This is a genomic window from Arthrobacter sp. ISL-72 (genome assembly GCF_018613755.1).
GTDB lineage: Bacteria > Actinomycetota > Actinomycetes > Actinomycetales > Micrococcaceae > Arthrobacter.
In genome coordinates, this window is sequence record NZ_JAGGPP010000027.1 from 1 (window position 1) to 57671 (window position 57671).

54 protein-coding genes, 3 tRNA genes, 2 pseudogenes and 1 riboswitch (1 of these 60 running past the window's edge) are annotated in these 57671 nt (G+C 64.8%); of the genes and pseudogenes, 33 read left to right on the forward strand and 26 right to left on the reverse strand.

Annotation, left to right across the window (positions count from 1 at the left end):
• Nucleotides 1-1419 (reverse strand): annotated as a pseudogene (locus J7I92_RS18800) (glycine dehydrogenase); the annotation flags it as partial.
• Nucleotides 1420-1575: 156 nt separating this feature from the next.
• Nucleotides 1576-1673: riboswitch (glycine riboswitch) on the reverse strand.
• Nucleotides 1674-1962: 289 nt separating this feature from the next.
• Here J7I92_RS18800 and J7I92_RS18805 point away from each other — a divergent pair.
• Both J7I92_RS18805 and J7I92_RS18810 read left to right on the forward strand, forming a co-directional pair.
• On the forward strand, nt 1963-2595 hold the full coding sequence (locus tag J7I92_RS18805) for an ABC transporter permease (RefSeq protein ID WP_214843017.1): 633 nt from the start codon (nt 1963-1965) through the stop codon (nt 2593-2595).
• 101 nt (nt 2596-2696) lie between these two features.
• Nucleotides 2697-3032, forward strand: a complete 336-nt coding sequence (locus J7I92_RS18810; protein ID WP_214843019.1) for a hypothetical protein — start codon at nt 2697-2699, stop codon at nt 3030-3032.
• 4 nt (nt 3033-3036) lie between these two features.
• Here the strand turns inward: J7I92_RS18810 and J7I92_RS18815 are convergent, their stop codons facing one another.
• Nucleotides 3037-3774, reverse strand: a complete 738-nt coding sequence (locus J7I92_RS18815; RefSeq protein WP_214843022.1) for a substrate-binding domain-containing protein — start codon at nt 3772-3774, stop codon at nt 3037-3039.
• Nucleotides 3775-3830: 56 nt separating this feature from the next.
• Here J7I92_RS18815 and J7I92_RS18820 point away from each other — a divergent pair, with 56 nt between their 5' ends.
• Nucleotides 3831-4235, forward strand: coding sequence for a DUF5997 family protein (locus J7I92_RS18820; RefSeq protein WP_214843024.1), 405 nt, complete (start codon nt 3831-3833; stop codon nt 4233-4235).
• A 51-nt stretch (nt 4236-4286) separates the two neighbouring features.
• On the opposite strand, the gene J7I92_RS24045 is transcribed toward J7I92_RS18820, so the two are convergent.
• Nucleotides 4287-4763, reverse strand: coding sequence for a hypothetical protein (locus J7I92_RS24045; RefSeq protein ID WP_251040167.1), 477 nt, complete (start codon nt 4761-4763; stop codon nt 4287-4289).
• Nucleotides 4764-4984: 221 nt separating this feature from the next.
• Between J7I92_RS24045 and J7I92_RS18830 the strand changes: the two genes are divergently transcribed.
• A complete protein-coding gene (locus tag J7I92_RS18830; protein WP_214843309.1) occupies nt 4985-5590 on the forward strand; it encodes a thymidylate kinase in 606 nt (201 codons plus the stop codon).
• Here J7I92_RS18830 and J7I92_RS18835 read toward each other — a convergent pair.
• Nucleotides 5574-6407, reverse strand: a complete 834-nt coding sequence (locus J7I92_RS18835; RefSeq protein WP_214843027.1) for a hypothetical protein — start codon at nt 6405-6407, stop codon at nt 5574-5576. The two genes, J7I92_RS18830 and J7I92_RS18835, sit on opposite strands and share 17 nt — an antisense overlap.
• A gap of 225 nt (nt 6408-6632) precedes the next feature.
• Between J7I92_RS18835 and J7I92_RS18840 the strand changes: the two genes are divergently transcribed.
• Nucleotides 6633-6722: a DUF2961 domain-containing protein gene (locus tag J7I92_RS18840; protein WP_214843029.1), complete on the forward strand. Its 90-nt coding sequence runs from the start codon at nt 6633-6635 to the stop codon at nt 6720-6722.
• A gap of 43 nt (nt 6723-6765) precedes the next feature.
• On the forward strand, nt 6766-7809 hold the full coding sequence (locus tag J7I92_RS18845) for a LacI family DNA-binding transcriptional regulator (RefSeq protein WP_214843031.1): 1044 nt from the start codon (nt 6766-6768) through the stop codon (nt 7807-7809).
• Nucleotides 7810-7831: 22 nt separating this feature from the next.
• On the opposite strand, the gene J7I92_RS18850 is transcribed toward J7I92_RS18845, so the two are convergent.
• Both J7I92_RS18850 and J7I92_RS18855 read right to left on the reverse strand, forming a co-directional pair.
• On the reverse strand, nt 7832-8011 hold the full coding sequence (locus J7I92_RS18850; protein ID WP_214843032.1) for a PspC domain-containing protein: 180 nt from the start codon (nt 8009-8011) through the stop codon (nt 7832-7834).
• Between the two features lie 50 nt (nt 8012-8061).
• Nucleotides 8062-8451, reverse strand: coding sequence for a VOC family protein (locus tag J7I92_RS18855; RefSeq protein ID WP_214843033.1), 390 nt, complete (start codon nt 8449-8451; stop codon nt 8062-8064).
• A 147-nt stretch (nt 8452-8598) separates the two neighbouring features.
• Between J7I92_RS18855 and J7I92_RS18860 the strand changes: the two genes are divergently transcribed.
• The 3 genes from J7I92_RS18860 to J7I92_RS18870 all read left to right on the forward strand — a co-directional run bounded on the left by J7I92_RS18860 (nt 8599) and on the right by J7I92_RS18870 (nt 10346).
• On the forward strand, nt 8599-9183 hold the full coding sequence (locus tag J7I92_RS18860; RefSeq protein ID WP_214843034.1) for a hypothetical protein: 585 nt from the start codon (nt 8599-8601) through the stop codon (nt 9181-9183).
• Between the two features lie 78 nt (nt 9184-9261).
• Nucleotides 9262-9867, forward strand: a complete 606-nt coding sequence (locus J7I92_RS18865) for a DUF6919 domain-containing protein (protein WP_214843035.1) — start codon at nt 9262-9264, stop codon at nt 9865-9867.
• Between the two features lie 68 nt (nt 9868-9935).
• On the forward strand, nt 9936-10346 hold the full coding sequence (locus J7I92_RS18870; protein WP_214843036.1) for a four-helix bundle copper-binding protein: 411 nt from the start codon (nt 9936-9938) through the stop codon (nt 10344-10346).
• A 61-nt stretch (nt 10347-10407) separates the two neighbouring features.
• On the opposite strand, the gene J7I92_RS18875 is transcribed toward J7I92_RS18870, so the two are convergent.
• On the reverse strand, nt 10408-10890 hold the full coding sequence (locus J7I92_RS18875; protein ID WP_214843037.1) for a pyridoxamine 5'-phosphate oxidase family protein: 483 nt from the start codon (nt 10888-10890) through the stop codon (nt 10408-10410).
• A 148-nt stretch (nt 10891-11038) separates the two neighbouring features.
• The gene (locus J7I92_RS18880) at nt 11039-12424 is read right to left on the reverse strand and encodes an NAD(P)/FAD-dependent oxidoreductase (RefSeq protein WP_214843039.1); all 1386 of its coding nucleotides are present in this window, start codon (nt 12422-12424) and stop codon (nt 11039-11041) included.
• Between the two features lie 141 nt (nt 12425-12565).
• Here J7I92_RS18880 and J7I92_RS18885 point away from each other — a divergent pair, with 141 nt between their 5' ends.
• The gene (locus J7I92_RS18885; protein ID WP_251040168.1) at nt 12566-13255 is read left to right on the forward strand and encodes a TetR/AcrR family transcriptional regulator; all 690 of its coding nucleotides are present in this window, start codon (nt 12566-12568) and stop codon (nt 13253-13255) included.
• 6 nt (nt 13256-13261) lie between these two features.
• Here J7I92_RS18885 and J7I92_RS18890 read toward each other — a convergent pair whose 3' ends face one another.
• Entirely contained in the window at nt 13262-14143 is an 882-nt protein-coding gene (locus J7I92_RS18890) for a LysR family transcriptional regulator (protein ID WP_214843040.1), read from the reverse strand.
• 148 nt (nt 14144-14291) lie between these two features.
• On the opposite strand from J7I92_RS18890, the gene J7I92_RS18895 reads away from it, so the two are divergent.
• From J7I92_RS18895 to J7I92_RS18950, 12 genes are all read left to right on the forward strand, one after another.
• The gene (locus J7I92_RS18895) at nt 14292-15308 is read left to right on the forward strand and encodes a tripartite tricarboxylate transporter substrate binding protein (protein WP_214843041.1); all 1017 of its coding nucleotides are present in this window, start codon (nt 14292-14294) and stop codon (nt 15306-15308) included.
• Nucleotides 15305-15895: a tripartite tricarboxylate transporter TctB family protein gene (locus J7I92_RS18900; protein ID WP_311380432.1), complete on the forward strand. Its 591-nt coding sequence runs from the start codon at nt 15305-15307 to the stop codon at nt 15893-15895. Before J7I92_RS18895 ends, J7I92_RS18900 begins: the two co-directional genes overlap by 4 nt.
• A gap of 8 nt (nt 15896-15903) precedes the next feature.
• Nucleotides 15904-17436, forward strand: a complete 1533-nt coding sequence (locus J7I92_RS18905) for a tripartite tricarboxylate transporter permease (protein ID WP_214843042.1) — start codon at nt 15904-15906, stop codon at nt 17434-17436.
• Nucleotides 17433-17834: a universal stress protein gene (locus tag J7I92_RS18910; RefSeq protein WP_214843043.1), complete on the forward strand. Its 402-nt coding sequence runs from the start codon at nt 17433-17435 to the stop codon at nt 17832-17834. The genes J7I92_RS18905 and J7I92_RS18910 overlap by 4 nt, the downstream gene beginning before the upstream one ends.
• Nucleotides 17835-17853: 19 nt before the next feature.
• Nucleotides 17854-19143 carry a glucarate dehydratase family protein gene (locus J7I92_RS18915; protein ID WP_311380434.1) on the forward strand — a complete coding sequence of 430 codons (1290 nt, stop codon included), beginning with the start codon at nt 17854-17856 and terminating at the stop codon, nt 19141-19143.
• Nucleotides 19144-19291: 148 nt separating this feature from the next.
• Nucleotides 19292-20206, forward strand: a complete 915-nt coding sequence (gene kdgD, locus J7I92_RS18920) for a 5-dehydro-4-deoxyglucarate dehydratase (protein WP_214843044.1) — start codon at nt 19292-19294, stop codon at nt 20204-20206.
• Between the two features lie 28 nt (nt 20207-20234).
• Nucleotides 20235-21860: an aldehyde dehydrogenase (NADP(+)) gene (locus tag J7I92_RS18925; protein ID WP_214843045.1), complete on the forward strand. Its 1626-nt coding sequence runs from the start codon at nt 20235-20237 to the stop codon at nt 21858-21860.
• The gene (locus tag J7I92_RS18930) at nt 21857-23185 is read left to right on the forward strand and encodes an enolase C-terminal domain-like protein (RefSeq protein ID WP_214843047.1); all 1329 of its coding nucleotides are present in this window, start codon (nt 21857-21859) and stop codon (nt 23183-23185) included. Before J7I92_RS18925 ends, J7I92_RS18930 begins: the two co-directional genes overlap by 4 nt.
• A gap of 101 nt (nt 23186-23286) precedes the next feature.
• Nucleotides 23287-24207: an AEC family transporter gene (locus tag J7I92_RS18935; protein WP_214843048.1), complete on the forward strand. Its 921-nt coding sequence runs from the start codon at nt 23287-23289 to the stop codon at nt 24205-24207.
• Between the two features lie 293 nt (nt 24208-24500).
• Nucleotides 24501-25628, forward strand: coding sequence for an L-talarate/galactarate dehydratase (locus J7I92_RS18940; RefSeq protein WP_214843049.1), 1128 nt, complete (start codon nt 24501-24503; stop codon nt 25626-25628).
• 10 nt (nt 25629-25638) lie between these two features.
• Nucleotides 25639-26334, forward strand: a complete 696-nt coding sequence (locus tag J7I92_RS18945; RefSeq protein WP_214843050.1) for a FadR/GntR family transcriptional regulator — start codon at nt 25639-25641, stop codon at nt 26332-26334.
• Nucleotides 26335-26373: 39 nt separating this feature from the next.
• The gene (locus tag J7I92_RS18950; protein ID WP_251040169.1) at nt 26374-27654 is read left to right on the forward strand and encodes an MFS transporter; all 1281 of its coding nucleotides are present in this window, start codon (nt 26374-26376) and stop codon (nt 27652-27654) included.
• A gap of 258 nt (nt 27655-27912) precedes the next feature.
• On the opposite strand, the gene J7I92_RS18955 is transcribed toward J7I92_RS18950, so the two are convergent.
• A tRNA-Leu gene (locus J7I92_RS18955) sits at nt 27913-27995 on the reverse strand.
• A 354-nt stretch (nt 27996-28349) separates the two neighbouring features.
• Between J7I92_RS18955 and J7I92_RS18960 the strand changes: the two genes are divergently transcribed.
• Genes J7I92_RS18960 through pknB form a run of 7 tightly spaced genes read left to right on the forward strand, consistent with a single transcriptional unit; the run spans nt 28350 to nt 38034 of the window.
• Nucleotides 28350-29096, forward strand: coding sequence for a DUF3662 and FHA domain-containing protein (locus J7I92_RS18960; protein ID WP_214843051.1), 747 nt, complete (start codon nt 28350-28352; stop codon nt 29094-29096).
• Complete coding sequence (locus J7I92_RS18965; RefSeq protein WP_214843052.1) at nt 29093-29575, forward strand: FHA domain-containing protein; 483 nt, start codon at nt 29093-29095, stop codon at nt 29573-29575. The genes J7I92_RS18960 and J7I92_RS18965 overlap by 4 nt, the downstream gene beginning before the upstream one ends.
• A 2-nt stretch (nt 29576-29577) precedes the next feature.
• On the forward strand, nt 29578-31329 hold the full coding sequence (locus tag J7I92_RS18970; RefSeq protein ID WP_396020421.1) for a PP2C family protein-serine/threonine phosphatase: 1752 nt from the start codon (nt 29578-29580) through the stop codon (nt 31327-31329).
• On the forward strand, nt 31326-32786 hold the full coding sequence (locus tag J7I92_RS18975) for an FtsW/RodA/SpoVE family cell cycle protein (protein ID WP_214843053.1): 1461 nt from the start codon (nt 31326-31328) through the stop codon (nt 32784-32786). The genes J7I92_RS18970 and J7I92_RS18975 overlap by 4 nt, the downstream gene beginning before the upstream one ends.
• Nucleotides 32783-34243, forward strand: a complete 1461-nt coding sequence (locus tag J7I92_RS18980; protein WP_214843055.1) for a penicillin-binding protein 2 — start codon at nt 32783-32785, stop codon at nt 34241-34243. The genes J7I92_RS18975 and J7I92_RS18980 overlap by 4 nt, the downstream gene beginning before the upstream one ends.
• The gene (locus tag J7I92_RS18985; RefSeq protein ID WP_214843057.1) at nt 34240-36072 is read left to right on the forward strand and encodes a protein kinase domain-containing protein; all 1833 of its coding nucleotides are present in this window, start codon (nt 34240-34242) and stop codon (nt 36070-36072) included. The genes J7I92_RS18980 and J7I92_RS18985 overlap by 4 nt, the downstream gene beginning before the upstream one ends.
• 57 nt (nt 36073-36129) lie before the next feature.
• Nucleotides 36130-38034 (forward strand): Stk1 family PASTA domain-containing Ser/Thr kinase, encoded by a 1905-nt coding sequence (gene pknB / locus J7I92_RS18990; RefSeq protein ID WP_311380436.1) that lies wholly within the window; start codon nt 36130-36132, stop codon nt 38032-38034.
• 66 nt (nt 38035-38100) lie between these two features.
• Here pknB and J7I92_RS18995 read toward each other — a convergent pair whose 3' ends face one another.
• Nucleotides 38101-38742 carry an aminodeoxychorismate/anthranilate synthase component II gene (locus tag J7I92_RS18995; protein ID WP_214843060.1) on the reverse strand — a complete coding sequence of 214 codons (642 nt, stop codon included), beginning with the start codon at nt 38740-38742 and terminating at the stop codon, nt 38101-38103.
• Nucleotides 38743-38913: 171 nt separating this feature from the next.
• Nucleotides 38914-39708: a class E sortase gene (locus J7I92_RS19000; protein ID WP_214843061.1), complete on the reverse strand. Its 795-nt coding sequence runs from the start codon at nt 39706-39708 to the stop codon at nt 38914-38916.
• A gap of 176 nt (nt 39709-39884) precedes the next feature.
• Between J7I92_RS19000 and J7I92_RS19005 the strand changes: the two genes are divergently transcribed.
• Nucleotides 39885-40139 carry a cell division protein CrgA gene (locus J7I92_RS19005; protein WP_214843062.1) on the forward strand — a complete coding sequence of 85 codons (255 nt, stop codon included), beginning with the start codon at nt 39885-39887 and terminating at the stop codon, nt 40137-40139.
• A 107-nt stretch (nt 40140-40246) separates the two neighbouring features.
• On the opposite strand, the gene J7I92_RS19010 is transcribed toward J7I92_RS19005, so the two are convergent.
• A complete protein-coding gene (locus J7I92_RS19010) occupies nt 40247-42526 on the reverse strand; it encodes an immune inhibitor A domain-containing protein (protein ID WP_214843063.1) in 2280 nt (759 codons plus the stop codon).
• A 151-nt stretch (nt 42527-42677) separates the two neighbouring features.
• Between J7I92_RS19010 and J7I92_RS19015 the strand changes: the two genes are divergently transcribed.
• Nucleotides 42678-43289: a DNA-3-methyladenine glycosylase I gene (locus tag J7I92_RS19015; RefSeq protein ID WP_214843064.1), complete on the forward strand. Its 612-nt coding sequence runs from the start codon at nt 42678-42680 to the stop codon at nt 43287-43289.
• A 690-nt stretch (nt 43290-43979) separates the two neighbouring features.
• Here the strand turns inward: J7I92_RS19015 and J7I92_RS19020 are convergent.
• Complete coding sequence (locus tag J7I92_RS19020; protein ID WP_214843065.1) at nt 43980-44849, reverse strand: rhomboid family intramembrane serine protease; 870 nt, start codon at nt 44847-44849, stop codon at nt 43980-43982.
• Between the two features lie 6 nt (nt 44850-44855).
• Complete coding sequence (locus J7I92_RS19025; RefSeq protein ID WP_214843067.1) at nt 44856-45401, reverse strand: peptidylprolyl isomerase; 546 nt, start codon at nt 45399-45401, stop codon at nt 44856-44858.
• A gap of 154 nt (nt 45402-45555) precedes the next feature.
• On the opposite strand from J7I92_RS19025, the gene J7I92_RS19030 reads away from it, so the two are divergent.
• The gene (locus tag J7I92_RS19030) at nt 45556-46461 is read left to right on the forward strand and encodes a hypothetical protein (protein ID WP_214843069.1); all 906 of its coding nucleotides are present in this window, start codon (nt 45556-45558) and stop codon (nt 46459-46461) included.
• A gap of 133 nt (nt 46462-46594) precedes the next feature.
• On the forward strand, nt 46595-47470 hold the full coding sequence (locus tag J7I92_RS19035; protein ID WP_214843070.1) for a glycosyltransferase family 2 protein: 876 nt from the start codon (nt 46595-46597) through the stop codon (nt 47468-47470).
• 43 nt (nt 47471-47513) lie between these two features.
• On the opposite strand, the pseudogene J7I92_RS19040 reads toward J7I92_RS19035, so the two are convergent.
• The 11 genes and pseudogenes from J7I92_RS19040 to dnaN all read right to left on the reverse strand — a co-directional run.
• A pseudogene (locus J7I92_RS19040) lies at nt 47514-48431 on the reverse strand (DMT family transporter).
• Between the two features lie 69 nt (nt 48432-48500).
• Nucleotides 48501-48576, reverse strand: a tRNA-Ala gene (locus J7I92_RS19045).
• A 72-nt stretch (nt 48577-48648) separates the two neighbouring features.
• Nucleotides 48649-48765 carry a DLW-39 family protein gene (locus tag J7I92_RS19050; RefSeq protein ID WP_214843072.1) on the reverse strand — a complete coding sequence of 39 codons (117 nt, stop codon included), beginning with the start codon at nt 48763-48765 and terminating at the stop codon, nt 48649-48651.
• 58 nt (nt 48766-48823) lie between these two features.
• Nucleotides 48824-48897 (reverse strand) — tRNA-Ile (locus J7I92_RS19055).
• A 97-nt stretch (nt 48898-48994) separates the two neighbouring features.
• Complete coding sequence (locus J7I92_RS19060) at nt 48995-49642, reverse strand: DUF3566 domain-containing protein (RefSeq protein ID WP_214843074.1); 648 nt, start codon at nt 49640-49642, stop codon at nt 48995-48997.
• Entirely contained in the window at nt 49639-52338 is a 2700-nt protein-coding gene (gyrA, locus tag J7I92_RS19065; RefSeq protein ID WP_214843076.1) for a DNA gyrase subunit A, read from the reverse strand. Before gyrA ends, J7I92_RS19060 begins: the two co-directional genes overlap by 4 nt.
• A gap of 62 nt (nt 52339-52400) precedes the next feature.
• Nucleotides 52401-54488, reverse strand: a complete 2088-nt coding sequence (gene gyrB, locus J7I92_RS19070; protein WP_214843078.1) for a DNA topoisomerase (ATP-hydrolyzing) subunit B — start codon at nt 54486-54488, stop codon at nt 52401-52403.
• A gap of 411 nt (nt 54489-54899) precedes the next feature.
• Nucleotides 54900-55457 (reverse strand): DUF721 domain-containing protein, encoded by a 558-nt coding sequence (locus J7I92_RS19075; protein WP_214843080.1) that lies wholly within the window; start codon nt 55455-55457, stop codon nt 54900-54902.
• Nucleotides 55454-56659 carry a DNA replication/repair protein RecF gene (gene recF / locus J7I92_RS19080; protein ID WP_214843082.1) on the reverse strand — a complete coding sequence of 402 codons (1206 nt, stop codon included), beginning with the start codon at nt 56657-56659 and terminating at the stop codon, nt 55454-55456. Before recF ends, J7I92_RS19075 begins: the two co-directional genes overlap by 4 nt.
• A 36-nt stretch (nt 56660-56695) precedes the next feature.
• Entirely contained in the window at nt 56696-57580 is an 885-nt protein-coding gene (gene gnd, locus J7I92_RS19085; RefSeq protein WP_214843084.1) for a phosphogluconate dehydrogenase (NAD(+)-dependent, decarboxylating), read from the reverse strand.
• 38 nt (nt 57581-57618) lie between these two features.
• Nucleotides 57619-57671, reverse strand: partial view of a DNA polymerase III subunit beta gene (gene dnaN, locus J7I92_RS19090; protein ID WP_214843085.1) — the final stretch only. 1072 nt of this gene lie beyond the right edge of the window; 53 of the gene's 1125 nt are visible here — the last part of the coding sequence; its start codon lies off the right edge, out of view; its stop codon occupies nt 57619-57621.

The window sequence follows — 57671 nt, forward strand, 5'->3', positions numbered from 1 at the left end:
GAACACCGGATGCTGCAGGTAGTCCGAGGTGCGCAGCACCGATCCGGGCAATTCAAAGCCGCTCGCGTCCCCCACGGGGCCGGCGCCAAAGGCGACGGCCACCGAGGACAGGGCCTTCGCCGTCGTGGTTTCATCGATGGACACGCCCACCGTGTCCGCGTCGATGAAGCGCAGGTTGATGCCGCTGGCCTCGGCTGCGGTGATGACCTTCCTGGCCTTGCCCGGAACGCGGACGGTGAGGGTGTCGAAGAAGGACTCGCTGACCAGTTCCCGGCCTGCGGTCTTTAGTGCCGTGGCCAGGACGCGGGCGTTGTTGTGGACGTTCTCGGCGATCGCCTTCAGGCCGTCCGGGCCGTGGTAGACGGCGTAGAAGGAGGACACGATGGCCAGCAGGGCCTGGGCGGTGCAGATGTTGGAGGTGGCCTTCTCGCGGCGGATGTGCTGCTCGCGGGTCTGCAGGGCCAGACGGTAGGCGGGGGCGCCTGCGTTGTCCTTGGACACGCCGACGATGCGGCCGGGAAGCGTGCGTTCCATGCCGGTGCGAACTGCCATGTAGGCGGCATGCGGGCCGCCGAAGAACAGCGGGACGCCGAAGCGCTGGGTGGAGCCGACGGCGATATCGGCACCTTGCTCGCCGGGCGGAGTGATCAGGGTCAGCGCCAAAAGGTCGGCCGCAACCGTGACCAGGGCGCCGCGTTCCTTGGCGGCCGCGATCACGCCTGACTGGTCCCAGACTCGGCCTGAAACACCGGGCTGCTGGAGCACGACGCCGTTGATGTCGCCGTCGGGAAGTCCCTGGGACAGGTCCGCCACCTCAACCTCGAAGCCGAGCGCCTCCGCCCGGCCCTGGACGATGGCGATGGTCTGCGGGAGGCAGTCGGCGTCCAGGATGGTCTTGCCGTCCCTGGCACCTGCGGCTTTGTTGGCCCGGCGCATCAGCAGGACGGCTTCAGCTACGGCCGTGGCTTCGTCCAGCAGGGAGGCGTTGGCCACCGGCAGCCCGGTCAGGTCCTGGACCATGGTCTGGAAGTTCAGCAGCGCTTCAAGGCGGCCCTGCGAAATCTCCGGCTGGTATGGGGTGTAGGCCGTGTACCAGGCCGGGGCTTCCAGGATGTTGCGGCGGATCACGGCCGGCGTCACGGTGTCGTAGTAGCCCTGGCCGATCATCTGGACCGCGGTCTTGTTCTTGCCTGCGAGCCGGCGCAGTTCGGCCAGCACCTCGACCTCGCTGAGGGCGGCTGTGCCGTGCCCCGACAGAGTCAGGGCGCCCTCCTGACGGATGGAATCGGGAACCGCGACGTCAACCAGGTTATCGACGCTGTCGTAGCCGACGGCCTTGAGCATGGTGTCGATGTCGGCCTGGCGGCGGGCACCGATGTGGCGGTCTGCAAACGTGGAAAGGGACGACGTTATCGTCATGAGGAACTCCATAATTCAGGTGGTGTAAAGCACCACGTTGATTCGGGTTCCTCCCCGCTCTGTATTTGACCTGAGAGTTTCCGCCGGCTCCTCCTGTTACAGGGGCCCGCTTGCACCGTCGGTGAGTCCGGTAACCGGACTACTTTCCAGAGTTGCCTCGCCGCGGCGGTACGTGGGCCTGAGAGATTCCTGGGGAGGATTTGCTCCTACGGCGCCTGCTGAACGTACCGGCAGGACTCTCCCGCCGCAGATCAAAAGCATGTGTCGCTTGTCGGTGACACGGCTCACACTTTATCCGGTCCCCGGGCAACATGCAAACCGGGCCGCTTCCAGTTGAGTCCCTCCCCTATTCCCCGGCCGTCGAGTTTTTGTCCACATATCGCGAGTTTTAAGGCGTTTAAGTCCCTTGATCTGGACAAAAACTCCCGGCGCAACCGGGGGTGTATCAACCAAGCGGGGGACGTACGACGCCGGCCGGTCACCTTTTGCGGTGACCGGCCGGCGTCGTGATTTATCGCTACTGAACGAAGCGGGTGCTACGCCGTGAGGTGCAGCGACGCAGTCAGTGCCGCGTCCGCGTCCCGCAGGACCTTGGCCGCCACCTGGAGGCCTTCGATCATCCTGGATGAACCCACGGCGGCCCTGAACCCGGACGAAGTGGACGAACTGCTCGACGTGATCCGCAAGCTCAAGGCCCAGGGCATCCCGGTGCTCTATGTCAGCCACCGGCTCGATGAGATCCCGCGGATCTGCGACCGGGTGGTGGTGCTGCGCGACGGCGCCTACGCCGGCGAGCTGGACAAGGGACATCGGTGCCGGGCGAGATCATCCGGCGGTTCCGTCAGCAACCTTCCCGGCTGGCTCACCGCCCTGACGTCGGCGAAGATCCTCGGCGTCTCCAGCATCGTGTTCTGGTTCATCGGCGTCGCGATTGCCGCCCATATCCTCCTGGCGCACACGCGGTTCGGCCGTCACATCTACGCCATCGGCGGCAACTTTGAAGCCAGCCGCCTTGCCGGCATCAAGGTGGACCGCGTCCTGACCATCGCCTACATCGTCTGTGCCCTTTGCGCCGGAATCGCCGGCATCCTGCTGACCGCTGGCAGGGCACGGTCAAGGGTGCAGTCATCATCCTCGCCCTGGCCGTGGATGTCATCTTCAATAAGCGCAAACTGAACACGAGCTCAGCGGTCCACTCGCAGGGTGCCGGCGTCCATCCAGGACGGCGGCACCCGGACCACGTCAGCCCGACGAAGCGGCCTTGCTACGCTGGAAACATGAAATCCCGCCTCGCCGTCCTGCCCGCTGCCACCCTCATGATCCTGCTTACCGGATGCGGCCAGGTCCAGGAAGCAGCCGAAAAGGCAGTAAACGACGGCGCCTCCCAGGTTGCCACCGCTGCTGCAGACCAGGTCAAGGGCCAGGTCTGCGCCCTCGTGGAGGACGGAATTGTCAGCGTCAAGGACAAGGAACTGCTGGGAGGCCTGGTGGCGGGCGCTGAAACCGCGGGCGTGCCCGCCGAGATCACCACTCCGCTGCAGCAGATCGCCGAAGCCGGCGACCAGGTTCCCGCTGAGTCCGTCACCGCTTTGAAGGACGCCTGCGCGGCCTGAGGTCCTAGCGCTTCCCCTTCTTGCGTGATCCCTTGCCGCGGCCTTTGTCCGGGTTCGGGGCATAGCGCTGGGCAACCTTGGGCTTCTTGACGCCCGTCCCGCGGCGATCGGGCTTCGGCTCTTTCTTCGGCTTCTCCACCTTCGCCGACGGCTGCCGCGAACTCTGGGCGGTCCGGCCGCGGACAATCCCGATGAACTCCTCGATCACCTCGTCGGTGGTCTCACTGGGCCAGGCCAGGGCGATCTGCGTGGTGGGCGCGCCCGTGAGTTTCCGCGCCACGGTGTCCTTCACGTTGAAATGGCGGGCCACGGACATCGGCAGGATGACCAGCCCCGCGCCGGACGCCACCACCTGCAGCGCTGTTTCGGCCCCGCCCAGTTCCGCCACGTTGAGGAACGTCTCGGTAACGAGGTCCGCCAGAGCCACCTCTTCGAACACGGAAATTTCGTGCCCCTTGGGGGCGACCACCACGGGCTGCTCCTCGTACAGCGGAATCACGTTCAGGCCCTCGCGATCCACCGGGAGCCGGACGAAGCTGAGATCCGCCGAACCGTCGCCCAGGACCGAGAGTTGCGCGCCGTCGTCGGACATAAAGGACTGCAGCGGAACGTTCGGCATCCGTTCTTCCCAGCGCCGGATCCATTTCCCCGGCGTCACGCCCGCAACGTAGGCGAAGCGCAGCTCCCGCCCTTCCGGTTCGGAAGGTGCGGGTGCTTGCGGGAATTCTTCTTCAGCGGACACACGTTCACAGTACCGCCAGTGCGTGGGGATGGTCCCCCGCCGGATACCCTTGAACCATGACCTCTGCAAACTCCCAGTCCATGAAGCCGGCCACCGTTGCCAAGAAGCTTGGCATCTACCTGCCCGCAACACCCCAGGAGTTCCAGGATTCGGTTATCACCCGCGCCGATTTCGCCGAGCTCCAGGCCAACCCGCCGGAGTGGCTGGCTGAACTCCGCCGCAACGGCCCGCACCCCCGCCCCGTGGTGGCGCAGAAGCTGAACGTTTCCATCAGCGGCCTGGCCCGCGGCGGCGTAGAAGATGCGCTTACGACGGCGGAAATCACCGCGCTGCTGCAGGCTCCGCCGGCATGGCTGGTCGCCGAGCGCTCCACGCACGCCGCAGTGCGCGCCGACGCGCAGCGCGTCAAGGACGAAGCTGCGAAGAAGGCCGCCAAGAAAGCCCGCGCCAAGGCCGAGTGACCCTGCTCCAGGGGAGATGGCGCGGCTGCGGGGCCGAAGCCGCCGCAGGAGCTAGCGCACGGGCCGCAGGTCGTCCGGGTCGCCTCGGTGGAACATCCGCCTGGGCGCAACGCCTTCGAACAGGACCCATACCGTGGAGGCGTCCTCGGTCATGGCGTCCACAATGCCTGATGCCGTGACCCGCTTGCCGCGCACGATTGCCACTCTGTCGCCGGGGCGCAGCTCCGACCAGTCAGTTCCCGTTTGAACCGCCTCGGCAGTCTCAGCGGATTGGTTGCCGTGCGGAATCCGCGGAGTTGTCCCGAACAGCCAGGCAGTGACGTCGCTGCGCAGCACAAGGTGGGGCCCGCCCGTTGCACCCACGCTACCGGTGGGCACGTAATAGCCGCGGCCCGCACCCGACCCGCCGGCAGCCCTGTCCAGGGCATCAATAAGGTGCCTGGTCAGGTGCCCCTGGGGACCAATGTCCCGCAGCTCGTCGAGCTCTTCCGGCGTGAGCCGTCCCAGCACAGCAGCGATGTCGGCCATGATGGATCCCTTCTAGCGGATGATGCCTGAAGAACCACGCTAAATCGCCCCAATTAACGGCATATGAAATCCGGACGTCGAACAGCGAACAAGTTTCTCCGGGGACAATCACGGCCGGCCTTTCGTTGAACCAGTAACACCACAATCCGTACTCCAACAGCCTGACGGACCTCAACCTGCCCCCGATGCATAAACTGCCGCCACGACGAAATGAGCTACCCCTGCTGATAGTCCTCACCGGAATTGATGGTGCCGGAAAGACCACCGCGGCACGCGCAGCCGTGGAAGCCGCCCGCCTGGCCGGGCGCAACGCCCTCCTGCTGCGCAACCATGCCGGGCGCCGCAACATGACCCAGTGGTCGGCGCGCTCCGGGATTCCGCTCCACCCGCGCCTGGCGGACGCCTTGGAGACCGTGATCCGGACGGTCAATGTTCTGGTGTCGCATGCACGCGCCCACAGATTCCGCGGCCTGGTGGTCATGGACCGCCACCTCCACTGCCAGCTCGGGCTGCGCAGCGTCAGGGGCCTGCCGCGGGGCCGGTTCCTGCCCTGGCTGCTGCGGCGCCTTCCCTCGCCGGATCTGGTGATCCACTTCGACATCGCCCCGGGACAGGCTCTGGAGCGCATTCTTTTGCGGGGGACGGACACTGAAACCCTTGAAGAACTGACGGCGCTCAGTCACGGGTACCGCGCCCTCCCGGAGTACCCCGGATTCCTGCGTATTGATGCCGGCGGCACCCAGGACGCGGTTCTGGCCGCACTCATCGACGCAATAGACGGCAGCCGCTCCAATGCCGGCCTGCAACCGGTCAACGCGAAACAATAGAGATCACAGTACTGATAAAGAGTGGCAGCGCCGCGATGGCTGCCACACCCAGAAGGCCGGGTCCTGCCCAGGTAACTGCCGTTCGCCGCCTGGCCGCGGCCGGGAGCTCCATGCCACTGGCGCCCGAAGTGGCAACGGAAGATCCGCCGGCGCTTCGCTGCATGCCCCAGGCGGCCGGAACAAGCCTGCTCCACACCATGGCCGCCAGCGCGCCGACACCGAGCACGACGCCCGCAGGCACGAACAGGATGGCCGCCAGGAGCGGGAGGTAGTACTTCCAATTCTTCCCGAAGGGAAGCGGGAGGTGCCGGCTGAAAGCACCGGCCACCGCCGCCACCACAGCACCATGCAAGACGGCAAGCACGGAGAACAGCACCACGGACAGCCAGCCCGGCCCCACGATCGCAAAGTCGATATTATCCGCCCGGAGCGGCTCCACGGAGGCACCGAAGAGCAGGAGGAGGAACACTCCGAGCAGCGGTCCTGCCCATCGGCCAGCGGGAAGCCAGCGGTGGATCAACAGATAAATAAAGGCAGCGGCAAAACCGGCCGGAAGCCCCCCGAAAATGAACAGGGCAATGCTGCCCCCCAAGGTGGGGAACCCGACGTTGGCCAAGGCTTCGGTGAGGCGCCCCTGGGCCGAGACCGGCGAGGTGACCGCCAACACCCGCATTACGAGCCTGCCGCCGGCCCCTGCAACCAGGACTCCGGAGGCCAGGGCGGCCACAGTTGCCACGTTGGCCCACCAGAGGTAGCGCCGCAGCGCGGAAACCTGAGCGTTTACGATTGCATCCTGCGGGGAGACTGACGACGCCACCGGAGGACCCGCCCTCGAAACGGGCCCCGGAGGACGCTTTACCGCTTGCCCGCCCCACGCCACGGCCATGGCCACGCCAACAAGCAGCAACAGCGTGCAAACAAGCACGATCGCAAGCGCCACAGTTCGTCACCACCAAGGTCAGGGTGGAACAATTCTGCCCCGGCTCCCCACCGTTGACCAGACCACTCCAGCAGCGTCCAGGAACACTTCGGCCTGTGGAGCATGTACCGTTTCCACATCGAGGACCCGGTCCGCTGCACCACCTCGCTCAAGGTCTCGCGCTGGCCCGAACACGGGCTCTGGGACGAATAAGCCGCACGTAGAATCACAACAGGACCATAAGGACGTGGGGGATATGAGCAAGACAGTCGGAATCAAAGACGTAGCTGCCGCGGCAGGCGTCTCCGTCACCACGGTCTCCCACGTCCTCAACGACGTCGCCTACGCGCGGGTGGGCGCCGAAACCAGGGAACGGGTCCAGGAGGCCGCGCACCGGCTCGGGTACGGCCCGAACCGGCTGGCCCAGGCCCTCCGTACCCAGCGTTCCGGCATGATCGGGTTCATCAGCGAGGAAATCGCCACCACTCCGCACGCCGGCCGGATCATCCTGGGCTCCGAGGAAACCGCTAAACGCCGTGGCTACAACATCATGATCATCAACTCCACCAGCACCGGGTCAGCGGAGTCACGCGAGAGCGATGTTGCCGCACTCATGGACCGGCAGGTGGACGGCATCCTGTACGCCACGATGTACCACCGCCGTTTCACGGTGCCGGCGAACCTGGCCGGACTCCCTGCCGTGCTGGTGGACTCCGAGGACGTCGGCCAGTCCATCTCGTCGGTGATCCCGGACGAGGAGGGCGGTGCACGGGCCGCCGTCCAGACCCTGATCGACGCAGGCCATACCAGGATCGGCATGATCAACAACACCGACGACGTCCCCGCGACCCACTCCCGGCTGCGCGCCTTCAAAGAGACCCTGGAAGAAACCGGCCTGGAATTCCATGCCGACCTGGTCCAGGCGGAACACTCCGAAGTGCCCGGCGGCTACCAGGCAGCCCTGCGCCTGCTCCGGTCGGAAAGCCGGCCAACAGCCGTCTTTTGCTACAACGACCGCATGGCCATGGGCTTGTACCGGGCGGCCGGCGAGCTCGGCCTCAGCATTCCGGCGGAACTTTCGGTGGTCGGCTTCGACAACCAGGAACTCATCGCCGAAAACCTGTACCCGGCCCTGACCACGGTGGCGCTTCCGCACTACGAGATGGGCGCCTGGGCCACGGAAAACCTGATCGATGCCATTGAAGGCAAAGCGGACCTGGGGCTGTTCGCCGCCCACCCGACCGTCCTGGACTGCCCGCTGGTTGTGCGGGATTCCGTTGCACCGCCCGCGGCGCAGTAAGCACTTTCCCGCCGTCGCCGGGCTACTCCTTGGGCATCACGAACCATAACGCCATGTAGACCAACTCACCCACACCGAACAGGCCGAACAGCACAAAGCCGATCCGGACGAGTGCTGTTGAAACACCGAACCTGGCTGCGAGCCCGGCACAGACGCCGGCGATCATTTTGCCATTCCTGGGCCGTACCAATGCTGCGCTCATGCGGCCACAGTACCAGCCGGTGCGGGGGGTGAGTCCAGAGCCTGGAGAGGTCAGTCCTGGTGCAGCTGGACGTAGTTTCCGCAGCCGTCGTCCAGCACGGCCGAGGTACCCGTGGGCCCCTCGGCGGGTTCCCCCTGGAATATCACTCCGAGGGCAGTGAGCCGCTTGTACTCGGCCCGGACGTCGGGGACGCCGAACACGATCGCCGGCATCCCGGCGTCGTGCAGGCCGTTCATGTAGTTGGCTCCGATCGGATTGTCGCTTGGCTCCAGGAGCAGCCCCACTGATCCCGAATTGCCCCCGGCCGAGCCGGGATCCTTCACGATGTACAGGTTGTATTCGGGCATGGCCATGAGGGTCTCAAAGCCCAGCGTCCCGGTGTAGAACTGATGGGCCGCGGCCGGGTCCTTGACGTGGATGCTGCACATTTTTAGTCGCATGGTGCCTAGGCTACCTGTGCGCCGCCCCGCCCGGAACGGGGTGGCCGCGGCAGTCACGCAGTCCCCATTGACGGCCGGCCGTGCCGGGACTCCAATGGAATTAGCGGGACCATGGCACCCCGGCCAGGTTCCGTCGGAGGTGGAGCGGTGTCTGTCATCACGGAATCGGTGCCCATGGGGCCCCTGCAGCTGGCAGTCTGCGCCGTCGTCGTGGTGTGCGGCGTGGCTGGTGCTGTCTTCTCGGCGCGGTATCACGCCAGGCGCGACGGCGGGGAAGTCACCGATGCCGTCTTCTGGGACGGCTTCGCCGGGCTCGTGATCGTGTTCCCGGCCGTCCTTATACCTTCCCTTGCGTCGCCCTGGCTGGGCCTCGCGGCGGGTTTCCTCGCCGCCGCTACGGCAATGGCCGCCTTCGCGTGGAGTCCCCGCGTGATGGTTTGGCAGGAAGACCGGCTTCGCCGCACCTACGCACGCGCGGATTTGGACGCGGCGGCTGCACGTCACCGGACAGTGCTGACCCGCTGGCAGCGCTATGAACTCGACCCCGCCTATTGCATCGACTTCCCCGATATGACAGACGTGCGCCGGCCCGAAACGGCTGCATTGATCAAGGCAATGAAGGAGGCCGAACGGCTCCGCGCGGTCCAGGCGCCCGGCTACCTTCCCGCCGTCGCTCGTCTGGAACATGCCCTGGGGCGGGCGGAAGCCGCCGCGGGGGTGCGTTCCCGGTAGCTGGCCCGGGAGGTTGGAGGTTAACTGATGTGTCGGTCGCATTGGAGCGGCCGGAAGCGGCGGCGGTAGCATCCCATGATGGAGCCTTTAGTCACGGACACACGAGACCAGCACGGCAGGTTGCGATCGGACCGGGGAGTCTGGCGTCAGGCCACCACGCTCGCGGCGGCGGGTGAACTGACAGCGCGGTGGCTCGAATCCCGGAGCGAATACCAGCCCGGCACCTTTGCGCCCCGCTTCGACGAGGAGACCAGCCCCATCGCCGCCCCGCTTGCCGAGATCAACCGGAACGGCCTGTTCACGAAAGAATCCCAGCCCGGCGTGCGCGAAGAGGCCGGCCACGCACAGCGCCAGTACGTCACCGGATTCTGCAGCGCGGCGGCGGCCGCGGAACTCATGGCGCTGTCCACCAGGTCCGAGCTCATCACCATCGGCCATGCCCCGGGCGAAACGAGTGCGGCGGCAGTTCCGGTCACGTTCGACGGCGCCACGGTGGTTACCGTGCTCGGCTCCAGTGAAATCCCGGTGGACGATGAGCAGCTCCGTGACTGGGCGGACGAAACCAACGAAACGCTGGCCCTGCTGCTGGCCGACTCCTGGTACGTGGAAGTTCTGGACCCGAAGTGGGGTCGGAACGACGTTCTGCTGCCGGAAGTCCTCAACGCGCTGCGGAAGGTGTTGTAGGGCGAGTTCTGGGTCTAAGGTGGGCGTCGTAAGCGCAGGCACATCTACCCGCCGACAGGAGCAAGGTCATGACCCACTACATCACCGCTATGCTCAACGCCCACCCCGGGGGCACCGGATCCGAGGACAAGGAGAAACTGGCCGCGTGCATTGCCGCCTGCTTCGAATGCTCCCAGACCTGTACCGCCTGCGCCGATTCGTGCCTGGCTGAGGACATGGTTGCGGACCTGGCCAGGTGCATCCGGACCGATTTGGACTGCGCCGACATCTGCGCAGTGACCGGAACCGTCCTGACCCGACAAACCGGCGACAGCTCCGCCATTATCCGCTCCCTGCTCGAAGCTTGCCGGTCCGCCTGCGCTGTCTGCGCTGCCGAATGCGAACAGCACGCCCAGATGCATGAGCACTGCAGGATCTGCGCCGAAGCCTGCCGCCGCTGCGAAATCGCCTGCACCACGCTCCTGGAATCACTCAGCTAAGAAAAACGGCACCGGCCTAAAACTGCACAGCGGCCTGTCCCAAGTGTGCCCCCCGGGACGCCTACAGCTCCACGGTGCCGCTTTCACCCACACTCATGCGGCTGTGCGTCACTTTGGATTTGATCCACTGCAGCACAGTTGCGGCCCGGCCGCCCGGGCTGGTCCAGTACTCCGCCGAGTCCGAGTCGACCCGCAGCAGGACAACTTCGGGAGTGTCGGGGCCGTCCGGGAACCAGGCCTCCACCACCGGGTTCCACATGCCGTGAATTTTCTGCCTGTCCGTGACCACTTCCGCTGTGCCTGCCACGGACACCCACTCCGTGTTCTTGCCGAAGGAGACATTGACCCGGGGGTCGGCGCGGACGTGCGCCACCTGGGACGATTCGGACGACGTGAAAAACCACATGTCGCCGTCTTCCTTGACGTCCTGGACGGCCAGCGGCCGGCTGACGAGGGCGCCTTTTTCGTTGATGGTGGTCAGCATCCCGATGTGGGAATCGTTGATGATATCCGTGACTTTACTGATGTTCTCAGTGTCAGACATGCTTTCACCTCGTTCTGTTCTCACCAGGGGAAGTTCCCCCAACCCGGTCCAGCCTATTAGTAAGCGTGCTTACTCTCAACGGGGTCGGATGCGGCGGCGGCCAGATGCCGCCGCCAGCCAGTATGGGAAGGCGGCCGCCTCGATGACCCTAGACCGGAGTCCCGACCCTGGCGACGGCGGCCACTCGCGCGGCAGTCAGCTGACCCATGCGGACAGCTCCGTCCACATGTTGGTAGCCCTCGGCAGCGAGGTCGGCGGAGGACCAGTAGATGGGCCCGACGGGCTGGTGCTGATCCTTGCCGTAACGGTGCAGGCCGCCGAGGTCATAACTGGAAGCGTAGGCGCCGCGCGTCCACTCCTCAGAGCCCCAGTCAGACTCGTAGTACACCTCGGGCTCAAGTGCCTTGTCGCCAAGGAAGGCCGCGATGGATTCCAGGATGACGCGGCGGCGGTCTTCGGCACTGAGCTCAAAGACGGCGTCGGCCTTTTCGTCGGAGACAAAGCCCACAAGGGTCCCGCGGGAATCGCCGTGGTTGGTGTTGTCGTAGACCTCCTGCACCAGGGAGCCGGCGCTGAAGCAGGTGCCGGACAGCCCCTCCTTCCGCCAGAACGGCGTCTTGTAGACCGCGTGCACCTTGATGACCAGGCCCAGGGACTGGTGCTGGTGCATCTGGTGCTGGCGGCGCGGCAGCGGCGGGTCGAAGGACACGCGCGAGTACAGGTTCGGCGGCACGGCCATGATCACATAGCGGGCGTTCACCGTGGCCCGGTCGGACACCACGGTAACGCGGGGGCCGCCGTCGGACTCCCCTGCCCACTTGACGGTCCGGACCGGGCTGTTCAGGACGACGTCGTCGCCCAGCTCCTGCGCCTGCAGCAGCGAAACCTGCTGCATTCCGCCCACCACCCGCTTGTCCAGGATGAAGTCCTCGTCCGTGAGGTGGGTGAACGATCCCGCAGAGGCAGCCATCAGCACGGCCTGCAGGGCGGAGAATGCGTGTGCGGGCTTGGTCAGCATGCCCCCGGCAATGAACAGTCCGATGTTGCTGCACGCTTCTTCATCCGGGGAGTTCTGGCGGAGCCACTGATGGAAGGAAATGGTGTCCAGTTCACGCGCCTTGGGGTGCGCCCAAGGCTCGGTGGGTCCGATTTCCGCTGCCAGCCCGTCCAGCAGGCCGATCAGCTTGTCCATTTCAGCGGCCGTGGTTTCGCTGACCGGGAAGGATTCTCCGGTATAGCGCGTCCTCTTCCCGTCTGCGCCAATATAGATCGATTCGCCGTCACGGTAGCGGGAGTATGTTTCCAGCCCCAGCTCGTCGAGGAGTTCCAGGAGTACGGTCTGGTCGGGCGAAACCCACTGGCCGCCGATTTCCAGCATGGCACCGTCAATGGTGTCGGTCCACGTACGGCCCCCCACGCGGTCCCGCGCTTCCAGCACGCCCACACTGAGGCCGGCCTTCTTTAGTTGGCGGGCTGCGGTGAGGCCGGAGGGGCCCGCGCCTACGACGACGACGTCGCGGTCAAGTTCCAGCATGATGTCCTCTCTGTGGCCGCCCTAGTGACGCGGACCACTAAATGAATGCCATTCATTTATGACGACTATAGCGGGTTCCTCGGCAGCACGGAAGGGGAGGATGGAATAATGCTGGGGACCCCGCCAGCAGAAAGGCCGACGATGCCGGCAGCCGCACGCCCCGCCACGGACTCCCGCCCCTCCGAGACTCCGGCGAAACGCCGCGCGGGAAGGCCGGCCTCGGCAGTGCTGGACCAGGCTGTCATCACCTCAGCCGCGCTGCGGCTGATCGGCAAGAACGGCTATGACGGGCTGACCATGGCCGCACTGGCCCGCTCGCTTAATGTGGCGCCGTCGGCCCTTTACAACCACGTCGCGTCAAAGCAGGACGTGCTGGTCCTGGTGGAGGACCACCTTGCCTCCCTGGTGGACGTGTCCGCATTCGGCGCGGGGCCGTGGGACGAGGCCGTGCGGCAGTGGGCGTGGAGCTACCGGGACGTCTTCTCCAAGCACACGCCGCTGATTCCGGTCATCGCGGTCCTGCCGGTCACGGATGCGCCGCAGACGCTGGCGATGTATGAGACAGTCAGCGAGGGGCTGCGGGAGGCCGGGTTCCCGCAGGAGCGCATCATTCCCTCCATCGTGGCACTGGAGTCGTTCATTTTCGGCTCGGCCTACGACGTCACGGCCCCTGCGGATATCTTCAATCCCGGGAGCATGGCCGCATCCACGCCGCACTTCACGGCAGCGGTGGAAAGCCTTGCCGCCCAGGGCCACGAGCGGCCGGCGGACGTCGCCTTCAACCTGGGACTCGAGGCACTCATTGCCGGCCTTGCGGCACAGCGGCCATAGCAGGCCTTAGTCAATCGCCTCGGTGATGATGTCCAAAACCCGGTGCAGTGCCGGATTACGGGAACCCCGCATCCAGATGGCATGGAGCTCCACCGGATCCTTCTCGAAGCCGCCCAGCTCCACATAGTCCACACCCTCGATGCCCAGCACCGTTGCCGAATGGGGCACCAGCGCCAGGCCGCGGCCGGCGGCCACCAGGAAGATCATGGTCAGGATCTGGCTGACGGTGTGTACGAACGTCCGATGCGAGGAGACCAGGCTGATCACGATGTCGTAGAAGTACCGCGCCTCCGTGGGCGAGTGCATGATGAGGTCCTCGCCCTCCAGGTCCTTCGCTGTCACTTCCCGTCCGAGCCGGGTCAGGCGGTGGCCCGCGGGAACCGCCACCATGATCGGCTCCCGGTACAGCAGCCTGGAATCGAACAGCTCCTCGTCAAACGGCGGGCGGGCCAGTCCCAGGTCGATTTCGCCGCTGATCAGTGCCGCCGTCTGGTCCCTGGTGACCATTTCCTTCAGGTCGACATCCACGTCGGGCAGCGCACCGGAAATTTCGTTCAGCAGGGCGCCAAGGAGTCCAAACGTGGACGCGGCGGTGAACCCGATCCGCACGGAACCTGCGGACCCTGCGGAAATCCGGCGGGCAAGGCTCGGGGCTGCGTCTGCCAGTTCCAGCAGTTTCCGGGCGTCCGCCAGGAAGGCCTTGCCGGCAGCAGTCAGGGCGACACCGCGGTTGTCCCGGTCAAACAGCTGAACGCCGATGGCCTTTTCGAGCTTCTGGATCTGCCTGCTCAGGGGCGGCTGGGTCATGTTGAGGCGGGCTGCAGCCCGGCCGAAATGAAGTTCTTCGGCAACAGCAGTGAAGCCGCGGAGCTGGTCTAGCGAATACATAATACCGTCAGGGTATCACGCTATGCGTAAGTTGTTTTGGACAGGCATCATTCCCGCACCCTAGTCTTCTAAGGCAGCCGTAGACGTGAGGTAACTCACGGACGCATGGACGCCGCTCCCCAGCGGCGAATATTCAAAGGAGAATTTCTTGAACAAGCCGACCTTCACCCGCAGGTCCATCCTGGCCACCGGGTCAGCATTTGCCCTCGCGCTTTCCCTGACAGCCTGCGGAGGCAATGTGGCGGGCAGCAGTTCGACGGCGGACGGCAGCAAATTCCCGTCAGGCCCGGTCACCCTCACCATCGGCGCCGACCCCGGCGGAAGCACGGACCTGATCGGCCGCGCCCTGGCAGAGAACGCCAGCGGGCCCCTCGGCGCTCCGATCCCCGTAGTCAACAAGCCCGGTGCAAACGGCGCCATCGCCACCAAGGAAGTGGGCGCCGCCAAGGCTGACGGACAGACCCTGGTCATCCTCAACGCTTCCCTGTTCGCCATCACCCCGCTGGCCGTATCCGCCGGCGAGACCGTGAAGATCGAAGACTACGAGGTCATCACCGGAATCTCGCAGGACGACTACGTCCTGGTCACCAACGCGAGCTCGGGCATGAAGACCATGGACGACCTGACCAAGGCCGGGAAGAAGTTCAACTTCGCCACAACAGGCGTCGGAACCGGCAGCCAGCTGGCCCAGGCCCTGCTATTCAAGCAGGCAAACATTGACGGCACTGACGTTCCCTTCGACGGCGGCTCCCCCGCCATGACTGCGCTGCTGGGCAACCAGGTGGATCTGGCCACCATCCAGCTTGCCGAAGCCATGCCGCAGATCAAGGCAGGGAAGCTCAACCCGGTGGTCGTCTTCTCCAAGGAGCGCAACCAGTACCTGCCGGACACCCCCACTGCCGTCGAAGCCGGTTATGACGTCCCGGTTTCCCAGTTCCGGGCCGTGGCCGCCCCGAAGGGCACCCCCGAAGCCGTCGTGACCAAACTGCGCGACTCGTTCAAGAAGGCCTTCGAAACCGAGGCCTACAAGTCCTTCAACGAGCAAAACCTCTTCACTGCGGCGGAGATCGACGGCGATCAGGTCGCCAAGGACTGGGCGGCGAACGCGGCCAAGTACAAAGAACTGACCGAGAAGTACGACGTCGACCTGGGCGGCGGCAAGTGATTTCGCCGTCGCACGAGGCAGTAACTCCCGGCGGCAGCCCCAAGGAAGCTGCTGCCGCCGGGAGCGGCTCCCCGCTTGAGGTGCCGGCCGCCGTCGAACCGCTGACCGCCGAGCAGCTCGCTACGGAGTGGGATGAGGAACGGCCCCCGCACGCCGGAGTGCTGGCCAATGTGGCCGCAGCCGTCGCCGCCGCCGCACTCGGCGCTGCCGGGCTGGCAATGTCGCTGGCCATGGGGCTCGGAACTCCGGAAAAGCCGGAACCCGGGATGTGGCCTTTCCTCGTCAGCCTCGTGATGGTGGTCATGTCCGTGGCCCTCCTCCTGTTCGGACGGAAGAAGCTGGACGCGGAGGCTTTTTCCTCATCCAGCTGGCTGGTGGTCGCAGGTGTCGGAACACTGGTGGGGTTCGTCACCGTGGTGGGCATCGCCGGCTTTGAAATCCCCAGCCTGCTCCTCACCTTCGTCTGGCTTAGGTTCCTGGGCAAGGAAACGTGGCGGATGTCCATCCTGCTCAGCTTCATCGTCACGGCAGCCTTCTACGTGATCTTCGTTGTGGCGCTCAGCGTGCCCATCCCACATCTGTTCTAGGGAATCTCATGGACTTTTTTGCTCCGGTCATCAATGGCTTCGGCGTCGTGCTGGAACCAACGAACCTGCTTTACTGCCTCATCGGCGTTGTCATCGGCATGCTTATCGGCGTGCTGCCCGGCCTGGGTCCCGCAGCGACGATCGCCATCCTCCTGCCGCTGACCTACGGCGTGGAACCCGTCACCGCCATCATCATGCTCGCGGGCATCTTCTACGGCGCCCAGTACGGCGGAACCATCACGTCCGTGCTGCTCCGGCTGCCCGGCGAAGCATCCTCGGTGGTCACCGTCTTTGACGGTTACGCCCTCGCCCGCCAGGGAAAGGCCGGCACGGCACTTGGGATTGCTGCCCTCGGCTCGTTCTTCGGGGGCACGGTGGCCATCATCGGGCTGACGCTCCTGGCGCCGGTCGTGGCCGGTTTCGCGCTGGACTTCGGCCCGCCGGAATACACCGCCCTCGCCATGCTGGGCATCCTTTTGGTCGCCACGGTCAGCAACGGCAGCAAGCTGAAGTCGATCATCGCCGCGTCCCTGGGGCTGCTGCTGGCCACCGTCGGCCGCGACACGTTCACCGGCGAATCACGGTTCACGTTCGACAATCTATCCCTCGCGGACGGCCTCGACTTCGTGCCGATCGCCATGGGGATCTTCGGCCTCGGTGAAATCCTGTACAACCTCGAGGAGCGCCACAACAAGGTGCAGGCCCCCGCGAAGGTGGCCAACGTCTGGCCCTCCCGCAAAGACCTCAAAGAATCCTCCGGAGCCATCGGCCGCGGCTCGCTCCTGGGCTTCTTCCTGGGGATCCTGCCCGGCGGCGGGGCGACCATCGCCTCACTTGCGGCCTACGCCATGGAGAAAAAGCGCTCCAAGACACCCGAACGCTTCGGCCGCGGCGCCGTCGAAGGCGTTGCCGCACCCGAGAGCGCAAACAACGCTGCCGCCACATCGTCCTTTATCCCGCTGCTCACCTTGGGGATCCCCGCCAACGCCACCATGGCCATCATCTTCGGTGCGCTGCTGATCCAGGGCGTCACCCCCGGCCCCCAGCTGGTCCAGAACGATCCGGAACTCTTCTGGGGCGTCGTCAACTCGATGTACATCGGCAACATCCTGCTGCTGATCATGAGCATTCCCCTGGTCGGCGTCTTCGTGAAGATCCTCCGGGTCCGTGCGGCGATCCTCGCCCCCATCACGGTCCTCATCACGGTGATCGGCGTCTACACCATCAACAACAGCATCTTCGATATCTGGCTGGTTATCGTCTTCGGAATCCTCGGCTACCTCATGAAGAAGTTCGGCTTCGAACCCGGCCCGCTGGTCCTGGCATTCGTGCTCGGATCGCTCCTGGAGGAAAACCTGAGGCGTTCACTGCTGCTCTTCGGCGGCGATCCTGCCGGCTTCGTGGGCCGGCCCATCTCAAGCGTCCTGCTGCTGGTCTTCGCGGCTGTGATGCTACTCCCGCTGCTCCAGAAAGCCTTCAAGAAGGCCCGCGCCAGCGCACCCGCCACCACCGCGCGTCACGATGAAAAGGAACGAGTATGACAATCCTGATCGGTTACCTGCCTACCCCCGAAGGCGAGGCGGCCCTCGACGCCGGCATCGCCGAAGGCCGGCTACGACGCGAGAGCATCGTCATCCTCAATTCACCACGGAAGGGTGCCCCGGTAGACCCTGCCCTGGCCTCCGAGGACCAGGTGGCCGAGCTGCTGCTGCGGGCGCAAGCCGCCGGCGTCGAAGCAACCATCCGCCAGCCGGGCCATACAGACGACCTGACCGACGAATTCATCGACATCGCCGAGGAAATCGATGCCTCGCTGATCGTCATCGGACTCCGCCGGAGGTCCCAGGTGGGCAAGTTCATCCTCGGAAGCCATTCGCAGCGCATCCTCCTGCAGGCGGACCGTCCCGTGCTGGCCGTCAAAGCCGGCGACAAGTCATAAAGCCAGGAGTATCAGAGCCGTGAACAACCTAAACCCCGCCGAATCCCACCGGATCAAGGACATCGCCATCACCCCGGTGGCGTTCAAGGACCCGCCACTTCTCAACGCCGTAGGGGTGCACGAACCGTTTGCACTCCGGGCCATCGTGGAGGTCACCACCGATACCGGGTTCTCCGGCCTCGGCGAGACCTACGGCGACGCCCCGCACCTGGCCCGGCTGCACCTCGCCGCCCAGGCCTTGGCCGGAACGGACGTCTTCAACATCAACGAGATGCACCGCCTCGTCACCACGGCACTGAGCGCCGACAGCACCGTCGGCGGGCACGGCATGTCGGGAATGGTGACCGGCTCCAGCACGCCGGACCGGGTCCTGTCCCCCTTCGATGTTGCCGCACTGGACATCCAGGGAAAGGTCCTGGGTCGTCCCGTCAGCGACCTGCTCGGCGGCGCAGTCCGCGGCGAGATCCCCTTCAGCGGCTACCTCTTCTACAAGTGGGCCGGGCACCCGGGGCACGAAGAAGACTCCTGGGGTGCTGCTCTTGATCCGGAAGGTATTGTCCGGCAGGCCCGCCGGATGGTGGACGAATTCGGTTTCACCGCGCTGAAGCTCAAGGCCGGCGTGTTCCCGCCCGAGGAGGAAGTGGAGGCCATCAGGGCACTCCGCGCCGAGTTCCCGGACCTGCCGCTCCGCATTGACCCCAATGCCGCCTGGACGGTGGACACTTCCATCCGTGTAGGCAAGGAACTGGACGGGGTCCTGGAATACCTGGAGGATCCCACGCCCGGCCTGGCTGGCATGGCCGAGGTGCGCCGCAAGGTCTCCATGCCGCTCGCGACAAACATGTGCGTGGTCAGCTTCGGCGACGTGCCCGGATCGATAGCGGCCGGAGCCGTGGATGTCATCCTGTCGGACCACCACTTCTGGGGCGGCCTCCGGCGGTCGCAGTCGCTGGCCGGCATCACGGAGACCTTTGGCCTGGGGCTGTCCATGCACTCCAACTCGCACCTGGGTATCAGCCTGGCCGCCATGGTGCACCTGGCTGCCGCCACTCCCAACTTGGACTACGCCTGCGATACGCACTGGCCCTGGAAGGACCCTGCGGAAGACGTCATCGTTGCCGGCACCCTCGTCCTCCGCAACGGCGCGGTGGCCGTTCCCACTGGGCCCGGCCTGGGCGTGGAACTGGACCGGGACGCACTGGCCCGGCTGCACGAGCAGTATCTGGCCTCCGGCATGCTCAACCGGGACGACACCGGCTACATGCAGAGCCTTCACCCCGACTATGAGCCGGCATCCCCGCGCTGGTGACGGGCGGCCCACGACGGCCCGGCCCGTCGATGCACCAAGGGTATCAAACAATACATAAATAGGCTTAGACAGGCATCGAAGGGCCGCCTAGGCTGAAAAACAACCACCTCATTCCGCCGCCCGCGGCGCCAATCCCCAAGGACCATTCGTGGCAAAATACTCACCCCAAGAACTTGCGAACATCCTCAAGGACGGGCTGCTCTCCTTTCCGGTGACATCGTTCGATTCGCAGCTCCAGTTCGACGAGGAGAACTACCGCAAGCACCTTGCCTGGCAGGCCAGCTACCCGGTCGCCGGCCTCTTCGCCGCCGGCGGAACGGGTGAGGGTTTCTCGCTCACACCTTCCGAATCGGCCCGCGTGGTCCGCGCTGCCGTCGAGGAAGTGGGGAGCACGGTTCCGGTCCTGGCCTCCGCCGGTGGATCCACCGCCCAGGCCGTTGAAAACGCACAGGCCGCCGAAGCCGCGGGCGCCGAAGGGATCCTGCTCCTCCCGCCCTACCTGACCGAAGCGGACCAGGCCGGCCTGATCGACCACGTCAGTGCCGTCTGCAGCTCCACCTCGCTCGGCGTCATCATCTACAACCGCGCCAACGCGATTTACAAGGACACCACGGTGGCCACCCTGGCGGAGCGCCACGAAAACCTCATCGGCTTCAAGGATGGCGTGGGCGACCTGGAGCACGACGCCCGCGTTTACGCCAAACTCGGCGACCGCCTGTTCTACCTGGGCGGCCTGCCCACCGCGGAGACTTTCGCCCTTCCGCTGCTGCAGCTGGGAATGAGCACCTACTCCAGCGCGATGTACAACTTCGTCCCCCAGTTCGCACTGGACTTCTACCAGGATGTCCGCAACCAGGACCGCGCGGCTGTCAACAAAAAGCTCAACGACTTCGTCATTCCCTACCTGGACATCCGGGACAGGGTCAAGGGCTATTCTGTGTCCATCGTCAAGGGCGGCCTGGACGCGATCGGCCGCTCGGCAGGCGGCGTCCGGCCTCCGCTGCAGAACCTGGCACCGCAGGACCTCGCCGACCTCAAAGCACTCATCGCCACAGTTTCCTAAGCCACCGTCTCCCTAGGAGTAACCCACCGTGACACTCACCGGACATTCCCTGATCGCCGGGCAGCCGGTTGTTGGCGAGGGCAAAACCGCCTTCGGCTTCAACCCTGCCAGCAACGAACCGCTCGAGCCCGCGTACACGCTGATAACCGAGAACCAGCTGAAATCAGCCACCGCCGCCGCTGCCGATGCCTTCGCATCGTTCAGCACGCTGGACCCGGAAACCCACGCCGGTTTCCTCGAGGCCATAGCGGAAAACATCGAAGCCATCGGTGACGAACTGATCATCCGCGCCGGCCAGGAAACCGGCCTGCCTGCCGCCCGGCTGCAGGGCGAACGTGCCCGCACCACCGGCCAGCTGCGCCTCTTCGCCACTGTGGTCCGCCAGGGCGACTTCCGCGGCGTCCGCATCGACCCCGCCATCCCCGACCGCACCCCGCTGCCGCGTGCGGACATCCGCCAGCGCCAGATCCCGCTCGGCCCGGTGGCCGTATTCGGTGCCAGCAACTTCCCGCTCGCCTTCTCGACGGCGGGAGGAGACACCGCCTCCGCCCTCGCTGCCGGCTGCCCCGTGGTTTTCAAGGCCCACAACGCCCACCCCGGCACCAGCGAACTCGTCGGCCAGGCAATCGCCAAGGCGGTCAAGAACAGCGGGCTCCACCCGGGCGTCTTTTCCCTGATCTACGGGCCGGGCAGCAGCATCGGCCAGGCCCTCGTGGCCGACCCCGCCATCAAGGCCGTGGGTTTCACCGGCTCCCAAAGTGCCGGCATCGCGCTGATGCGCACCGCCGCCGCTCGCCCCGAACCGATCCCCGTCTACGCGGAAATGTCCTCCCTGAACCCGGTCTTTGTCTTCCCCGGCGCGCTCACCGGGGGCACCGAAGCGATTGACGCGTTGGCCCGGCAGTACATCACTGCCGTCACCGGCAGCTCAGGCCAGCTCTGCACCTCCCCCGGCCTGCTGTTCGCCCCGGCCGGCGAGGCGGGCGACAAACTCGCTGCCGCCGTCGGACGCTCCGTCTCCGCCTGCGCCGGACAGACCATGCTCACCGAAGGCATCGCCGCGTCCTGGAACGCCGGCGCCGAAGCACTCGGCTCGGCCGAAAACGTGACCGTCGTCGGGCAGGGCACCGCCGGCCCCACCGAAAACGCACCCGCCCCCACGATTTTCGGGACCGGCATCGCCGACTTCATCGGCAACCAGGTGCTGCACGCCGAGATCTTCGGCGCCGCGTCCCTGGTGATCCGCTACTCGAACGCCCAGGAACTGATCGAGGCGACCAACCGCATTGAGGGCCAGCTCACCGCTTCACTGCAGCTCACCGAAGAGGACTACCCGACGGCGGCCCAGCTGATCCCCGCACTCGAGCAGAAAGTGGGACGCATCATCGTGAACGGCTGGCCCACCGGCGTCGAAGTCGGCCACGCCATGGTCCACGGCGGCCCCTTCCCCGCCACGTCGGACACCCGCACCACCTCCGTCGGCACCCTCGCCATCAACCGCTTCCTCCGCCCGGTCGCCTACCAGAACCTCCCCCAGGAACTGCTCCCGGCCGCACTGCAGGACACCAACCCGTGGCAGCTGAACCGCCGGATCGACGGAACGGTTGTAGCGGCGGACACCGCTCAGAGTGAGAAAGAGGAGGTCAACGCATGACCGCCCAGGCGACAATCGCCCGCGTGGAAGTTGTGCCCGTAGCAGGCCACGACAGCATGCTGATGAACCTCAGCGGTGCTCACGGTCCCTTCTTCACCCGCAACGTTGTCATCATCACCGACTCCGACGGCCGCACCGGCCTCGGCGAGGTTCCTGGCGGCGAGAAGATCCGCACCACCATTGAGGAGGCGGGAACGTTCATCACCGGCAAGCCGGTAGCCCGCTACCGCTCGCTGCTTCGTGAGATCGCGGCAGAGTTCGCGGGCCGTGACGCAGGCGGCCGCGGCCTGCAGACCTTCGACCTCCGAACCACGGTCCACGCCGTCACCGCCGTCGAATCGGCACTGCTGGATCTGCACGGCCAGTTCCTGGGCGTCCCGGTGGCCGAACTGCTTGGTGACGGCCAGCAGCGCTCCTCGGTGCCGATGCTCGGCTACCTCTTCTTCATCGGTGACCGGCGGCGTACGGATCTTCCCTACCTTGTGGAGAACGAACCTGCGGACCGCTGGGAGCGGCTGCGCCGGCAGGAAGCCATGACGCCGGAAGCGGTAGTCGCCCTCGCGGAAGCCGCGCAGGAGCGCTACGGCTTCAGCGACTTCAAACTCAAGGGCGGCGTGCTGTCCGGCGACGACGAAGTGGACGTGGTCACCGCACTCGCCAAGCGCTTCCCCGAAGCCAGGGTCACCCTTGATCCGAACGGCGGCTGGCTGCTGGAGGAGGCCATCCGGCTGGGCAAGCGGATGCAGGGCGTGGTTGCCTACGCCGAGGACCCCTGCGGCGCCGAAGGGCGCTTCTCCGGGCGCGAAGTCATGGCGGAATTCCGCCGTGCCACCGGCCTCAAGACAGCCACCAACATGATTGCGACGGACTGGCGGGAGATGGCCCACGCCATCCGCAGCAACGCGGTGGACATCCCGCTGGCGGACCCGCACTTCTGGACCATGCACGGTTCGGTCCGGGTGGCGCAGCTGTGCAACGAGTTCGGCCTGACCTGGGGCTCGCACTCGAACAATCACTTCGACATCTCGCTGGCCATGTTCACCCACACCGGTGCGGCCGCCCCCGGCGAGATCACTGCGCTGGACACGCACTGGATCTGGCAGGACGGCCAGGGCCTCACCCGGAACCCGCTGCAGATCAAGGACGGCGCCATCGAGGTTCCTGCTGCGCCCGGGCTGGGCATCGAACTGGACCGCGACGCGCTGGACGAAGCGCACCAGCTGTACCTGGAGCACGGGCTGGATGCGCGTGACGACAGCATCGGCATGCAGTACTACATCGATGGCTGGTCGTTCGATCCGAAGCGCCCCTGCCTGGTCCGCTAGGTTGCGAACACCAGAATCTCCGCACGGCCGGCACTCCTTCCGCAACAGGGAAACGGCCGTGCGGAAACCCAGATCTTTACAGCTAAATAGAAGGGCGCATTTTGGGCGGCGTTGTCTCCGGAATACTGATCGTCTCCGCCGTCATCGCCGTGGGTTACTTCGCCGCGCGGTTTGGGATCCTGGGCCAGGAAGTGCAGGGCGCCCTGACCAGCACGGCGTACTACGTCACCAACCCGGCGCTGCTGTTCACGGTGGTCGCCGGCAGCGACATCCGCGCCGCGCTTGGAACCGATGCCCCGCTGGCGCTGCTCTCGGCAGCGATGGCGGGCCTTCTTTATTGCCTGGCCAGCTTCCTGTTCTTCCGCCGGCCGGCCGCCGAAACCGCGGTGGGCGCCATGGCCAGCAGTTATGCCAACGCGAACAACATCGGCATCCCGGTCTCCCTGTACGCAGTGGGCACGGCACAGCACGTTGCCCCGGTGCTCCTGGTCCAGATCCTGGTGTTGGCGCCGTTCTACCTCACGGTGCTGGGAGTGGCTTCCGGCTCCAAGATCTCCTGGAAGAAGCTTCTCCTCCAGCCGTTCGCCAATCCGATGATCATTGCTTCCGGACTGGGCGCGGCCGTGGCCCTGACCGGCCGGCACGCCCCGGACCTGCTGCAGAAGCCCATTGACATGCTCGCCGGCGGCGCCGTGCCCATGGTGCTGCTGGCCTTCGGGCTGTCACTCGCAGGCCGCGCGCCGCTGCAGAAGGGCGACGGCCGCACCGAAACACTCGTGGCCACGTTCCTGAAGATTGCCGCGATGCCTGTCATCGTGTGGGTCCTGGGCCGCTTTGTGTTCGGCTTGGAAGGGCAGCACCTGTTGGCCAGCGTGATCATGGGCGCCCTGCCCACAGCCCAGAACGTGTTCCTCTTCGCTTCCCCCTACGGCCGCGGCATGACCGTGGCCCGGGACGTAATTCTCTGCACCACGCTGCTGAGCATAGGTGCCCTGCTGGTTGTCGCCTGGCTGGTTGGCTGACCCGGCTGTTGGGTAGCTGGTTGCCCGCTGAGCTGGTGGTCATCGGTTCTTGTCGTAGCCTCCTGGCACAGTGGTCCCATGGAAGCCATGGGGGAGCTTGCAGCAGGAGGGACGTTACGGTGGGCCGCGCTGCCCGCTGCCGTTTCTGCCGTTGAACCTCCCTGTGCGCAGCCTCCAGTTACGCGCGGTTTATTGGGAAGCACCGCACTGAAACCTACTTGTATTACAAGTTGCTTACTTGTAGCATAAGAAGTGCGGGCGACGTTGCCCGCTTCCGATTTCCGAGGAGCCCCATGAGCACCGTAGACCTGATCCGCCACGTAAAACTCTCCACCGCCAGGCTGCCCCTCGCTGTTCCGATCAGCGACGCCAAGGTATTCACCGGCCGCCAGAAGCCCATGACGGAGGTCGTTTTCCTCTTCGCCGAGATCACCACCGAACAGGGCCACAGCGGCATCGGTTTCAGCTACTCCAAGCGCGCAGGTGGACCCGCCCAGTACGCGCACGCCAAGGAGGTGGCGGAGGGCATCATTGGCGAGGACCCCAACGACATCGGCAAGATCTACAGTAAACTCCTCTGGGCCGGTGCCTCCGTGGGCCGCTCCGGAGTCGCCACCCAGGCCCTCGCCGCCCTCGACATAGCCCTCTACGACCTCAAGGCCAAGCGCGCCGGACTCCCGCTGGCCAAGCTGCTGGGCTCCTACCGCGATTCCGTCCAGACCTACAACACGTCCGGCGGCTTCCTCAACGCCACGCTGGACGAGGTCAAGGCACGCGCCACGAAATCCATCGATGAGGGCATCGGCGGCATCAAAATCAAGGTCGGCCTTCCGGACAGCAAAGAGGATCTGCGCCGCGTTGCCGGTATCCGGGAGCACATCGGCTGGGACGTCCCCCTCATGGTGGACGCCAACCAGCAGTGGGACCGCGCCGCTGCCCTGCGGATGGGCCGGCAGCTGGAGGAATTCAACCTCGTCTGGATCGAGGAACCGCTGGACGCCTATGACTTCGAAGGCCATGCCCACCTCGCCCAGGTTCTGGATACGCCCATAGCCACCGGTGAAATGCTCGCCTCGGTGGCCGAACACAAGGGGCTGATCAACGCCAACGGCTGCGACATCATCCAGCCCGACGCCCCGCGCGTCGGCGGGATCACGCAGTTCCTCCGACTGGCCGCCCTCGCCGACGAACGCGGACTCGGCCTGGCCCCTCACTTCGCCATGGAAATCCACCTGCACCTTGCCGCCGCCTACCCGCGCGAGCCCTGGGTGGAACACTTCGACTGGCTGGACCCGCTGTTCAACGAACGCCTCGAAACCAAAAACGGCCGCATGATCGTTCCGGACCGCCCCGGCCTCGGCGTGAGCCTGAGCGACCAGGCCCGCGCCTGGACCACCGAATCGGTGGAGTTCGGCGCGTAACCTTGAACGCATGAGCCGGAACCTGACCGCGGATCTCGCCGCAGATCTTCGCACACGCATTGTTGACGGCGTCATCCAGCCCGGCGAAAAACTGCCGAGCGAAAACAACCTGATCGGCGAGTTCGGCGTCAGCCGCACCGTGGTCCGGGCAGCCCTGACCCGGCTGCAGGCAGAAGGACTGGTCGAAACCGAGCGGGGGCGGGGCAGCTTTGCGCTGACCCCGCCGCCGCACGGCGACCCTGCTGCATCCGGTGGCCGGCCTGTGGCCAGCCTGGAGGACCGGCTCCACCTGCTCGCGTTCCGCATGGGCGTCGAGGCGGAAGCCGCCGCGCTGGCGGCCCGCAACCGGACGGACCGGCAACTCAAGGCCGTTCTCAAGGCCTTGGAGGAGTTCACTGCCAGCGGCGGCCATCCGGCGCATGCCATGAAGTCCGACTACGAATTCCATAAGGCCATCGCAGCGGCGTCGGGAAACCCCTTCTACTCGGACTGTCTGGCGTCACTGGGACAGACCATGATCGCCATGCCCCGCACCCGGCTGATCACCGGCGATGAACACTACGCGCGGGAACACTTCGAACAAGTGGTTCATGAGCACGAATCCATCTATGCGGCCATAGCGGAAGGCGACGAACCGTCGTCGTCCGCTGCGATGCGCAGTCACCTGGCGAACTCACGACGCCGGCTCCGGGCCGGGCGCGAATAGGGCACCTCAGTCGATCATCTATACAGAGGATTTTTCCCCATGCAGTCTGTAGACATCGCTGTCACGGATCTGACGTCCGCCACCAAGAAGTTCTTCCGGCGGGTCCTGCCCATCATGCTGGTCATGCTGGTCTGCAACCAGCTGAACCGGTCGAATATCGGCTATGCCCACGAGCACCTGGAAGCGGACGTTGGAATCGGCGCCGCAGCCTACGGTTTCGGCGCCGGCCTGTTCTTCATCGCCTACGCGATCTTCGAACTGCCGAGCAACGTGATGATGGAAAAGTTCGGTGCGCGGGTGTGGCTCACCCGGATCATGGTCAGCTGGGGCATCGTTTCGTTCCTGATGGCGTTCGTGCAGAACGAGATGATGTTCTACGTTCTGCGGTTCCTGCTGGGCGCCGCGGAAGCAGGGTTCTTCCCCGCAGTCATCTTCTACTTCGCCCGGTGGGTTCCGGCCGGGCAGCGGGGCAAGGCCACCGCGATTTTCATTGCCGGTTCCTCCGTTGCCGCCGCCCTGTCCGGACCCATCGCCGGAATGCTGCTCAGCCTCCAGGGTGCCCTGGGCTTCCGCGGCTGGCAGTGGCTCTTTGGCTTCGAAGGCCTGCTCTCCGTAGTAGTGGGCATCACGGTCTACTTCCTGCTGGATGCCCGGATCGAGGACGCCAAATGGCTGACCGGCAAGGAGAAAACGGCCCTTATCAATGCCATCGCCGCCGAGGATGCCGAGCACACGAAGGGAACCGGAAAGCAGGGCGCCGACGTCAACCGGTGGAAGATGCTGCTCAACCCGCAGATCCTCCTGCTGTGCGGCATCTACTTCTCGGTCCAGCTGTCCATCTACGCCAACACCTTCTGGCTGCCGAGCATCGTCAAGCAGATCCCCGGCACTACTGACCTGAGCGTCGGGTTCCTCTCCGCTATCCCGTGGATCTGTGCCGTCTTTGCCATGTACTTCGCGGCCAAGTGGCAGGACCGGGCAAAGTCCAAGCGCCCGCTCCTGGTGGTGGCCCTGCTCATCGCAGCAGTGGGTACGTTCGCGGCGGCCGTGACCACTCGGTGCTGGCCCTGGTGTTCCTCGCCGTCGCCGCGATGGGCTTCAAGAGCGCTTCGCCGCTGTTCTGGACCATCCCCCAGTCCGGCCTGCACCCGCTGGTCCTTGCGCCGGCGATCGCCATCATCAATTCTCTCGGCAACCTGGGCGGCTTCGTGGCACCGTTCGGCTTCGGCATCATCAAGGAGCAGACCGGCAGCGTGGTCCCGGGGCTGTTCGCCCTTGCGGCGGCGTCCACGCTCGCCGCCGGCCTGGTGTACTTCCTGAAGGAACGCACGACGGCGGGAGATGAGTCGGCGGCCGGCATACCCGCCGCCGAGGACGCATCCGATACCGGCATCCAACTGGAATCCGCCGGCGCAAAGTAGGGGCTGCCAGGCTGCCCGGGGCGCATCCGGGCTACATTCCTAAGCTTGCCCGCGGATCTGAACCTTCAGGGCCAGGATCCGCGGACAAGCCCATGTCGGCACGACATCCTGGCAAAAAGAAGAACCCCGGTCCTAAGACCGGGGTTCTTCATTTGCGTGCGCGAGGGGGGATTTGAACCCCCACGCCCTTTCGGACACTGGCACCTGAAGCCAGCGCGTCTGCCGTTCCGCCACTCGCGCGCAACTTCTTTCACCCGGCGGCGAGTCCGTTTCCCGGACTTCCAGCCTTGCAAAAGCAGCGAGATCAAGCATAACGGACAACTACGGAAAAACACCAATCGGGCCCTGCGGCTGTTCCGCCGGGCAGAATCACACCTCGACACGGACCTCTCGGATGACGCGGTCGGAACCGCGCCAGGGCAGGCGGAAACGAACTATTCCCGCCGCCGCGGCGTTGTGCATTAAGGTCATTCACAGCCCTGCCCAGTAGTATCAGATGTAGGAGCGACCGTCCCCGGCGCGCTCCCGGCAATGAATGTGAACTGAGTTCCGAATCGCGTGCTGCACTGCAGCCCTAAGGAGAGGAGAGGTGCCATGGGAATGCTGGACAAGGTCGAGCGCGGCATCGAAAAGGCCGTCCGCGGTGTCTTCTCCACCGGTTCGCGGGCCCAGGTTGAGCCTGTGGAAATCGCAAGCCGGCTTCGCCGGGATGTAGACCACAAGGCCATCACCATCGCCGCCGGCCGCACGCTCGCCCCCAACGTTTTCGACGTCCGCCTCAGCGACGACGACTTCAAGCGCGCGCAGGAATGGGGCACGCCGCTGGCCGAAGAACTCTGCGATGTGGTGATCAACCACGTCCGCAGCCAGGGCTACACGCTCCAGGGATCAGTCCGCATTTCCTTCCGGCGTGACGGGGAAATCCGAGCAGGCGATTTCGAGATTGATTCCAAGATGGAGAAGGCCTCCGGTTCCGCCGCGGCTCCCCCTGTGCCGAGGAACAACGTGCCGGCCGCCCCGACCCGGCAGCCTGTGCGGCTGCAACCGGTCCTGGACATTGACGGCCAGCGCTATTCGCTGAACGCCGCGTCCATCGTCCTGGGCCGGTCATCGGAGGCGGACATCCTGGTGGATGACACAGGAGTTTCACGCCGCCACCTCGAAATCCGCACTGCCAACGGCACTTCTGAGGCCGTCGATCTGGGATCCACCAACGGCAGCTACGTCAACGGACGCAAGGTTGACGGCAGCGTTGACCTTACTGACGGCTCCACCATCACGATGGGACGGACCAAAATCATCTTCCGCCTTTTGCCCGCCAACTCCGGTGGTCGCCAGTGAGCGACCTGACCATAACAGCCCTGCGATTCGGATTCCTCCTTTTGCTGTGGGTTCTTATCTTCAGCATCGTGTCGGCCATGCGACGGGACCTGATGATCGGCCGGAAAGCCGCGATGGGTGCCCCTACTGCCCGGCAGGTCCGCAAGCACCCGGAGCTCGCGGAAGCAGCACCGCCGCCCGTCAAGCAGCAGGCCAGGCAGCTCGTTGTCACGGAGGGGCCGCTCAAAGGCCGCACCATCCCCCTTGCAGACAGTCCCATCCTGCTGGGGCGTGCCCAGGAAGCCACCCTGGTCCTCGAGGACGACTACGCCTCGGGCCGGCACGCCAGGCTCTTCCCCCAGGGCAGCCGTTGGTTCATCGAGGATCTTGGCTCCACCAACGGCACGTACCTCGCTAATCAGCAGCTCACCCGTGCCCTCCCGGTGGAGCTCGGTGTCCCCGTGAGAATCGGCAAGACGGTCATCGAATTGAGGCCATAGCCGTGGCCGTCCCGGAAACTCCCGCTGAAAAGGATCCCACCTCGACGCGGCCGCTCATCATGCGCTACGCCGCACGCTCCCATGTGGGACGCATCCGCGCCAAGAACGATGATTCCGCTTACGTCGGCCGGCACCTGGCGGTCGTGGCGGACGGCATGGGCGGCCATGCCGGCGGTGACGTCGCCTCCGCCGCAACCGTCCTGGACATGCTCCACCTGGACCACGGTCATTACGACGGCGACGCCGGGACAGTCCTGGCCGATGAAATCCAGACCGCAAATTCGCTCCTGTCCGAGCTGGTCCACATCAATCCCAAACTTGCCGGCATGGGCACCACCGTCACGGCACTGCTCCTGGCCGAAGGCAAACTGCACTTCGCCCACATCGGCGATTCCCGGGCCTACCGGCTGCGCAACGGCGAATTCAAACAGATCAGCGTGGACCACACGTTCGTCCAGAGGCTCATCGACGAAGGCCGGCTGCGCCCGGAGGAAGCGGAAACCCATCCGCACAAAAACGTCCTGATGCGGGTTCTGGGCGACGTCGATGCCAGCCCCGAACTCGATCTGGCCACCCTCGACGTCGAACCCGGCGAACGGTGGCTGCTCTGCTCCGACGGCCTCAACTACGTTGCCGGACACGTTGTGGAACGCACCGTCCGCGAAACCAAGGATCTCCGCGAATGCGTCGATACGCTGGTGGAGCTCACCCTCGAGGCCGGCGCACCGGACAACGTCACAGTGGTCATGCTGGAAATCGCTGAAGAGACTCCCGACGACGTCCGCACAGCCGCCGTCGAAATCGTGCCGCCCAAGGCGGACAGCGACGACACGATCCAGGCCGTTGCACCGGCTCCCAAGCTGGATGCCCCTCACGAGAAGGGGGCCGGACAGCCCCTGGCAACAACCCCTGCAGCAGCCGATGGCTCCGCGCCGAAGCCTGCCGACGACGGAGCAGCGGGCGGTTCCGGTTCCGGTGCCGGCGTCGGTTCCGGGGCCGGTTCCGACGTCGCTCCCGGCCCGGCAGCAAAGCCTCCCGAACCCGCCGCCACCACCGATCCCCATCTGGGCGAGCATCTCTCCGCCGCCGTCCTCCGGGAGGAACTTTCCACCCGTCCGCATGAGCTCGTCGGTGCGGCCGTTGCTGCTGCCGAATCAGGATCCATCCCGACCATTGCCGGCCGGACCGTCGCGCGACGCGCCGCCACGGTGCTGACGCACAAGGCGGACCAGGACCGCGAGGAAACGGACGAGTACAAGCCTGCCGCGAGGCCGCGGCGCTGGATCACCATTGCCACGGCAGCCGCCCTCCTCATCGTCCTGGGCGTTGGTTTATGGCTCGGTTACGCCTGGACGCAGACGCGCTACTACATCGGCGAATACGATCAGCGTGTTGCCATCTACAACGGAGTCTCGCAGCGGCTGGGGCCAATCCAGCTGTCCACCCTGGAGACCGTGACGGAGATCCGCATGTCGGACCTCCCGGAGTTTTCGCAGCAGCGCGTCCGCCAGACTGTTCCGGCCCGGGATCTCTACGATGCACAGCGGATCGTCAAGAATCTCGATCTGACCGGTACCACCTCACCGGCAGACGAGTGCGCCACGCCGTCGGCCAAGGCCACGGCTTCTGCATCGGGGGCGGCCCCTGCACCCAGCGGCACCTCGGCACCGCCCGGAACTGCAAAGTCGACCGGAACTGCAACACCCACCACTACGCCCGGTACGTCCGCCAACGCTTGTGAGGAGGCCAAATGACGCAGATTGCAGTTACCGCCAAGCCGCGGAGAAACACTGAACTGGCCCTCCTGATCCTTGCCCTTGCCGTTGGCATCGGCGCCAATGCCCTGGTCGGCGTCGACCAGGAAAAGGCCTTCGACACGGACTTCTGGTTCCAGTCCAGCCTGCTTGCTGCGGCAGCCTTGGTATTCCATGTGGTTCTCCGCATCCGCGCGAAATATGCCGATCCGGTGATACTTCCCCTCGTGGTTGCCCTCAACGGCCTGGGTCTCGCCATGATCCACCGCCTGGACCGGGTGGGTGAGGACACGGGCAACAACCAGCTGCGCTGGACGCTCGTGGCCATGGGCGTCGCCGTCGTCGTCATCTGGTTCCTCAAGGACCACCGGATCCTGCGCCGCTTCACATACATCTCCCTCGCCGTGAGTGCGCTTCTGCTGATCCTGCCTCTGGTGCCGGGCATCTCTGCCGGCGAAATCCTCGGCGCGAGCGTCTGGATCCAGATCGGACCCATGACCTTCCAGCCCGGCGAGGTCGCCAAGATCACGCTGGCAATATTCTTTGCCGGGTATCTTTCCTCCAACCGGGATCTCATCCTGCTCGCGGGACGCAAGATCGGGCCGCTCCAGTTCCCGCGCTTCAAGGACATGGGCCCCATGATCACTGCCTGGCTGGTGAGCATCGGCGTGCTGATCTTCCAGCGGGACCTCGGGTCCTCGGTCCTGTTCTTCGGGCTCTTCATTGTGATGATCTACGTGGCAACCAGCCGCATCAGCTGGGTGATCATTGGCGTCGCGCTGCTCCTGGGCGGCGGCTATGTGGCGTCACGGGTCTTCTCACACGTCGGTTTGCGCATCGACGGGTGGCTTAACGCCTTCACGGAGGAAGTGTACGGGCGGCAGTACGGCGGCAGCCTGCAGATCGTCGAGGGCCTGTTCGGAATGGCCAACGGCGGACTGGTGGGCACAGGACTCGGGCAGGGCCGGCCCAACCTGGTGCCGTTTGCCAACAGCGACATGATCATTGCGTCCTTCGGCGAGGAGCTCGGCCTGATCGGCCTCTTTGCCATTGTGCTGATGTACCTCCTGCTGTTCACCCGCGGCTTCCGTGCGGCACTGGGAACGCGGGATGCCTTCGGGAAACTGCTGGCCTGCGGGTTGTCGTTTGCCATCGCCCTGCAGTGCTTTGTGGTGATCGGCGGCGTCACGCGCCTTATTCCGCTGACCGGACTCACCACTCCCTTCCTGGCCGCCGGCGGGTCCTCCCTGCTGGCCAACTGGATCATCGTTGGCCTGCTGCTGATGATTTCGCACACCGCGCGCGGCCCGGTGGACACCACGCCCATGCCGCAGGCTGCGGCTCCGGGCGAACAGAAGCCCGTTCCACCCTCCCCGCCGCGTCCGGCCAAACAGCCCGGCCGGCAGCCTTCCTCCACCCATCCCGACGCGCCAACCGAAGCGGTGAGACAACTGTGAACCATGCCATTCGGAATTCATGGCTTGCCGCCGTTGCCATGTTCGCGCTGATCTTCGGAGCCCTCAGCTACGTCCAGGTGGTGGGTGCCGACGAGCTGCAGGACAACGCCTGGAACAAGCGGGCCATCCTGCAGAACTACTGCAATGACCGCGGAGCCATCATCGTCGGCGGCAGGCCCATCGCGCAGTCCGTCGCTGCGTCGGAAAGCTGCAAGTTCCAGCGGACCTATACGGACCCTGAACCGTATGCCGGAATCACCGGCTACTTCTCCAAGAACTACGGGGTCACCGGGCTGGAAAGCTCCCTCAATGAGCTTCTCGCGGGCAGCTCCGACCAGCTCTTCCTGGACCGCGTCGGCCAGCTGTTCCTTGGCAACCAGCCCAAGGGAGCATCAGTTGAACTCACCCTCGATCCCGAGATCCAAAAGCTTGCCTACGACCTTATTCCGGACGGCCAGCGGGGCTCCATCGTGGTGACGAACCCGAAGACGGGCGACATCCTGGCCATGGTATCCAAGCCCTCGTACAATCCAAACCTGATCGCAACCCAGGATCCGGCTGCCGAGGCTGCCAACTACACCGAGCTCAACAAGATCCCCGGGATCAACCTGAACCAGAACGTCAGCGGTCCCACCGGGGCACTGCTGGCGCCGGGCTCGGTCTTTAAACTCGTGGACACCGCAGCGGCCCTCTCGTCGGGGAAGTACAACAAGGACAGCGTGCTGCCGAACCCGGCGGAAATGCCGTTCCCCGGCATCCAGTACAAGCTGCCGAACTACGCCGGCGGCAACTGCTACACGCAGAACACGGCCAGCTTCGCCTTCGCGCTCCAGCAGTCCTGCAACACGCCCTTCGCCAGTATTGCCCTTGACCTGGGCCAAAAGGCCATCGGCGACCAGGCTGCAAAGTTCGGTTTCGGAGAGGACCTTGGCGACCAGCTGAAGCTGGACTACGCCAGGAAGCCCTTCCCGGAGGAGGAGCTGGACCCGGCCGGGCTCGCCCAGTCTGCAATCGGCCAGCGCGACGTACGTGCTACGCCGCTGCAGATCGCGCTGATGACGTCCGCCATCGCCAACGGAGGGGTCCAGATGCGGCCCAACCTAATCAAGACGGTGCGGTCGCCGGACTTGCGGGTCATCAGCGAGCCGAAACCCGAAGTCCTCCGGACATCAACCAGCCCCGAGATTTCCCGGCAGATCACTGAATGGATGACCAGCGTCGTCAGTGAGGGCATCGGCCGCGGGGCTGCCGTACCGGGCGTCGAGGTGGCCGGCAAGACCGGCACCGCGGAGCTGGGAACCGACGGCTTGAACAATTCATGGTTTACCGGGTTCGCCCCGGCCAACGACCCGCAGGTGTCGGTGACCATCGTCATGCAGGGCGTGGACATCACTACCGGTGCACAGCTAACCAGTCCGAACGCGAAGAAGATTTTTGAGGCGGTGTTGAATAAGTGAGGCCTACATCGGGAATCACCCTCGGCGGGAGATTCCAGCTGACCACGCGTATTGCGATTGGCGGGATGGGAGAAGTCTGGAAAGCCAAGGACCTGATCCTTGGCAGGATTGTCGCCATCAAAGTGCTCAAAGAGGAGTACACGGGCGACCCCGGATTCCTCCAGCGCTTCCGTGCCGAGGCGCGCCACACGGCGCTGCTGAACCACGTAGGGATCGCCAACGTCTTCGACTACGGCGAAGAAGAGGGATCGGCCTACCTGGTGATGGAGCTGGTCCCGGGCCAGCCCCTGAGCAGCATCATCGAACACGAGCAGGTCCTTTCCCCGGACCGTACGCTGTCCATCATCGCCCAGACTGCCCGTGCGCTCTCCGTGGCCCACTCGCAGGGACTGGTGCACCGCGACATCAAGCCCGGCAACCTGCTGATCACCCCGGACGGGCGTGTGAAGGTCACCGACTTCGGCATCGCCCGGCTGGCGGACCAGGTCCCGCTCACGCAGACGGGGCAGGTCATGGGCACGGCCCAGTACCTCGCACCGGAGCAAGCCACGGGCCAGACCGCCACGGGTTCTTCGGACATCTACTCGCTCGGCGTCATCGGCTACGAGTGCCTCACCGGGCACCGTCCGTTCTCGGGTGAATCGCAGATCGCCATCGCGCTTGCCCAGGTGAATGACGCACCGCCGCCGCTTCCCGAAACACTGCCGACGCCGGTGCGGGCCTTGCTGATGTCGATGCTCGCCAAGGATCCCAAGAACCGCCCGGCCAACGCCATCAAGCTGTCCGAGGCGGCGGAAGCCATCCGCAACGGCGACATCTCCGCAGCGCATGCCGCGGTGCCGGGAATGCTGCTCTTCGAAGCCGCCACGGGACCCATCACCGCCCCGGTGGACATCCCCACCGCCGCCACCGGCGTCATTGAGTCCCCGGAGAAGGACAAATCGACGACGACGACGTCCGCGCTTCCCGTGGTCGGTGCAGCGGGTGCCGGCGCGGCTGCGGGAGTTGCCGCGGGCGCTGTGGCCGGAGCCACCGGTCCGCAGAGCACGCTCTCGCGCGCTGACGCCCTGGCTGCGGAGCGCACCTGGGAACAGGAAGAGGAGCCGGACCGCTACGACGAACCGGTGGACGAGCCGCAGCGCAAGGGGCGCAGCCCCTGGACGTGGCCGCTCATCGCGCTCATCCTGCTTGTGCTTTTCGCGCTCGTGGGTGTCCTCCTCACGCAGGCCGGGATCCTCTTCCCGTCGGGCACGACCGAATCCTCCTCGACCTCAAGCAGCGCCAAGCCCAGCAGCAGCAGCGCTTCGCCGTCGTCCACCTCTGCCAGGCCCACGGCCACAAGCGCGAGCCCGACGCCTACTCTCACCGAGTCGACTCCGGAAACCATCAACCTGATCCCGGACGCATACTTGGGCCAGCAGTACAACACCGTCCGCAACCAACTGGTTGGCATGGGCCTGGCGGTGAAAGGTGAGCCGGTCTTCAGCGACAAGCCAGAGGGAACGGTCACCAACATCGAGCCTTCGGGCCCGGTACCTCCCGGTGCAACCATCACGGTCACGTATTCCAAGGGACCGGACAAGAGCCAGGAGTCGTCAGTGCCGGCGATTGGTGTCGGCAGCAGCGAGGCGCAAACGCGGAAGGCGATCGAGGACGCCGGCCTGCGCTGGGTCAAGGGAGCAGACGTGCCCGGCAGCGCCGGACAGGAAGCCGGTACGTTCGTCAGTTCCGAACCAGGCGCCGGAAGCCAGGTTGCCGCAGGATCCGTCGTGACGTACCACCTCGCTGCGGAACTCCTGCCCACGCCCAGCACCTCGACGTCGAACTAAGGCGAAACCGTGCCGAACTCACCCCGCCTCCCGTCGCACAGAGAGGACAGCCTCCCAGTGAATACCCAGCGCGTCCTCAACGGACGGTACGAACTTGGTGAGCTGATCGGCCGCGGCGGCATGGCAGACGTCCACCGTGGCGTTGACGCTCGCCTTGGCCGGACCGTGGCCATCAAGCTGCTGCGGCCGGACCTTGCCCGGGATCCGCAGTTTCAAGCGCGGTTCAAACGCGAGGCCCAGGCCGTCGCCGCGTTGAACCATCCTTCGATCGTTGCCATCTACGACACCGGCGACCACGCCGTGCCGGGCGGCCCGGAGGACACTGTCCGGGTGCCCTACATCGTGATGGAATTCGTGTCCGGAAAGACCCTCAGGGATCTCATCCGCGCGAAGGAAGTCAGCATCGACCACGCCATCGACTTCACCCTTGGCGTGCTCTCTGCCCTCGAATACAGCCACAGGGCCGGGATCGTCCACCGCGACATCAAGCCGGCCAACGTGATGTTCTGCGAGGACTCGGACACCATCAAGGTCATGGACTTCGGCATCGCCCGCGCCATGGCGGATTCATCCGCCACCATGACCCAGACCCAGGCCGTGGTGGGCACCGCGCAGTACCTCTCGCCGGAGCAGGCCCGCGGTGAAACCGTGGACGCCCGCAGCGATCTCTACTCCGCGGCGTGCCTGCTGTACGAAATGCTGACCGGGCGGCCTCCGTTCGTCGGTGACAGTCCTGTCTCCGTCGCGTACCAGCACGTCCGGGAGATCCCGGAACCGCCCAGCAGCCTCAACCCCGAGGTCTCCGAGGCCCTGGACAGTGTCCTGGCCAAGGCGCTGCAAAAGAACCGCGCAGACCGCTTCCAGGATGCGGCCGCATTCCAGCGTGCTCTCCGGGCGGCCCGCAATGGCGTCATAGTGCCTGACGTGGCGGAGGAAGAGGCACTAACTGAACCCACCACCGCAGTGCCGGCCGCCGAACGCACAGCTCAGGCCGCACCGTACTCAGTGACCGGCGCAAGCTTCCTTGACGATTCACCCGGCGGCCGGCTCCGGCCCGTGCATGACACCCTCGGCGATGACCAGGCGCTGCCTGCCCTGGTTTATGAACCCGCGGAAGCAAACGATCTCCCGCTCGCCTTGCCGCAGGAGCGTGAGCGTACGCCCGGACAGAAGTCCCGCCGTCGGGCCTGGGCTGCCACCCTGGTGATTTTTACGCTGCTGGTCCTCGCCGGCGGCGGCCTTTGGCTGTACAACATGATGAACCAGCCGCCTCCTCCGGTGGCCAAGGTGCTGGTGCCGACCGTGACCTCCCTGACGGAAACCGAGGCCCTGCAGAAGCTTTACAACGCGCGGTTCAGCCCGCAGATTAACAGGCTCCAGCACGACACCATCGCCAAGGGCACTGCCATCGGCACGGTACCGGCAGCAGGCACCGCCATGGAACCCGATTCGAAAATTACCCTGAACATCTCGGACGGTCCGAGCGCCGTCAAAATTCCGGGCGACCTGCCGGGGCGCACCGAAGCTGCGGCCCGGGACATGCTGCGGCAGATCGGCCTGGCCGGCGCTCCGGGCACCACCATGGCCAACAGTGCCACCGTGCCTGCCGGCATTGTGATCACCACCAAGCCTGCTCCGGGTGATACGGCAGCCGTCGGAAGCACCGTCGAGATCGTGGTGTCCACCGGCAAGGTGGCCATGCCCGAACTCCGCGGCCTGCCGCGGGCGGAGGCTGAGGCGGCCCTCAAAAACCTCGGCCTGGGCATCCAGGTGCGGGAACTTGAGAACTCCGAAGTCGAACCGGGCAAGGTGACCGAGCAGAGCGATGCCGTCAACACCCTGGTTGAACAGGGGAAAACCATCGCTGTTGTCGTCGCCAAGGCGCCCGCGCCGAAGCCGAGCCCGACGCCGACCCCCACTCCGACTGAGTCGGACCGGGACCGCGACCGTGGCCAAGGCTAAAAGGCAGGTTACCTGACACCGGGAACGCCAGCGCGTTGATAATCAGTGCCCGGAGGTGCCCGGTGATCAGTGCTGGATGAGCGGGCTCAGTTTCGCGGCACGCTCGGCGGCGCCCTCCATGCCGAGGGACTCGAGCCAGTTGCCCAGCATCTGGTAACCGCCCTCGGTCAGGACCGATTCCGGATGGAACTGCACCCCGCACAGGGGGGCCGTCCGGTGCTTCAGCCCCATGATCACCCCGTTTGCCGTCTGGGCCGTGATCTCAAGCACGTCGGGGATGGTCTCGCGGACTGCCGCCAGGGAGTGGTAACGGGTCGCCGTAACAGGGGAGGGGAGGCCGGCGAAAACGCTGGATCCTTCATGCTCCACCAGGGATGTTTTACCGTGCATCAGCTCCGGCGCGTGCGTCACCGTGGCCCCGTAGGCCTCGGCCAGCGCCTGGTGCCCAAGACAAACACCGAACATCGGCTGGTCGTTGCTGCCGCACCATTTGATCAGGTCGATGCAGACGCCCGCCTCCGCGGGCGTGCCCGGCCCCGGCGAGATGAGGACGCCGTCGCGCGCGTTCGCCATCTCGATTGCCTCGGCGAGGGTGACGTCGTCGTTGCGGACCACTGTCGTCTCGGCGCCCAGCTCCTGGAGGTATCCCACCAGGGTGTAAACAAAGCTGTCGTAGTTGTCTACGACCAGGATCTTGGTGGTGCTCATTGTCGAGTTACTAAACCAATCGTTGAGTCGGTGAACTGAGTGAACTGTGACATCCACGGGAAGAGGAACTGAACCATCAATACCAGCACGCCCGCCAGGAGCACCAGCGATGTGACGATCCTCAGCCACAGTGGCCCCGGAAGGTGGCGGAAAATCCATCCGTACATAGTGCTAGCCCTTTCCGAGTGCCTTGGCCACCTGGGCCGCAATTTCGGCTGGCGGTCCCGCTGACGCGGGCTGCCAGTGCTCCAGCAGGGAATACGCAATGATGCGTTCCTGTGAGCCAAAACGCGGATTGCAGCTGGTCATGGTGAGGTAGGCCTCCGTGGGCTTGGCCGCGGGCTGGGTCGGAACCGGGAGCAGCACATCGGTGGCTGACGGAAGCACGATCTGGTTGTTCCGGAAGACGTAGACATAAAATCCGTCCCTGGTCTGGACGTAGATCTTGTCTCCAGGGACCAGTGTGTGGATGTTGTCCAGGACGGCCCCGTGCGTCTGCCGGTGACCCGCCACCGCGAAATTGCCCGTTGCACCGGGCATCGCGGTGTCACTGTAGTGGCCCAGGCCAAGGGTATCCAGCACGTCCGTGGACGTTCCCTGCACGATGGGACGGGTGTAGTCGGGACCGAAACGGGGAATGTACATGATGCCGATGGTTTGGCCGTGTCCGGGTGCTTCGGCCACCTTGGGCGGGCCGTAGTCGGCTGGAGCCGACGGAGCAGCTTCAGTGGGGCCGGTGGGCGTAGGAGCGGCCGGCCTGCCCAGTTCCTGCGCGAAATTCCGGATGGTCTCGCTCTGCTTCGCATCGGATTCCACATTCGTCCACCAGAGCTGCCACGCGACGAACAGGAGCAGGACCACTCCGGCAGTGATGAGCAGCTCGCCAGCGATCTGGACGACTTTGTGGAGAACCCCGACGCCGCGCGCCGGCGCAGCGGCGGTCGCCTCCTTCTCCAGCAACACCACGTGTTCTCCTCAATCCGCAGCGCGGGCGGGCGCCGGCGTGTTCTGAACTACAGCTAGAATTGGCTGCTAGTAAGACTTCAGACCTGACCAAAGGCGCCCAACCCGCCGGCATCTTCCTTCCTGCAGGATACCAAGCCGGAGGCTGCGCCCTTGATTCAGCCCGACGAGGAGGACCCGTGCCCGAGTCAAAGCCACGAAAGAAGACCGCCGCTGCGGAAAAGCCGGCTTCTGCATCGCAGGCATACAAGCCCAATGCGGTGTGGTTCAAGCCCGTCATGTTCGGGCTGATGATCATCGGACTGCTGTGGATCATCACCTTCTACATCAGTGAAGGAGCCCTCCCGGTCCGCGCGTGGGAATCATGGAACATCGTCGCCGGATTCGGCATTGCGATCGCGGGCTTCCTCATGACCACCCGCTGGCGTTCCTAGCCAGCAACGATCCGCGCGGGGACACACTGCCCCGCCAACACCCCGCTTCATAAAAGGGTCGGACCGGCACACCGTGCCGGCCCGACCCTTTTGTATTTCCGCCGACCTTACCCGGCGGGGTTGACCACGTGGATTCCCAGGTCCGTGCCGGCGTCGGAGGTTACGGAAATCTCAACTCCGTGCCCTGCAACCTTGACGCTCCCGTAGGGGTTGTCAGTGCTGTAGTAGGCCAGCGGATCGATGTCCTTGAAGACCGGGATGGGGGCGCTGCTCACAGCGCAGGCCTCCACCGAGTCGGTACCGGGATTACGCTTCGTGCCGGTCTGGACTTCCTTCGCGATGCAGAGCGAATCCGTGGCCTCCAGTCCGAAGGTCGCGTCGAACGGCTGCCGGCTGTTGCCCGGCATCGTTCCGTCGGCCCACTTAAAGGGTGCGGGACGTGAGTCGACCAGCAGCGCGGAACCTGCACCCGGGTGGGCCGAAACGTTGTTGTCCGCGTACGAGTCGTCGATGTACCAGACCAGCATGCCGTTCTGGTACTTGAAGAAATCGACCCAGTTCGGAGCGGTGATGCCCTTGGTGAAGGCGTACGGTCCCTCCGCGAGGGTGGCATCAAAGCCCACGTACTCACGGTTTTCCACGAGGTAGTACTGCTCGGTGGTTCGGGTGACCGAGCCGCTGCTCACCTGCCACTGGCCGTCGGCGAGCCATTGTCCCTGACCCGACTCGACGTCGTCGCTGAGGACCACGGTTTTCCCGGCCGAAATCTTGACGTCGTCAATGAAGGCACCGGGGTTGTGGACGCCGCCGTCGGTCTGGTACCTGAAGCGGAACAGTGAGGCGAGGCCTGCGGCGTCGTAGGAGTACCGCAGCTGCCCCCAGCCGGACGTTCCGCTGAGCGCACGCCCTGCCGACTTCCAGGTCGCGCCCCCGTCGGTGGAGTATTCGCCGTAAAGGAAGTCATAGCCAGCTTCGATGTCGTACCAGGCATTCGCAGTGACAGTCACCCGTGACTCGGCGGGGACGGCATGGGTCAGGGATTCATTGAGGTTGTCCGCGCTTCCCGTCCACCACGCTTTGGTCCCTGAAGCGGGGGCCGTGTAGTTGGTGGTGGTTGTCTTATCCGGAAGGTTGACCCGGACGGCTTGGTCCTTGCCGTCGACCTGAAGCTGGGAAGGGTTCAGCATCAGGTCGGCTGTGGAACCGGCCTGCACGGTACTGTGGTCCAGCCAGCCGAGGAAGAGCTTCTCCTCGGGTCCCATTAGGCCGGGAGTGGTTCCGATCCCTTCGTTGGCTGCAGAACCGTGGCCCAGCCAGGAACCTGAGCTCATGAGCGTCCAGAACGCGGTGCTGTTGGTTGCGGCGCCGGTGGTGTCATAGAAGTCGGGCAGTCCGAGATCGTGGCCGAACTCGTGCACAAACACACCCACTCCGCCGTTTTCAGGTTCCGTGGTGTAGTCGCCCAGCCAGTACTTGGATGAACCGATCCGGGCTCCGCCGGCAAGGTTCCCTGCCGGTCCGCTGGAGCCGTACTCGTTGCCGAAGGCGTACCAGCGGTGGGACCAGATTGCATCCTCGCCCAGGGCACCGCCGCCGGCTTCCTCGCCTTCGCCTGCGTGGACTGCCTGGAAGTGGTCGATGTAGCCGTCGGGTTCATCGAAATTTCCATCATTGTCGAAGTCGTAGCGGTCCCACACATCGAACTGTGACAGGTACGCGTCGATTTCGGCCGGCGTCTTGCCGGCCGCAACCTGCGAATTCCACCAGGCGTTGCCAGAGTCACGGACGAAAGCCCACGCGCCGCCGGTGTCCTCGGTGGCGTTGTCGCCGTAGAAGGATCCGTTATTGGACACGGTCACCCAGTCCGTCACGGTGTTGGTGACCGAGTACTGGTTGTTTGAAACAGCCTCGTAGTACGTCTTCATCGATTCGCCGCTGCCGTTGAAGTGTTCTTCGTAGTAGGCCGGGCTGAAATCCGCTGTCCAAAGGGTGGTGTTGTCCACTGCGCGGTCAGGCTGGGCAATCGAGTTGTGCAGCGGACCTGGCGTGGTTCCGAACCGGCCGGAGCCCTGCTGGCCGAACTCGGCCAGGATCGTGAAGATCTTGTCCTGCTTGGTGGTTTCAATTTCGACGAACTTGTCGTCCGCGAGTTGGACCACGCCATCGTCGTTGGCTTTCGCCTGCCCCTTGGCCACTTTTTCAATGGCCGCCTTGCGCTTTTCAACGAGCTCCTTGGTCCGCGGTCCGGGGCGGTTGTCCTCCCGGGCTGAGGTGGCGGACCCTGTTGATCCGTCGTCCACAGCGGGTGCAGCCATGGCCGGGGCCTGGATGCTGAGCATCCCGAGAACGACCCCCGCCACACCGGCGGTAATTTTGGATTTCCTCACACGTACCTCCCAGTAGTTTGTGATCAGAGCCACAGCATAATGTGAGAGGGGCCGTTCGGCTATCAGCGGCGCCTTTGCGGAGGGATGTTCGAGGTCGGCCCGCTGAATATGCTGGAGGCAGCAACGGCGCAGGGAAAGGCTAGGAAATCATATGACCCCGGACGAACGCGGCACCATCATGGGCAGCGACGGCCTGGCCCGGCCCCCGTGGGCCGCCACAGATCCCCTGCTGCAGGAGTATTACGACCTCGAGTGGGGCATGCCGGTCCGCGACGAGCAGGGATTGTTCGAGCGCATCAGCCTGGAGGCGTTCCAGGCCGGACTGTCATGGGCCACCATCCTGCGTAAGCGCCCTGCCTTCCGGTCGGCGTTCCACCACTTCGAGCCGGATGCTGTGGCCGCGTTCACGGACGACGACGTCGAACGCCTGATGCTGGACGCCGGCATCGTGCGGAACCGGCAGAAGATCAGGGCAGCCATTACCAATGCACAGGCCACCATCGGGCTGCGCGCCGAAGGGGGCCTGGTGGACTTCGTCTGGAGCTTCCAACCGGCAGCGACGCCGAGTCCGCTGACCCATGCCGAGATCCCGACAACCTCGCCCGAATCCGTCGCACTTTCCAAGGCGCTGCGCGGCAAGGGCTTCACATTCGTCGGGCCCACCACCATGTATGCCCTGATGGAGGCAATCGGCATGATCGACACCCACCTGGTCCACAGCCACCGGCGCGGCTCCTCCGGGGTGTGGGCCCACCAGGCCTAAGTTATCCCGCTCTTGTGGGGAAAGTTATCCACAGTGTTGATAAGACGCTGGGGATGAACCGGGAAGTTCCGCGGACCATGGCCCGCCAACGGTCCCGACACGGAATGCACCGCGGGCGCGTGAGTTATTAACACTGTGGATTGCCTGTGGATAACGCTGCCGGTCGTCCGTGATCGTCAAAGAAGCGGACTTATCCACTTAAGAACACCGCTATCCCCAGAAGTTATCCACAGGTGGGGATAAACCCGGGGATAATTAGGCCTTCAGGTGCATATCGGGCTTGATTCTGCTGAATAAGCGGATGTGGCTAAGGGCGCCGGAGTTATTAACAATGTGTATAACCTGTTGAAGACTCTCAGCTCTGCCCTGGTGTCACTTGCCGCCCTCCAATGTGTGGTTGGGGGACGGGTTGCTGGCCAGAGTTTGTCCACTTAACCACAGCAGCCATGAACAGTTTTATCCACAGCTGTGTACAAAGCACCGCCCGCGACGACGAGAATCGCCAGCTGGCAAGGGCAGGGGCGCGGAGCCGCCCTGAACTACACGCGTGTAAGTTACCAACAATGTGGATAACGCCTGTGGAAAACTTGAGCGGGATATAGCGGCCGTCCCCTGGCTTTGCGCGTGGTTGTACCTAGGCTTGGATAGTCACAAGCTGAAAGGCGGGAGGGGAGAGGGACGGAGAACGTCCTACGCGCTGGCCATCCTCAGCCAAGTGGCCGCGATGAGCAGGCCGAGGACAAGCACCAGGCCTGCCGTCTGCCATAGCCACTGCCGCGGGCCGCGGGGGGCATGGGCGATTGCTGCAGCGCAGGCGGCGCCGGCCACGAGGCCGCCGAGGTGGGCCTGCCAGGCAATTTGGGGAACGACAAAGCCGATTACACCGTTGATCGCGATCAGAAGCCAAAGCTGCCGGGTGTCTCCGCCGCGGTGGCGCTGGACCACCAGCATGGCACCGAAGAGGCCGAAGATGGCGCCCGAGGCACCCACAACGCCGGACGGGGGGAGGACCGGGGTCAGAAGGACATAGCCCACCGACCCGCCAATAGCGGAGATGAGGTACAAGGCCAGGAAGCGCAGCCTGCCGAGCAGGGGCTCCAGCGCCTGCCCGAACATCCACAGCATGTACATGTTAAGCGCGATGTGAAGGATGAAGCCCTGCGAATGGAGGAAGGCGGAGGTCAGCACGCGCCAGGGCTCGAAGACACCGTACTCCGTGGTGGCGTACACCGAGGCGAAGGCGAAGTTCCGGTAAATCCCGTCGTTGGGAACAATCCACTGCAGCACGTAAACGAGGGCGCAGACGGCGATGAGCCCGAACGTCACCAAAGGCCGGCCGCCGACGGCGGTGCCGCCGTAGACGGTCCGGGCCGCCGGCGTCGTACGTTTTGTTTCGTTGACGCAATCAATGCATTGGAATCCGACGGCGGCCGCCCGCTGGCATTCCGGGCATGCCGGGCGTCCGCAGCGCTGGCACCGGACATAGGAAGGCCTGTCCGGGTGCCGGGGGCACACCGGAATCTGCGCGGACGGCTCCACCGCCGGGATTCCATAACTCATGGAGTGTTAGAGCTGCTCAACGTCGATGCTGTTGATGACGACGTCTTCGACGGGGCGGTCGCCCATCCCGGTGCGGACGCTTTCGATGGCGTCGACAACCTTCTTCGATTCTTCATCGGCAACTTCACCGAAGATGCTGTGCTTGCCCTGAAGCCAGTCAGTGGGAATGGTGGTGATGAAGAACTGCGAGCCGTTGGTGCCCTTGCCCATCTGGATGCCGGCGTTGGCCATGGCCAGCTTGTACGGCTGGTTGAAGGTCAGTTCGGGGTGGATTTCGTCGTCGAACTTGTAACCCGGTCCGCCAACGCCGCGGCCCAGGGGATCCCCGGCCTGGACCATAAAGTCCTTGATGATGCGGTGGAAGATGGTGCCGTTGTACAGGGGGGTTCCGGTCTTGTCCTCACCGGTTTCCGGGTGGGTCCAGGCCTGCTCGCCGGTGGCGAGGCCCACGAAGTTCTTGACCGTCTTGGGAGCGTGGTTCCCGAAGAGGTTGACGACGATGTCGCCGAGGCTGGTGTGAATGGTTGCTTTTGCTGTTGCGATGGCAGTCATAGGCCCATTGTTCCACGTCGTGCCTTGGCGCAGGAGGCCTGCCGGACAGTTCCGCGCTAGGTGAAATCAGCGCGAAATGGGCTTGAAGAATAGCCGGTGGAGGCCAATCCACGTAGGCTAACGAAAGAACCGTCACATTAATCGGGAGGTAGTTGTGAAGAAATCGGATCGTATTGCCCGTGACCTTGAGCAGTCAGTCAGCAGCGCGGTAGAGAACGCAAGGGACTGGGCGGCCCCCCGTGTTGAGGCAGCCGTGGACTGGGCGGTTCCCCGCCTCCAGCACGGCATCGACACCGCTTCCCCGAAGATCCAGGAGGGGCTCAAGTCCGCTGCATACAACCTGGCCGACGGCGTTGCCATCGTTACGCCGCGCATCCAGGACGGTTTGGCCCACCTTGCGCCCAGGATCCACGACGCCGTGGACAGTGCCACTCCCCGCCTTCACGAAGCACTGGACAAGGCCGCTCCCGTCATCTCCCAGGCCCGTGACCGGGTAGTAGTGGAGTACCTGCCCAGGCTCTCGGACCAGATCGGGCACGCTTCGGAGGCAGTCCACCGAACGCTCGAAAGCGCCCCGGCCCATGTGGATGCCGTGGCCCGGAGGCTTGCAGAGTCCGGCGTTGTTCATTCGCTCCAGGATCAGGCACAGGCTGCAGGCCACCAGTTCCGGACTGCTGCGGCGGAGGCTACCCGGGTTGTTACCGGGGAAGCGGCCAAGCCGCAGAAGCCCAAGCACCGCGGGCTGCTGATTTTCGGCGTGATCGCCGCCGCCGTTGCTGCCGGTGTGGCAGCCTGGAAGGCCTCCAAGCCCGTGGAGGATCCCTGGAAGACCCCCGCGCCTGTGACGCCGGCACCCGTGGCCGCCACGACCGTCGAAGACGCCACTGTTGCTCCCGTGGACACCACGGCTACTGCGGGCGAGAAGGCCGTTGACGCAACGGACGCTACTGCCGGCGCCCCCGGAGACGCGTCCGCCCAGGTCGCTACGGACGCCAAGACTGCCGTGAAGAACATCGCTTCCGCCACGAACAACGGTGCGGCAAAGGCGAGCGACAGCTAAAAACCCTCCGTGAATGCACGGCAACAGCAGAGGGGCCCCGCCGGCCACGGCACGCGGGGCCCCTCTCTGTTGTTTCCCCGACCTTCATCCCGCGTCGCGGTCGGCGACATGCAAGGGTGCTAAATTTGTGATGATGTCACCCGATAGATCCGCCGAGGATGCCTCGCACGACGCCGCGCCCATGCCGGCAGTATCCATCGTCATACCGGCGTACAACGAAGAAAGCGTCATCCGGCAGTGCCTCATCGCCGCTGTGTACCAGTCCGTGCCGGCTGCGGAGATCATCGTTGTGGACAACATGTCCAAGGACCGCACCGCGAAGATCGTGCGCCAGATGCAGCAGGAATATCCGGAAAGCCCCATCATCCTGCTGAGCCAGGACAAGGACCAAGGCCTCATCCCGACGCGCAACTTTGGCCTCAACCACGCGACCGGCGATGTGCTGGGCCGCATCGACGCGGACTCGGTGGTGGAACCTGACTGGGTGGAACAGGTGCAGAAGGCCTTCCTCGATCCCTCCGTCCAGGCGGCTACCGGCCCGGTGGTCTATTACGACATGCCGATGCGCCGCTTCGGCCTCAAAGCAGACGACAAGATGCGCCAACTGATGCTCAAACTTGCCAAGCACCAGTACCACTTCCTTTTCGGCTCCAACATGGCGCTGCGTCGTTCAGCCTGGGAAACCATCCGGGACGAGACCTGCAGGGATGAGAAGGACGAGATGCACGAGGACATTGACCTCTCCTTGCATCTGGCCGAGCATGACCTCAGGGTGCAGTACTGGCCCCAGATGGTGTCCGGAATGTCCGCCCGCCGGCTCGAGGATTCACCCCGTGATTACCGGTACTACGTGACCCGCTTCGACCGGACATACAAGGCCCACAACGTCAAGAAAATGGCCCTCAAGGCACCCATGGTGGTGTTCTTCTCCGTCTATTTCCCGGCGAAGCTCCTGCGCGCCATCCACACGGTGAACTCCGCCCAGCCTGCCCGCCGCGGCGGGCAGTAGCGTTCTGCCGGGCCTCCGGGGTTTTACTGTCCGGCCAGCCGGGTTAGTCCGTTCCCAGCTCGGCCAGCCGGGCTTCCTCCGGCGCCTGCACGGGCTTCCTGCGCCGTTGGCTGGCTACGACAACCGCCAGGCCGATCAGAATGAGTACCAGTCCCGCGTACGTGCCCACCGGCAGCGTCTCGCCCAGGAACACCGCGGCGAGCAGCGCGGCGCCGGGAATCTCCAGCAGGATGATCATGGAGACCAGCAGCGGGCTCATGGTGGCCAGCAGGTGGTTGAAGGCGGTGTGCCCCACCAACTGCGCACAGACGGTGATGGCAAGAATCCCCAGCCAGCCGGCGGCGTCGAAGCCTGCCAGCGGCTGGTTGGACAGCAGGGCGAGCAACGCCACGATGGCTGCGCACATGCCGTAGCAAAGCGTTGTATAGGTGCCGGTGCCCATGGTTTCACGCGCCTTGCCGCCCGCCAGGGTGTAAAGGCCCGCCAAGGCACCTCCCGCGAGTGCCAGTACGTCGCCCAGCAGTGCTTCAGGTGAAGTCCCCATGTCGAACCCCGTAATGGCCACAACCCCGCCAAAAGCCATACCCAGGCCCAACAGGACCTGCCAGCCGTGGCGGACTCCCCGGAGCAGCTGGAAAACCGCAATCCACCCGGACTGAAGGCAGACGATCGCCGTAGCGGCCGCCACGGAGGTCAGCTGGAGCGAAGTGATGAAGCAAGCGAAGTGCAGCGCAAGGGCACCGGCTGCCAGAACGGATCAGCGGAACTCGCGGGACGTCACCCTGCCGAACGTCCGCGGATTGGTCACCAGCACGGGCGTGGCCATGACAGCAGCGCCGATGGCGTTGCGCCAGAAAGCGATGGCCAGGGCACTTACCGTGGTGGCTCCCAAGGTGGCTGCGATGAGCGGTCCCGAAGAGGCGACGCCGAGCACTCCCAAAGCGGCAAGAAAGAGGTTCACGGTTCCAACATTAGCGGCGGGCAAGCAAAAGGCCCCGGAGTACGTTTCCGCATTCCGGGGCCTTTCTTATGGTGGAGGCACGGGGACTCGAACCCCGAACCCCCTGCTTGCAAAGCAGGTGCGCTACCAATTGCGCCATGCCCCCATAAGAAGCAACCCGTCAATCATACCCTAGTTCCGAAGCGCTTCTAACCAGCGTCCGGACCGGGGATCCGGGCTAGTCGACCGTGTCAGTCGATTCGCTCCAGACCGTTTTCCGGGCTTCAGACTCCTGCACCTTTTTGTAGAGCAGCGCGCCTGCGACAGCCGCTGCAACAACCAGCAACTTCTTCACATGCACCCCGTTCCGGTCCGGATTACCCGAACCATTTCCAAAACCTGTGCAGGTTCCGTGGGCGTACCAGGACTTGAACCTGGGACCTCTTCGTTATCAGCGAAGCGCTCTAACCGCCTGAGCTATACGCCCCGATGCCTCATCGGGCCGAGACATGACTTTACAGCACATCCCGGCCCGATCTCAAATCGAGGCATTCTGCCGGAGGATTTCCGGCATTTTCCGCGGACTAATCGTCCGTCAGGGTCACGCCGATGCCACCGACGAGGGTGGCGGAAATGTTGTACAGAACAGCGGACAGCATGGACAGCGCCGTCAGCAATACAACGTTTACGACGGCGATGATCACCGCAAAGGATGCCACCTGGCCCAGCGAAGCGACCTTCTTCAGTTCGAACCCGCCGCCTTCGGAACCGGCCAATGTCCCGAGCAGGCTGTCGACCTGGTCGAAGATGCCGGTCAGGTCCAGCACGGTCCAGAGGACAATCGCGGCTACGACGGTTACGATGCCGAGCGCAACGGACAGCAGGAATGCCATCTTCAGGACGGACCAGGGGTCCACCTTGCTGACCAGGAGCCGGGCCCGGCGGACCTTCGCCTTCGGTGCCGGCTTGACCAGCCCCGGGGCGCCCTGGGCGCTGCCTTGGGCGGGACGCTGGCCGGGAACCGCGGGCCGCGCCCCCTGGGGGGCCTGGGCGGGGCGCTGTGCCTGTGCCGGGCGCTGGCCCGGGACGACGGGGCGCTGCGCGGGAGCTCCCGGCGTCGACGGCCGTTGCTGGGGACGTACGGGGGCGTTCACGCGCGGAGCGGACGCCGGCTGCCTGATCCCGCCGGGAGTGTTGCTGTTCGGCTTGGGATATGAGTCGGAATTACTCACTCGTTACCTCCGGTATTTTCTTCGTCCAGCTCAGCGTCGTCCGATGACTCGTCGGACTCTCCGGCCGGTGCTGAATCTGCCTCTGCGGACCCGTCATGTGATCCGGCACCTTCAGCCAACGTTACGTCATCCCCGGCCGCAGCCGGGCTTTCGTCCGGTGTTTCCAGGTCGGCGGCTTCGACTTCTTCGCCTTCCAGGCCGCGTTCGCTGTTGCGTGCCACTTCGATGATGCGGTCGTTCTTGTCCGGCTTGGCAAAGATGACGCCCATGGTGTCGCGCCCCTTGGCGGGCACTCCGGCCACCGAGGACCGGACCACTTTTCCGCCTTCCATGACCACCAGGACTTCGTCCTCTTCCTGGACGATGAGGGCGCCGACCAGGTGGCCGCGCTCTTCCTGGTATTTGCCGACCTTGATGCCCAGGCCGCCACGGCCCTGGAGGCGGTATTCCTCCACGGCGGTCCTCTTGGCGTAGCCGCCCTCGGTAACGATGAAGACGAACGAGCCGTCCTTGACGACGTCGGCCGCCAGCAGTTCATCGTCCTCGCGGAACTTCATGCCGGTCACACCGGAGGTCGCACGGCCCATGGGACGCAGTGCATCGTCGGTTGCCGTAAAACGGATGGACTGACCCAGGCGCGAGACCAGCATGAGGTCATCGGTTTCCGAAACGAGCTGGGCGGAGACGAGCTCATCGCCGTCGCGCAGGTTGATCGCAATGACACCGGCCGAACGGTTGGTGTCGTAGTCCTCCAGCCGGGTCTTCTTGACCAGGCCGCGCTTGGTGGCCAGCACCAGGTAGGGGGCGTGCTGGTAGTCGCGAAGGTCCAGCACCTGGGCGATGTGCTCGTCAGGCTGGAACGCCAGGAGGTTGGCGACGTGCTGGCCCTTGGCGTCACGCCCCGCTTCCACGAGTTCGTAGGCCTTGGCACGGTAAACGCGTCCCAGGTTGGTGAAGAACAGCAGCCAATGGTGCGTGGTGGTGACGAAGAAATGCTCCACGACGTCGTCCCCGCGCAGCTGGGCACCCTTGATGCCTTTGCCGCCGCGTTGCTGTGAACGGTAGTTGTCACTGCGCGTGCGCTTGACGTAGCCGCCGCGCGTAATGGTGACGACCATTTCCTCTTCGGGGATCAGATCCTCCATGGACATATCACCGTCGAAGCCCATCAGGATCTTCGTGCGGCGGTCATCCCCGTGCTTGGCGACGATTTCGGCAAGTTCGGTGCTGATGATCTCGCGCTGGCGCTCTTCCGAGGCCAGGATCGAGTTGTACTCGGCGATCAGGGCTTCCAGTTCGGCATGTCGATCCTGGATCTTCTGGCGCTCCAGGGCGGCAAGCCGGCGAAGCTGCATGTCCAGGATTGCGCGCGCCTGCAGTTCATCAATGTCCAGCAACTGCATCAAGCCGTCACGGGCCGCTTCGGTGGTGTTGGACGCGCGGATGAGGGCAATCACCTCGTCCAGCATGTCCAAAGCCTTGAGGAGGGCACGCAGGATGTGTGCTTCCTCTTCGGCCTTGCGCAGGCGGTAACGGGTCCGGCGTGCGATGACGTCCATCTGGTGGGTGACCCAGTGCCGGATGAAGGCATCCAGGCTGAGGGTCCTCGGGACGCCGTCAACAATCGCCAGCATGTTTGCCGCAAAGTTGTCCTGCAGCTGGGTGTGCTTGTAGAGGTTGTTCAGCACCACCTTGGCCACAGCGTCGCGCTTGAGCACGATCACCAGGCGCTGGCCGGTGCGGCCGGAGGTCTCATCGCGAAGGTCGGCTATGCCCGAGATCTTCCCGTCCTTGACGAGTTCCGCGATCTTGATGGCCAGGTTGTCCGGGTTGGCCTGGTAGGGCAGTTCTGTGACCACCAGGCACGTGCGTCCCTGGAGCTCTTCAACGTTAACCACGGCGCGCATGGTGATGGAACCGCGCCCGGTGCGATAGGCATCTTCGATGCCTTTGTGGCCCAGGACGGTGGCGCCGGTGGGGAAATCCGGTCCCTTGATGCGCAGCAGGAGTTCCTCGAGGAGCTCCTCACGGCTGGCGGTCGGGTTGGCCAGGTACCACTGCACACCGTCGGCAACCTCGCGGAGGTTGTGCGGCGGAATGTTGGTGGCCATGCCGACGGCGATGCCCGAGGAGCCGTTGACAAGCAGGTTGGGGAAACGCGCCGGCAGGATGGTGGGTTCCTGGTTCTTGCCGTCGTAGTTGTCCTGGAAGTCGACGGTTTCCTCGTCGATGTCGCGGACCATTTCCATGGCCAGCGGCGCCATCTTGGTTTCGGTGTACCGCGGTGCTGCCGCGCCGTCGTTGCCGGGCGAACCGAAGTTGCCCTGCCCGAGCGCCAGCGGGTAGCGCATGGTCCAGTCCTGGATGAGGCGCACCAGGGCGTCGTAGATTGCCGTGTCGCCGTGGGGGTGGTACTGGCCCATGACCTCGCCCACCACGCGGGCGCACTTGTTGAAAGAGCGGTCCGGGCGGTAGCCGCCGTCGAACATGGCATAGAGCACGCGTCGGTGGACGGGCTTCAGGCCGTCGCGGACATCGGGAAGTGCACGGCCGACAATAACTGCCATGGCGTAGTCCAGGTAGGAGCGCTGCATTTCCGTCTGCAGGTCCACCTGCTCCACACGGTCGATCAGCACGTCGCCTTCCAGGACCGGCTCTGTCCCCTCGGCCGGAACTTCAGGTGTTTCGTCACTCATTTTTTATAATTTCCGTTTCAGGTATATGTCGGATCAAGAATATCTACAGGTCTTTTGGACCCTTAGATATCCAGGAATCTGACATCCTTGGCGTTTTGCTGAATGAAGTTTCGGCGGGATTCAACGTCCTCACCCATCAGCACCGTGAAGATCTGGTCCGCGGCCAGTGCATCATCCATCGTGACCTGGAGTAGGGTCCGGTTGTCCGGGTCCATGGTGGTGTCCCACAGTTCCGTGTAGTCCATCTCGCCAAGGCCCTTGTAGCGCTGGATGCCGTTGTCCTTCGGAATGCGGCGCCCCGCGGCCTGGCCAGCCACGAGCCGGGAGTCGCGTTCGCGGTCGCTGTACACGTAATCGTGCGGAGCATTGGACCACTTGATCCGGTACAGCGGCGGCTGAGCAAGGTACACGTAGCCGTTTTCGATGAGCGGGCGCATGTAGCGGAACAGGAGGGTCATCAGCAGGGTGGTAATGTGCTGGCCGTCAACGTCGGCATCAGCCATGAGCACGATCTTGTGGTACCGGAGTTTACTGAGGTCGAAGTCCTCGCCGATGCCCGTACCGAAGGCGGTGATCATGGACTGGACCTCATTGTTGCCGAGGGCCTTGTCCAGGCGTGCCCGTTCCACGTTCAGGATCTTGCCGCGAAGGGGCAGGATGGCCTGCGTTTCCGGGTTCCGCCCGCGCTTGGCGGAGCCGCCGGCGGAGTCACCCTCCACGATGTAGACCTCGCACTTCGCGGGGTCCTTGGAGGAACAGTCGGACAGCTTGCCCGGCATGCCGAACGACTCAAGCGGGCTCTTGCGGCGGGCATTGTCCCGGGCCTTGCGGGCGGCCATCCGGGCCTGGGCAGCCGAAATGGCCTTGCGGATCACGTCGCGCGCCGGGCCGGGATTGCGTTCCAGCCAGTCGCCCAGACCGTCGGTGACCACGCGCTGGACGAAGCCCTTGACCTCGGAATTGCCGAGTTTGGTCTTGGTCTGGCCTTCGAACTGCGGTTCGGCCAGCTTCACGGAAATAACGGCCGTGAGCCCTTCACGGATGTCATCACCGGTGAGGTTGTCGTCTTTTTCCTTGATGATGTTCTTCTCGCGCGCGTAGCGGTTGATGAGCGACGTCATCGCGGCGCGGAAGCCCTCTTCGTGGGTGCCGCCCTCGTGCGTGTTGATGGTGTTGGCGTACGTGTGGACGCTTTCGGAGTAGGCGCTGGTCCACTGCATCGCCATTTCCAGGGCAATTTTCCGTTCCTTGTCCTCGGTCTCGAAGGCGATGACGTCCTCGTGGACCACATCAACCTTCTTGCCCGAGTTCAGGTGCTTGACGTAGTCCAGCAAGCCGTCGTCGTACTGGTACACAACCGTGCGGTGTTCAGCGGTGACTTCACCTTCGGTGACCACGGCATCAAGGTTCAGGTCGGCGTCGGGGTCCTCGACAGCCGCAGGGGTGCGTTCGTCCGTCAGCGTGATGCGCAGGCCCTTATTCAGGAACGCCATCTGCTGGAAGCGGGCACGGAGCGTCTCGAAATCGAATTCCGTGCTCTCGAAGATGCTGGCGTCCGGATAGAAGGTCTGCGTCGTACCGGTCTGGTCCGTCTCTTCACCTTGGACCAGGCTGCCCTGCGGCTTGCCGCCGTCGGCAAAGGACATTCGCCAGACGTGGCCTTGGCGCCGCACTTCCGTGTCCACCCGGCTGGAGAGGGCGTTGACCACTGAGATACCCACGCCGTGAAGGCCGCCGGAAACGGCATAGCCGCCGCCGCCGAACTTTCCGCCGGCGTGCAGGATGGTCATAACGACTTCAACAGTGGGTTTGTGCTCGGTGGGGTGCATGTCCACGGGGATGCCGCGGCCGTCATCAACCACCTTGACGCCGCCATCCGCCTGGAGAACAATCTCGATGTGGGTGCAGTACCCGGCGAGGGCTTCATCTACGGAGTTGTCCACCACTTCGTACACCAGGTGGTGGAGGCCGCGGGGTCCGGTGGATCCGATGTACATGCCGGGCCGTTTGCGGACGGCTTCAAGGCCTTCAAGGACGGTGATGTCGCTGGCACCGTATCCCTTGCGTTCGGCTGCCGCCGGCGCATCTGTTGCACGGGCATCCCCGGCCGCGGGTTCCACTGCCGGGATATCTGCATTGTCGTTAGCCACAGGCGCTTTCGACTCCTCTGTATTCGTATGGCCGGCCGTCACCGTCTCCGATAGAAGAGGATCCTGCCAACAGGCACGTCACTGATGACGCCGATTACTTCGTTGACTGGCGGAACCGTGCCCCGGCCGCAGGAAAGGCGCCGGAAAACGGACTCAGTCAACGTTTCACCGGCGCCCAGTTATCTACCCCGATTCTACCGTGTTGGAGAGCGTAAACCCGCATTCCAGGGCCGCAAACGCAGAGGAAAGTGGCGCTGGCTGGCCATTGGCTCTGCCTGCAAGGCTCCAGGGGTACCTTCTCTGGGTTCCTATACGGCCCAGGGCTCTTAGGGCGCCCTACACGCCGTTTGGCCAATTTTCAAGAGTCCGAGGTCCGGCGGACGGGACGGCGGCGGCCGCCATCGCATTTCGCTATCCGTAGGTGTCCCGGGGGCCGCGGCCGTTGACGGTGCGCCCGCCCTTCCGCCAGCTCGGCGCCGCGGGTCCCAGGACCTGGATCTTGGTAACAACGCCATCGCCCAGTTCGGCGCGGAATTTCTCCAGGAGGCTGAAGCTGAGCAGGCGCAGCTGCGTGGCCCACGCGGTGGAATCGCACCGCACATGGAGCGTGGTGTCGGTAAAGCTCTCCGGAGTGCAGTGCGCTGAAATTTCCGGTCCCACAAGGGTGTTCCATTCGGCCATGACCGATCCGACTGCCACCGGGGAGGTCCAGCCGCGCTCTGCCACCAGCCGTCCCACCACTTTGCCCAGGCCCAGCGGATCGCGGCCGGAGCCGTGGAATTGCGCAAAGCCCCGGGTTCCGGCCGCACTCCGGCCCGGCTTCTTCGCTCCGTTTCCGGGCGGCGGGGTCTTGCGCCGGATTTCCCCGCGAGCAGCAGCCGCTTCGCGCATCCGGTTGAGGGCCGCCTGCGCAGCATCGATTTCGTCGGGGTCGCGGCCGGGCTGAAGTCCGCCGGTGTCTTTATTCATCGGGATTCCGACTCCTCGATTCCTCCCGGGACAACCTTCACCCGCCGCCCGGTAAGCTCTTCCGGTATATCGGCGTCGACGGCGGCGGTCACCAGCACCTGTTCGGCGCCGGATACTATTGCCGCCAGTTTACGCCGACGCTGGACGTCCAGTTCGGCAAACACGTCGTCCAAGATAAGGATCGGTGCGGACCCGCCGGTGCGGGCGTCGTCGAGCATGACGTAGTAGGACGCCAGCCGCAGGGAGAGGCACATGGACCATGTTTCCCCGTGGGATGCGTAGCCTTTGGCCGGCGCTTCGCCGAGGATGAGCTCCACGTCGTCCCGGTGCGGTCCAACAAGTGAAATGCCCCGCTCCAGTTCCTTGCGGCGGGACGCCGCGAAAGCCTGTACATAGCGTTCGGTCAGCTCCGCCACGGACAGCAGCCGGAGGTCCTCAACGCGTCCGACGGCGGAGGGGTCGGCAGCGTACCCGGCATCGGCGCCGTCGTCGTCCAGTAAGTCCTGGAGCGTGGACCGGTATATCGCGTCGGCCTCCTTGGACCCGTCAGTCAACTGGGCATAGGCCGCTCTCAGGTGCGGCCTGATCCGGTCCACCAGTTCGAGCCGCGCGTGTAGCAGTTCGGCACCGGCGCGGGCCATGTGCTGGTCCCAAACATCCAAGGTCGCCTCGTGCCCGGAAGTGAACTTCCCGGCGCGGGCCGACTTCAGGAGGGCGTTCCGCTGTTTGAGGACGCGGTCGTAATCGGTCCGGGTGGCTGAATGGCGCGGCATAAGGCTGACCAGCAGTTCATCGAGGAAACGCCGCCGGTTGGAGGGATCACCCTTCACCAGGGCCAGGTCTTCCGGGGCAAAGAGCACCGTCTGGCAGATGCCGAGGATGTCACGGGCGCGGACGGGGTTGCTTCGGTTGATGCGTCCCCGGTTGGCGCGGTTACCGTTGATTTCCAGTTCCAGCACGGTGGACTGCCCGCCCCGGACCAGTTTGGCCCGGATCACGGCACGCTCGGTCCCGAACCGCAGCAGCGGCGCATCTGAACTTACCCTGTGGGAGCTGAGCGTGGCCAGGTACCCGACAGCCTCCATGAGGTTGGTCTTGCCGATGCCGTTGTAGCCTACGAGCACCGTCACCCCGGGTTCGAGGCTGAGGTCCACTTGGGCATAACTGCGAAAATCGGTCAGCGAAAGCTTTTCTAGGTACACGCCGTCTTCAGGATTCCCGGACTGCCCGCACTGCCGTTACTTTGCCGGACGGGTGGCATGCCCGCCGAACTGATGCCGCAGGGCGGACACCATCTTCATCGCCGGAGAGTTGTCCTCGCGGGAGGAGAAGCGTGCAAACAGGGCTGCCGTGATGGCCGGAGCGGGTACCGCGTTGGCGATTGCCTCTTCGACGGTCCAGCGGCCTTCGCCGGAATCTTCGACGTAGTCGTCGATCGAGGCCAGGCCGGGATCTTCATCGAGTGCCTTGACCATGAGGTCCAGGAGCCAGGAACGCACAACGGTTCCCTTCTGCCAGGCGCGGAAGGTTCCGGGAAGGTCGGTGACGATGTCCTTGGCGGCCAGGAGTTCGTATCCCTCGGCATAGGCCTGCATGAGTCCGTACTCAATGCCGTTGTGCACCATCTTGGCGTAGTGGCCCGCGCCGATTCCGCCAACGTGGACGAAGCTGTCGGCCCGCTCACCTTCAGGACGGAGCGCGTCAAACACGGGCATGGCCCGTTCGATGTCTGCGGCGTCGCCGCCTGCCATCAGCCCGTAGCCGTTCTGCAGGCCCCAGACACCGCCGGAGACGCCGCAGTCCGCGAAGCGGATGCCCTTCTCAGCCAGCGCAGCGCCGTGTTTCTGATCCTCTGTGAAGCGGGAGTTGCCGCCGTCGATCACCAAGTCGCCGGCGTCGAGCTTGGAACCGAGCTCGCTGATCACGACGTCGGTGATCTCGCCTGCCGGAACCATGACCCAGATAATGCGGGGTGCAGGAACAGCGGCGATGAGTTCATCAACAGTGGCGACGTCGGTGAGGTCCGGATTCCGGTCGAAACCGGTCACCTCGATGCCGCCCTTGCGCAGTCTCTCGCGCATGTTGAAGCCCATTTTTCCAAGGCCGATTAGTCCGATGTGCACGTGGGAACTCTTTTCTGCGCTGGGGGTGGTGGCGGAAATTAGTTGGGCAGGCGCACCGGCATAACCAGGTACCGGTAGTCGTCCTGGTCTT

Excerpts from the sequence above, each read along its gene's own strand:
- J7I92_RS18810 (WP_214843019.1), top strand. The coding sequence starts at position 2,697 with ATGAAATCCCGCCTCGCCGTCCTGCCCGCTGCCACCCTCATGATCCTG.
- J7I92_RS18820 (WP_214843024.1), top strand. The coding sequence starts at position 3,831 with ATGACCTCTGCAAACTCCCAGTCCATGAAGCCGGCCACCGTTGCCAAG.
- J7I92_RS24045 (WP_251040167.1), bottom strand. The coding sequence starts at position 4,763 with ATGGCCGACATCGCTGCTGTGCTGGGACGGCTCACGCCGGAAGAGCTC.
- J7I92_RS18840 (WP_214843029.1), top strand. The coding sequence starts at position 6,633 with ATGTACCGTTTCCACATCGAGGACCCGGTCCGCTGCACCACCTCGCTC.
- J7I92_RS18845 (WP_214843031.1), top strand. The coding sequence starts at position 6,766 with ATGAGCAAGACAGTCGGAATCAAAGACGTAGCTGCCGCGGCAGGCGTC.
- J7I92_RS18850 (WP_214843032.1), bottom strand. The coding sequence starts at position 8,011 with ATGAGCGCAGCATTGGTACGGCCCAGGAATGGCAAAATGATCGCCGGC.
- J7I92_RS18855 (WP_214843033.1), bottom strand. The coding sequence starts at position 8,451 with ATGCGACTAAAAATGTGCAGCATCCACGTCAAGGACCCGGCCGCGGCC.
- J7I92_RS18865 (WP_214843035.1), top strand. The coding sequence starts at position 9,262 with ATGGAGCCTTTAGTCACGGACACACGAGACCAGCACGGCAGGTTGCGA.
- J7I92_RS18870 (WP_214843036.1), top strand. The coding sequence starts at position 9,936 with ATGACCCACTACATCACCGCTATGCTCAACGCCCACCCCGGGGGCACC.
- J7I92_RS18875 (WP_214843037.1), bottom strand. The coding sequence starts at position 10,890 with ATGTCTGACACTGAGAACATCAGTAAAGTCACGGATATCATCAACGAT.
- J7I92_RS18880 (WP_214843039.1), bottom strand. The coding sequence starts at position 12,424 with ATGCTGGAACTTGACCGCGACGTCGTCGTCGTAGGCGCGGGCCCCTCC.
- J7I92_RS18885 (WP_251040168.1), top strand. The coding sequence starts at position 12,566 with ATGCCGGCAGCCGCACGCCCCGCCACGGACTCCCGCCCCTCCGAGACT.
- J7I92_RS18890 (WP_214843040.1), bottom strand. The coding sequence starts at position 14,143 with ATGTATTCGCTAGACCAGCTCCGCGGCTTCACTGCTGTTGCCGAAGAA.
- J7I92_RS18905 (WP_214843042.1), top strand. The coding sequence starts at position 15,904 with ATGGACTTTTTTGCTCCGGTCATCAATGGCTTCGGCGTCGTGCTGGAA.
- J7I92_RS18910 (WP_214843043.1), top strand. The coding sequence starts at position 17,433 with ATGACAATCCTGATCGGTTACCTGCCTACCCCCGAAGGCGAGGCGGCC.
- J7I92_RS18930 (WP_214843047.1), top strand. The coding sequence starts at position 21,857 with ATGACCGCCCAGGCGACAATCGCCCGCGTGGAAGTTGTGCCCGTAGCA.
- J7I92_RS18940 (WP_214843049.1), top strand. The coding sequence starts at position 24,501 with ATGAGCACCGTAGACCTGATCCGCCACGTAAAACTCTCCACCGCCAGG.
- J7I92_RS18945 (WP_214843050.1), top strand. The coding sequence starts at position 25,639 with ATGAGCCGGAACCTGACCGCGGATCTCGCCGCAGATCTTCGCACACGC.
- J7I92_RS18950 (WP_251040169.1), top strand. The coding sequence starts at position 26,374 with ATGCAGTCTGTAGACATCGCTGTCACGGATCTGACGTCCGCCACCAAG.
- J7I92_RS18960 (WP_214843051.1), top strand. The coding sequence starts at position 28,350 with ATGGGAATGCTGGACAAGGTCGAGCGCGGCATCGAAAAGGCCGTCCGC.
- J7I92_RS18975 (WP_214843053.1), top strand. The coding sequence starts at position 31,326 with ATGACGCAGATTGCAGTTACCGCCAAGCCGCGGAGAAACACTGAACTG.
- J7I92_RS18995 (WP_214843060.1), bottom strand. The coding sequence starts at position 38,742 with ATGAGCACCACCAAGATCCTGGTCGTAGACAACTACGACAGCTTTGTT.
- J7I92_RS19015 (WP_214843064.1), top strand. The coding sequence starts at position 42,678 with ATGACCCCGGACGAACGCGGCACCATCATGGGCAGCGACGGCCTGGCC.
- J7I92_RS19020 (WP_214843065.1), bottom strand. The coding sequence starts at position 44,849 with ATGAGTTATGGAATCCCGGCGGTGGAGCCGTCCGCGCAGATTCCGGTG.
- J7I92_RS19025 (WP_214843067.1), bottom strand. The coding sequence starts at position 45,401 with ATGACTGCCATCGCAACAGCAAAAGCAACCATTCACACCAGCCTCGGC.
- J7I92_RS19035 (WP_214843070.1), top strand. The coding sequence starts at position 46,595 with ATGTCACCCGATAGATCCGCCGAGGATGCCTCGCACGACGCCGCGCCC.
- gyrA (WP_214843076.1), bottom strand. The coding sequence starts at position 52,338 with ATGAGTGACGAAACACCTGAAGTTCCGGCCGAGGGGACAGAGCCGGTC.
- J7I92_RS19075 (WP_214843080.1), bottom strand. The coding sequence starts at position 55,457 with ATGAATAAAGACACCGGCGGACTTCAGCCCGGCCGCGACCCCGACGAA.